This window comes from Lentimicrobium sp. S6, from assembly GCF_013166635.1.
Taxonomy (GTDB): domain Bacteria; phylum Bacteroidota; class Bacteroidia; order Bacteroidales; family UBA12170; genus UBA12170.
Window position 1 is genome coordinate 1 of record NZ_JABKBZ010000049.1, and the last position, 41,974, is coordinate 41,974.

The 41,974-nt window shown below is 34.4% G+C and carries 28 protein-coding genes; 17 read left to right on the forward strand and 11 right to left on the reverse strand.

Annotated features, from left to right (window positions below; all coding sequences use genetic code 11):
* Nucleotides 1-272: 272 nt before the first annotated feature.
* The 8 genes from HNS40_RS14970 to HNS40_RS15005 all read right to left on the reverse strand — a co-directional run bounded on the left by HNS40_RS14970 (nucleotide 273) and on the right by HNS40_RS15005 (nucleotide 15,722).
* A complete protein-coding gene (locus HNS40_RS14970) occupies nucleotides 273-2,735 on the reverse strand; it encodes a DUF5686 and carboxypeptidase-like regulatory domain-containing protein (RefSeq protein WP_172282247.1) in 2,463 nt (820 codons plus the stop codon).
* Between the two features lie 387 nt (nucleotides 2,736-3,122).
* Nucleotides 3,123-4,298: an AIR synthase related protein gene (locus tag HNS40_RS14975; RefSeq protein WP_172282248.1), complete on the reverse strand. Its 1,176-nt coding sequence runs from the start codon at nucleotides 4,296-4,298 to the stop codon at nucleotides 3,123-3,125.
* Nucleotides 4,299-4,305: 7 nt separating this feature from the next.
* The gene (locus HNS40_RS14980; RefSeq protein WP_172282249.1) at nucleotides 4,306-6,756 is read right to left on the reverse strand and encodes an OmpA family protein; all 2,451 of its coding nucleotides are present in this window, start codon (nucleotides 6,754-6,756) and stop codon (nucleotides 4,306-4,308) included.
* A 38-nt stretch (nucleotides 6,757-6,794) separates the two neighbouring features.
* The gene (locus HNS40_RS14985) at nucleotides 6,795-7,166 is read right to left on the reverse strand and encodes a twin-arginine translocase TatA/TatE family subunit (protein WP_172282250.1); all 372 of its coding nucleotides are present in this window, start codon (nucleotides 7,164-7,166) and stop codon (nucleotides 6,795-6,797) included.
* Nucleotides 7,167-7,245: 79 nt separating this feature from the next.
* Nucleotides 7,246-10,386: a protein translocase subunit SecDF gene (secDF, locus tag HNS40_RS14990; RefSeq protein ID WP_172282252.1), complete on the reverse strand. Its 3,141-nt coding sequence runs from the start codon at nucleotides 10,384-10,386 to the stop codon at nucleotides 7,246-7,248.
* A gap of 264 nt (nucleotides 10,387-10,650) precedes the next feature.
* Nucleotides 10,651-12,210 carry a hypothetical protein gene (locus HNS40_RS14995; protein ID WP_172282254.1) on the reverse strand — a complete coding sequence of 520 codons (1,560 nt, stop codon included), beginning with the start codon at nucleotides 12,208-12,210 and terminating at the stop codon, nucleotides 10,651-10,653.
* Nucleotides 12,211-12,224: 14 nt separating this feature from the next.
* Nucleotides 12,225-15,458 carry a hypothetical protein gene (locus HNS40_RS15000; RefSeq protein WP_172282256.1) on the reverse strand — a complete coding sequence of 1,078 codons (3,234 nt, stop codon included), beginning with the start codon at nucleotides 15,456-15,458 and terminating at the stop codon, nucleotides 12,225-12,227.
* A 36-nt stretch (nucleotides 15,459-15,494) separates the two neighbouring features.
* On the reverse strand, nucleotides 15,495-15,722 hold the full coding sequence (locus tag HNS40_RS15005; protein ID WP_172282258.1) for a hypothetical protein: 228 nt from the start codon (nucleotides 15,720-15,722) through the stop codon (nucleotides 15,495-15,497).
* A gap of 265 nt (nucleotides 15,723-15,987) precedes the next feature.
* Between HNS40_RS15005 and HNS40_RS15010 the strand changes: the two genes are divergently transcribed.
* The gene (locus HNS40_RS15010) at nucleotides 15,988-17,931 is read left to right on the forward strand and encodes a tetratricopeptide repeat protein (RefSeq protein WP_172282260.1); all 1,944 of its coding nucleotides are present in this window, start codon (nucleotides 15,988-15,990) and stop codon (nucleotides 17,929-17,931) included.
* A 1-nt stretch (nucleotide 17,932) separates the two neighbouring features.
* Here the strand turns inward: HNS40_RS15010 and HNS40_RS15015 are convergent, their stop codons facing one another.
* Nucleotides 17,933-18,460: a tol-pal system YbgF family protein gene (locus HNS40_RS15015; protein ID WP_172282262.1), complete on the reverse strand. Its 528-nt coding sequence runs from the start codon at nucleotides 18,458-18,460 to the stop codon at nucleotides 17,933-17,935.
* Between the two features lie 200 nt (nucleotides 18,461-18,660).
* Here HNS40_RS15015 and dnaN point away from each other — a divergent pair, with 200 nt between their 5' ends.
* The 5 genes from dnaN (at nucleotide 18,661) to HNS40_RS15040 (ending at nucleotide 28,310) form a co-directional block, all read left to right on the forward strand.
* Complete coding sequence (gene dnaN, locus HNS40_RS15020; protein WP_172282264.1) at nucleotides 18,661-19,779, forward strand: DNA polymerase III subunit beta; 1,119 nt, start codon at nucleotides 18,661-18,663, stop codon at nucleotides 19,777-19,779.
* 402 nt (nucleotides 19,780-20,181) lie between these two features.
* Nucleotides 20,182-22,464, forward strand: a complete 2,283-nt coding sequence (locus HNS40_RS15025; protein ID WP_172282266.1) for a GH92 family glycosyl hydrolase — start codon at nucleotides 20,182-20,184, stop codon at nucleotides 22,462-22,464.
* 166 nt (nucleotides 22,465-22,630) lie between these two features.
* The gene (locus HNS40_RS15030) at nucleotides 22,631-23,749 is read left to right on the forward strand and encodes an efflux RND transporter periplasmic adaptor subunit (protein ID WP_172282268.1); all 1,119 of its coding nucleotides are present in this window, start codon (nucleotides 22,631-22,633) and stop codon (nucleotides 23,747-23,749) included.
* A gap of 12 nt (nucleotides 23,750-23,761) precedes the next feature.
* Nucleotides 23,762-26,974: an efflux RND transporter permease subunit gene (locus HNS40_RS15035; protein WP_172282270.1), complete on the forward strand. Its 3,213-nt coding sequence runs from the start codon at nucleotides 23,762-23,764 to the stop codon at nucleotides 26,972-26,974.
* A 16-nt stretch (nucleotides 26,975-26,990) separates the two neighbouring features.
* On the forward strand, nucleotides 26,991-28,310 hold the full coding sequence (locus HNS40_RS15040; RefSeq protein ID WP_172282272.1) for a TolC family protein: 1,320 nt from the start codon (nucleotides 26,991-26,993) through the stop codon (nucleotides 28,308-28,310).
* A 362-nt stretch (nucleotides 28,311-28,672) separates the two neighbouring features.
* On the opposite strand, the gene HNS40_RS15045 is transcribed toward HNS40_RS15040, so the two are convergent.
* Nucleotides 28,673-29,626, reverse strand: coding sequence for a TRM11 family methyltransferase (locus tag HNS40_RS15045; RefSeq protein ID WP_172282274.1), 954 nt, complete (start codon nucleotides 29,624-29,626; stop codon nucleotides 28,673-28,675).
* A 221-nt stretch (nucleotides 29,627-29,847) separates the two neighbouring features.
* Here HNS40_RS15045 and HNS40_RS15050 point away from each other — a divergent pair, with 221 nt between their 5' ends.
* From HNS40_RS15050 to HNS40_RS15065, 4 genes are read left to right on the forward strand one after another with little or no spacing between them, the layout of a single operon-like run.
* On the forward strand, nucleotides 29,848-30,738 hold the full coding sequence (locus tag HNS40_RS15050) for a YafY family protein (RefSeq protein WP_172282276.1): 891 nt from the start codon (nucleotides 29,848-29,850) through the stop codon (nucleotides 30,736-30,738).
* A 10-nt stretch (nucleotides 30,739-30,748) separates the two neighbouring features.
* Nucleotides 30,749-30,886 (forward strand): hypothetical protein, encoded by a 138-nt coding sequence (locus HNS40_RS15055; RefSeq protein ID WP_172282279.1) that lies wholly within the window; start codon nucleotides 30,749-30,751, stop codon nucleotides 30,884-30,886.
* Nucleotides 30,879-31,067 (forward strand): hypothetical protein, encoded by a 189-nt coding sequence (locus tag HNS40_RS15060; protein ID WP_172282281.1) that lies wholly within the window; start codon nucleotides 30,879-30,881, stop codon nucleotides 31,065-31,067. Before HNS40_RS15055 ends, HNS40_RS15060 begins: the two co-directional genes overlap by 8 nt.
* A 34-nt stretch (nucleotides 31,068-31,101) precedes the next feature.
* Complete coding sequence (locus tag HNS40_RS15065) at nucleotides 31,102-31,491, forward strand: hypothetical protein (protein WP_172282284.1); 390 nt, start codon at nucleotides 31,102-31,104, stop codon at nucleotides 31,489-31,491.
* Nucleotides 31,492-31,500: 9 nt separating this feature from the next.
* On the opposite strand, the gene HNS40_RS15070 is transcribed toward HNS40_RS15065, so the two are convergent.
* On the reverse strand, nucleotides 31,501-32,766 hold the full coding sequence (locus tag HNS40_RS15070; RefSeq protein WP_172282286.1) for a polysaccharide biosynthesis C-terminal domain-containing protein: 1,266 nt from the start codon (nucleotides 32,764-32,766) through the stop codon (nucleotides 31,501-31,503).
* 107 nt (nucleotides 32,767-32,873) lie between these two features.
* Between HNS40_RS15070 and HNS40_RS15075 the strand changes: the two genes are divergently transcribed.
* The 7 genes from HNS40_RS15075 to HNS40_RS15105 all read left to right on the forward strand — a co-directional run bounded on the left by HNS40_RS15075 (nucleotide 32,874) and on the right by HNS40_RS15105 (nucleotide 41,487).
* On the forward strand, nucleotides 32,874-33,860 hold the full coding sequence (locus HNS40_RS15075; protein ID WP_172282288.1) for a YafY family protein: 987 nt from the start codon (nucleotides 32,874-32,876) through the stop codon (nucleotides 33,858-33,860).
* A gap of 162 nt (nucleotides 33,861-34,022) precedes the next feature.
* Nucleotides 34,023-34,244 carry a DUF6140 family protein gene (locus HNS40_RS15080; RefSeq protein WP_172282291.1) on the forward strand — a complete coding sequence of 74 codons (222 nt, stop codon included), beginning with the start codon at nucleotides 34,023-34,025 and terminating at the stop codon, nucleotides 34,242-34,244.
* Nucleotides 34,245-34,329: 85 nt separating this feature from the next.
* Nucleotides 34,330-36,630, forward strand: a complete 2,301-nt coding sequence (locus HNS40_RS15085) for a dynamin family protein (protein WP_172282293.1) — start codon at nucleotides 34,330-34,332, stop codon at nucleotides 36,628-36,630.
* A gap of 1 nt (nucleotide 36,631) precedes the next feature.
* Nucleotides 36,632-38,230, forward strand: coding sequence for a dynamin family protein (locus HNS40_RS15090; protein ID WP_172282296.1), 1,599 nt, complete (start codon nucleotides 36,632-36,634; stop codon nucleotides 38,228-38,230).
* The gene (locus HNS40_RS15095) at nucleotides 38,211-40,013 is read left to right on the forward strand and encodes a dynamin family protein (protein ID WP_172282298.1); all 1,803 of its coding nucleotides are present in this window, start codon (nucleotides 38,211-38,213) and stop codon (nucleotides 40,011-40,013) included. The genes HNS40_RS15090 and HNS40_RS15095 overlap by 20 nt, the downstream gene beginning before the upstream one ends.
* Nucleotides 40,006-40,758 (forward strand): hypothetical protein, encoded by a 753-nt coding sequence (locus tag HNS40_RS15100; protein WP_172282301.1) that lies wholly within the window; start codon nucleotides 40,006-40,008, stop codon nucleotides 40,756-40,758. The genes HNS40_RS15095 and HNS40_RS15100 overlap by 8 nt, the downstream gene beginning before the upstream one ends.
* A gap of 6 nt (nucleotides 40,759-40,764) precedes the next feature.
* Nucleotides 40,765-41,487 (forward strand): DNA/RNA non-specific endonuclease, encoded by a 723-nt coding sequence (locus HNS40_RS15105; RefSeq protein ID WP_172282303.1) that lies wholly within the window; start codon nucleotides 40,765-40,767, stop codon nucleotides 41,485-41,487.
* Nucleotides 41,488-41,974: the final 487 nt, after the last annotated feature.

Consider the following 41,974-nt stretch of genomic DNA (forward strand, 5'->3'; position numbering starts at 1 on the left):
TAAATCACAAATACTATCTGCTAATGTAGGTTCCTTACGTATTTTCATACCATAAAAATACAACTTATTTATCTGATATACAATTATATAAGGTGATTTATTTTGTTAATTACCATGCAACGGTCTTACTTCATTCTTCCTAATCTCGGTTCGATAATTAACCCTTCTATTTATGTAATTCAATGAGATACCCGAAATATTTTCGTTAATTTATGTCATATATGAGCTAATTATCTGAAGCTGTGGCCTAATTTAATGTCAAACTGAGGTTCCTACTCCACAGCCTTGAAAGCAGGTTTAATGGGAAAAGTCAAACTAATTTTCACAGAAAGATTATCTTCTACTAGCCTATTTGAATAAGCACCATAACGATAGGTGGCTCCAATTCCGATATTATAAAGATAGAGATTTACCAAATCATTGATGAGGATCCCGCTTTCAAAATAACCATGCTCCATAGTTTTAAAACCAATGTTTAAATGTTGTTCTGGGTGATTGAGCCAACCAAAACCAATATTTGTAACTAAAACCACTTCGGGTTTAAACTTTTTTCCCTGAAAAATGAGGTTGCCAAAGTTATGGCTAAGAAAAGCAGAAACATAGCGGTCGGATAAAAACTCGTTGGCACTCATGCTTCCAAAACTTCCCGGAGCAAAAACAGTAATCACTCCATAAGTACCTTGTCCTCGATAGAGGTTAGAATAGGGGAGGTCTCCGATGATGAGTCCACCAATTAAATCTACCGAAGTTTCTCCTAAATATTTGGTGTAGAAGCTCTTCTTAATACGTAAATCGAATCTATGAAAATCATAATCACCATTGAGTATACCTTTCAATCCTTTTGAATAATTAAACCAGGCAATAGGATATTTTGTTCCCATGGATAGAAGCATTCTGCTATTGTCGAAATATCGCTCTTTAAAAGCAAAGCGAAGTCCCAGCCTGATTTCAGTAAAATCAAAAGTGTATCCTGGAATGATGGCTTCTTGTCCTTGGTAAGAATAATCGTAGGCAGCCTCCTTATGATCTACTCTCATTCCAATGCTGGCATGAATATATCTTAGGGTCCTAATTCGGAAGGCTATCTCTTTTCTATCAGTATAATTGGAACGAGAAATAAAGAAGTTCTTAAATCGCTCAGGGCTAAATGTAGTTTCATGATTATCATAAAAATCTACTCCAGCAGCTTCTTGGTAATCTTTAGAATAAGCAGCATAAAGCTTCAAGGAAAAAGGTTTGTATAGAAGGATTTGCCCATTGATACCATATTTTGCTTTCTGAGCTCTAAAAGCATAGGCTCCATAAATCCCGATATCCCATTTGGTACTCAGCCTTTTATTTGTTCTCAATCCAGCTCCAAGCCAGAGGCCTTCATAATTATTATATCCAGCAAATTTGTCTAATGGGATATCAAACTTTCCCCATGGAATCCTACCAGTGAAAAGCGTCTCAGCTTGTTTTATGGTCTTATCAAAATTTTCAGCCTTGCCCACACTATCCATAAAAGCGTAGGTGTTTTTGTCTCTTTGCGAAAGTGAATCTTTTCGGTACCGATTCCAAAATTCCTCTTTTTGATAGCCTGCATTTGGATCCAGTTCCACTTCAATATGCGAAAATTGTTGTTTCACAAGCTCCGGATTCAGAATGACATCTTTATGATAACTCTTTCCAATACCGATAAATTTTGCTTGTTCTCCATTTGTTGTGGCTATGGTATTATTAAAAATAATATTGGTGTTTAGTTGGGTCGGAAACCAATGTCCATCCACAAAACCATAAAGTTGTTGTATTTCAATATTAAAGCCTTGTTCATCACTGTTTAAGGGTTTTGCTCTAACATTTACTATAGCCCATTTTTTTGTACTGATGCTTAATACCCCTTGTAAACCATCGAAATTCTTATCGGAATAAGGAGAATAGCTAATAGAAAAAATGGTGTCCCCTTGGCTAGAGTATGTCGTATCTTCCATTTGAAAATAATACTTGCTTAAACTTCCCTTGCTGATGGGATTGATATAATGATTATTCACCATGTGGATGATTTCATCGTAGAAGGAGGTGGATTGAATCTGTGAAACCACGAAAACAATCAATGGATCCTGAAGGCCGGAAACTTTGGAAGCTATAATTTTCTCATGATTACGCTCTGGAGCCATAAATTTTTTCTCCACTACGTTTTCCATCAAGAGGATGTCTTTGTCTTTTATAAAGGAGCTAATGTTACTAATGCTATCAGGAAGCAGCAATACTGAATCACTCATGGTCTTATTTTCCAAATCTAGGGTGATTACCATTTTGTCGTAGGAAGTATAGGAGAAGCTTTGAAGTTTTTTTGGGTCGTTAGTATCGCGATATTGCAGGACATTATTAATGATTCTGTGTGTGGGATTAATTCCAGGTGTTACCTCATACTCAGAAAGCAAATAAGCCAAAGGCTTCATTTTAAAAATAAACTGGCTCTTTTGATAGGAAATATCGACACTTTTCTTCTCATAACCCACGTAGGAAAGTGTGAGGCTTTTTGTTTTCTTGGGAATTTTCATCTGAAATAATCCATCGATATCAGTGGATGTTCCATATTTATCATCCTCTGTAACTATGTTTACAAATGCCAAAGGTTCACGAGATTCCTCATCGATAATAATTCCTGTAATTACTTTATTTTGAGCAAAAGTATTGATTGATAATGCGATGAGTAAAATGGATAACAAAGAAATATAAAAAGGACCTTTCATTTTATATAGTGGGGTTTTATGCCAACAAAGATAGAGGATTCTGAATAATGGATTTGTGAAAAAACATAAAAAAACCAAGCACAAGGGAAAAACTTTGGGCTTATTTACTTGCGTTGAGTGTTTAATTAACGCATACTAGAGGGGGCTCCCTTGCCTTGGTTCTGTAATATCTTATTTAAATACGGTAAAATCCATTTAAGATGACTTTTCGAACTGCTATAGGAAGCAAAAAGAGAATTGTACAAAGTACATGATATTGGTTTGGTCTTTTCTAGGCAGTAAATTTACTAGTTTCCTAATAATTGTTCGATTGTAAAGTTACGACTATGAAAAAGGCATTTCAAGGGTTTTTGAAAAAATATTCAATTATTTCAAAATTGTAAATCATTATGCTTGTTCGTAGATGAATTTACCATACTCACTTGTTATGGTTAGTTTTTTGTTATCACTACTTTCTACTCTACCAATAATTTGCGCATCTACCTTAAAGCTTTCAGAAATATTTATAATATCTTCGGCTAAATCTTCAGGAATATATAATTCCATTCTGTGGCCCATATTGAATACTTTATACATTTCTTCCCATGGCGTTTTAGATTGTTCCTGTATGAGCTTAAAAAGAGGAGGAACGTCAAACATATTGTCTTTTATGATGTGAAGGTTGTCGATAAAATGAAGAACCTTAGTTTGAGCTCCACCACTACAATGCACCATACCATGGATTTGATTGCGATGATTGTCCAATATCTTTTTAATAATAGGAGCGTAGGTGCGAGTTGGAGAGAGAACGAGTTTCCCTGCGTCCACACCCTCCACTTCTGTGGGATCTGTGAGTCTCATGCCACCAGAATAAACCAAATCACAAGGGACAGCATGGTCATAGCTTTCTGGATATTTCTTGGTGAGGTATTTAGAGAAAACATCGTGGCGTGCACTTGTTAAACCATTGCTTCCCATTCCTCCATTATATTCGGTTTCGTATATGGCTTGGCCTGAACTGCTCAATCCAACTATCACATCACCAGCTTTTATATTGGCATTGTCAATAATGTCGGAGCGTTTCATTCTGGCTGTTACTGTACTGTCCACTATGATAGTGCGCACTAAATCGCCAACATCTGCAGTTTCTCCACCAGTAGAGTGGATATTAACGCCCCATTTTTTTAATTCTGCCAATAGTTCTTCAGAACCATTGATTAAAGCAGAAATCACATCGCCAGTGATGAGGTTTTTATTGCGACCGATAGTAGAAGAAAGCAAAATGTCATCTGTGGCGCCAACGCAAAGTAAATCATCTAAATTCATTACCAAAGCATCTTGGGCTATTCCTTTCCAAACAGAAATATCGCCCGTTTCTTTCCAGTACATATATCCTAAAGATGATTTTGTTCCAGCACCATCGGCATGCATAATGATACAATACTCATCATCATTGGTAAGTAAGTCAGGGATGACTTTGCAAAATGCTTTAGGAAACAATCCCTTATCAATATTTTTAATAGCTGCATGCACGTCTTCTTTTGAAGCCGATACACCTCTTTGGTTATATTTTAAATCGCTCATGTTGTTTTTATTCGAAAGTGATGCTTCTCTTTTTTTCATCAATAACAGGGGTTCCAAATTTCTTCAAAGTCACTTCATTGATAAAGAAAGGGTAGAGGCTACCATGCCAAACATATACATCTAAGTTTCTGATGGTTTTACTTCCTATTCTAAAATCTTTCAGGGTGAACACCGATTTGTGCTCAATATTTCCAGTGCTAATAATATCGTCTGGGTTTCCTTTGAAGTCTTCTTTCTTAATAATTCCTTGTTTCAATAATTCTAAAGCAAAATCAACAGAACAAGTAACCAGTTTAGTAAGTGGTGTATAGATGACTTCGTTGGTATAACCATTTATTGCACATTCAAATTTATACATTTGTTTGTCAGGCATGTTGAAGAAAACTCTATTTGTTCTTTCTCGCATCTGAATCCAAACATCACTGGTGTCACCTTGTTCGGCTAATGCTCTTTCTTGGTAATCTTTTCCTACTATTTTAAACTCAATTCTACGGTTCAAGCTATGGGCTGTTTCCTGCTGGGATTTTGGTAATGAATCAATGTAAACTTGGGTTAAGGTAACTCCTTCTGGGAAAGTGATACCGTTTTTCTTTACCTCTGTTGCTAATCTACGAGGTTCTCTTTCTCCATATCCTTTGGCAAATAAACGACCAGGGTCAATACCTCTAAGAATAAGATAATTTACAACAGATTCAGCACGTTTTTGTGAGAGAATATCGTTGGATTCATCCTGACCTCTATTGTCGGTATGAGCACCAAGTTCAACTATGACGTGTGGGTTGGCATCCATGGTTTCAATTAACCCTTGTAAACTATCCTCAAACTGTGGTTTCAGATCCCATTTTGCTAAATCGAAAAGGATTTCAGGCAGTAGTATGGGCTCCTCTGGAATTCTTTGTAATTCCACTTCCATTTGTATGTCTTTACTATGATCTAAACCTACAGTGGTTTCTTTCAATACCAATCTAAAATAGCCTTCTCTTTCAAAAACTAATTCGTATTCAGTATCTGGTAATACTTGTTTTGTATTGAAGGTAAAGGTGCCATCTTCAATAGTTCTCACTTTTTTCTCACTGCCATCGGAACCCAATAATAATACATCTAATCCATCCACTGCTTGAAAGGTATAATCATCGGTCACAGCACCTGTAATGGTATATTCTAGAGGAGGAAGGATAAAAGAATAAATATCTGCTCCACCACGACCCCCAGGGCGGTTGGAAGACATGTAGCCTGCTTCTTGTTGCTCTGGGTCAAAAATGATACCAAAATCATCGGCAGCTGAGTTTATGGGAAAGCCCATATTGATTGGATCTCCCGATATGGTATCTGCATAAAAAAACACCTTGTAAATATCTAAGCCTCCTAATCTCACAAGGCCATTTGAAGAGAAATAAAGGGTGCTGTCATCTCTTATTAATGGAAACATTTCATCACGTTTGGTATTAACAAGTGGACCTAAGTTGGTTGGATACCCAAAAGGATCTTGTATGCTTTCCCTTGTAGCTATATATAAATCTTTTCCACCATAGCCTCTTTCAAAATCAGCTGCAAAAATGATAGTTTTCTCATCATCGCTTATAGCAGGATGGCCCACTACGTGACTACTATCGCTACCTAATTCTACTACTTCAGGATCTCCCCAATCTCGACCAGAACGTTTAGATTGGAGAATTAAACATCCACAAGGTCTGCTTGGGCTTACAAAGCATCGTGTAAAATACATCCTATTAAACCGGCTATTGAATGTGGATTGACCTTCGTTACCTTTGGTATTAATGATATCTTCCTCGTCAACTAACTCGGGTTTACTCCACTCGCCTTTTCTATCGAGTTTAGCATAAAATAAATCGGAGAACTTTTCTCCTGTCCAACCATCTAAGTTTTTACCAAGAGCCTCCTCACGAGAAGAGGTGAAGTATAAACTTTGATAGTTATTATCTTGATAGCTTGGGCTAAAGTCATCAAATTTGGAATTAATTCTTTTGATGTTTTCTAAAGTATAGTTTTTTGGATTCTCTAAAGCACGGCGAGCAAACTTAATAGATGCGACAGCCATTTTTGCTTGAGGATCGTCTCCCACTAAAGTATCATAAATGGCAAATTGTGCTTCTGCTTCTTTAAACTCTTCGAGCATGAGAAGGGATTGTCCATAACGTAATACAATTTCCGGGGTTTGCTGGTGTGCATTCAGTCGGATAAGTCTTTTGTATTGAGCTTTAGCTCTGCGAAGGTCATTAGTCTTACGATAAGATTCAGCCATTTTGAAGGCAACATTCAACTTGTCTTCTTTATTTTTTAGTTTGTTGTATCCCTTTTTGTACTTTTCCGCAGCTACTTTATAGAGTTGGTCTTGGTAAGCTTCATCACCAGCCCTGATGTGTCGGTTTTGAGCATTAAGAATGGGCTGAAATAATAAGCCAATTGAAAGTAAAAGTATATATGATATTTTATTCATTAGGTTCATGTTTCTGAATAAACAAATCTTTTTGCAATTTATTGTTTTTCTGTTGATTTCGTATCCTTTTTTGTGACTTTTTCATCACTTTCATTTGTCTCAGTATCTTTGGCCTGATTCTCTTCTTGATTTAAATCGTCAAGAGTAGATTTCATGGCTTTGTGAGCATTTTCGCTAAAGGCAGTAGCCGAATTATAAGCCGATTTAAAAGGTTTTTGAATTTCGCCAGTTTCCTTATTGATTTCTCTTTTGATATCGTCAGTAGCATTTCTAATATATCGCATGACTTGTCCAGCTTTTTTAGCGAATTCTGGAATCTTTTTCGGACCAAGAACTATCAATATCACCAATAAGATGATAAGAATTTCTCCTCCTCCAAAATCTAAAAATAAAAGTGCACTTGGCATCATTGTTTCAAATGTTTTTGCAAAAATAGAAAAAGTCCCGACAAACAGCCGGGACTTTTTTATATATCAAATAGCAATTTGATTATTTTTTCGTTTTGCTATCTTTTTCTGCTATTAATTTATCTCCACCTAATAAATCATAAGAGATAGGACTAGCTGTGAAAAGAGAAGAGTATGTACCTACTAGAACCCCTACAAGAAGAGCAAAGGTAAATCCTCTAATAATTTCACCACCAAAGATAAAGATAGCCAATAATACTAATAATGTAGTACCAGAAGTATTAATGGTACGAGCTAAAGTACTATTCAAGGCATCGTTAATATTATCTTTGAGAGGAGTCTTTTTGTGTAGTCCAACGAACTCACGAATACGGTCAAAGATAATTACGGTATCGTTAATTGAGTAACCAATGATAGTAAGAATCGCCGCGATGAATGCTTGGTCCATTTCCATACTAAATGGTAGTAATCCCCAGAACATAGAGAATATACCTAAAGTAATAATAGTATCGTGGAAAAGAGCAGCAACACCACCTAGACCATATTGCCATTTCTTAAATCTGATAGCAATATATCCGAAGATAATGATTAATGAGAAGATAATAGCCATGAATGCTCCACGGATAATCTCATCAACAATAGTAGGTCCTACTTTTTGAGAACTTAAAATACCTACCATTTGTTCACTATCAGTATCACCTGCAAATTGTGCATATGTAATTTCGTGCCCAATAAATCCTTTTAAAGCTGTATATAATTTGTTCTGAATAATTTCATCAACGTTGTCACTGTTATCATCAATTAAATATTGAGTAGTAATCTTAACTTGGCTATCAGCACCGAATGTTTTAACTTCTGGAGTTTGTTCAAACTCTGTAGCTAAAGATTCGCGAATGTCAGTTGTGTTTACTGATTGGTCGAAACGCACGATATAAGTTCTACCTCCAGCAAAATCAACACCATAACTTAATCCACGTACTCCTAATGAACCAATACTTAATACAATTAAGATACCAGAAATAACATATGCAATTTTTCTTTTAGCTAAGAAGTCAATCTTAGTATTCTTAAGGAAGTCTTTAGTTGCTTTAGTACTGAACTTAACCACTTGGTTTTTATCTAATAAATTAGCAAAAACAATTCGAGTGATAAAGATTGCTGAGAATAAAGACGCAAAGATACCAATGATAAGAGTGGTTGCGAAACCTTGAATAGGACCAGAACCAAATGTATATAAAACAAAAGCAGTAAGCAATGTGGTTACGTTACCATCAATGATCGCAGAATAAGCATTTTTATATCCATCTGTGATAGCTAAACGAATTCCTTTTCCAAGATTTACCTCTTCTTTAATACGTTCGAAGATAATTACGTTCGCATCCACAGCCATACCAATTGTTAGAACAATACCGGCAATACCAGGAAGTGTTAATACTGCTCCAAGAGAAGCCAAAACCCCGAAGATGAATAGAAGATTAATGATTAGGGCTAAATCCGCTACCCAACCAGCTCTGCTATAAAAGAAAATCATATAAGCCAATACAAGCATAAAGGCAATCACGAATGACCAAAGACCCGAGCTAATAGCTTCTTGACCTAAAGAAGGACCTACTACTTCTTCCTGAACAATACGAGCAGGAGCAGGTAATTTACCAGCTTTAAGAATGTTTGCAATATCCTGTGCTTCATCTACTGTCATTCCACCACCAGAGATAGAAGAGCGTCCACCCGCGATTTCAGAATTAACATTAGGGAAACTATAAATAAATCCGTCAAGCGCAATTGCAATCTGACGTCCAATATTTTCACCAGTTAATCTTTTCCATGTTAAAGCACCTTCAGCATTCATACTCATTGAAACTTCAACTTGTCCGGTTGGACTAAAGTCTTGAGAAGCATCAACAATTACGTCACCACCAAGAGCAGGTTCTCCATCGCGAGATGTTACTTTAATAGCAACCAATCGGTGAATGTCAGAACCTTTTTCAACTGGATTGATAGTCCACATGAAACGTACATTATTTGGGAAAATGCTTTTTGTCATTTTCAACATGGCGTTTACACGAGAAGTATCTTTAACTGAAGCATAACCAACACTAGCACCTTTGGCAGGATAAACCTGACCAGAATTAGGGTCTTGTTGGAAGTTAGGCTGTAGATATTCGTAAATTGGATTGTTTTCGTAGAACTGATTTGCAGCTAATTCTTCGTCAATAGCTGTTGTATCTGATTCAATCTCGTCCATTAAAGAATTACCTTCAGCAGCATCAGCAGTGGCTGTTTCAACCTCAGCAGCTGTTTCAGCTGCAGTTTCTTCATTAACGATTTCGGCAGCTTTATCTTCAGCTACTTTTTCTAAAACTTTATTAGCAGCATTCTTTTGGGCTAATGTTTGGTTAGCTTGAGCAAAATAAGCAACTACTTCAGAAAATTCCCAAGTTTCCCAGAACTCTAGTTGAGCAGTACCCTGAAGAAGTTTTCTTACACGGTCTGGATCTTTAATGCCAGGAAGTTCAACTAAGATACGGCCTTTGGTTGCTAATTGCTGGATATTAGGTTGAGAAACACCGAATCTGTTGATACGAGTGTTTAAGATGTTGAAAGTACGGTCGATTGCACCGTCAACTTCACCTTCTAAAACAGCAAATACTTCGTCGTTAGTTGAGTTATAATTGATTTTGTCTTTTAAATCAATTGTACTAAATACTGTAGCAAGGCTAAAGTTTGGATCTACTTCGTTAATAGATTGACGAAATAAATTCAAGAAAGCGTCATCAGTACTTTTTTGCATTTCACGAGCCATATCAATGGCTTTTCTAAAAGTAACGTTTTTACTTTTACCCGATAAAGCAACAATGATGTCTGGAACAGAAACTTCTAAAGTTACGTTCATACCACCTTTAAGGTCAAGACCTAAGTTGATTTCTCTTTCTTTTACTTCCTTGTAGGTGTATTCTCTTATTAAAATATTGAATACTACCTCGTTTTGTAGAGAGTCAAGGTAAAATTTCTCTCTTGCTTTTGAGATAGAATCAAAAAGCATCCCTTCTTTCAGGGCGTTCCCGTTTGCTAAAACATTTGCCATTTCAACGGCTTCTGGTGCGCTAGCGTATTCAACAGCATTGCTTTCAGCTTTTCTTGCGAAGAAGGTAAAAGACAACTGGAATATACAAACTGCGGCAAAAACGATGGCAAATAGACGTATAGCTCCTTTGTTTTGCATGTGTTTAGAGTTTTATTATAATCCTAATTTTTCAAGGCGCAAAAATAGGATAATATTTTGTCTTTAAAAAATTAATTAGAGAAAGAAATTAACAGTGCTTAAAATGAGTGTGTTATTTGATTTTTAAAGGCTTGATTTGGGTCTTGATTCATTTTTTTTCGCTATTTTTTCTGTCGCTAACCTATGGTATGTGTATCTTGAGAATTAGTATTAAAAAATGCCGGAATTGAATTATTCCGGCATTAAAAACTCAATATAATAATGCTATTTAAGTTTGATGATTTTTTGTTGGAAGCTTTGCTTGGTGTAAATACATTCTATGATTAAAATTTGATTTTGAAATGGGTTTTTAATTATAGTTTCTGGCTCAGCTGCTGAGTTTTGCTGAGATAATAAGCGCCCATTAATATCAAAGATTTTGACCTGTTTCGTTTGGTTTTTAAGCACCCCTTTAGAATTGATATAGATTTGTTTATCCCATGAGTATATCTGAACATTTGATAGTTCAGAACCAAGGTCGTTGGTATTCACTGTTTGGTTGATATGAAGCAGAAACCTTAAAGATTCATCCTCTGGACTGCTCTGGAATTCAACACTGGAGAAATCTTCTATTGGATACCAAATTCCAGTGAGTAAATCCTCGAGTAGTAAATCTTTATCCCCAAATCCTTGGAATTCGACTAATGATAGTTCATGTGTTCCGGCTATTCCAGCTAAAAAATGTATAGGGATAATTTTTGCTGTTTCCAGAGGTTCCTCTATCATATTTATGCTTAATTGGTCCTCGTTTTGCACAGAATAAAATTGAGGAACTTCTTCGAAATGGAAGAGTTTTGAAACATCAATTCCATTATCAAAGTCATCGGAGGAATCCCATTGGTAACCTAGCCAAATCTCATCTTCTAGGGTGTCTTGTTTGACATGGAAAACCAAATAACTCACTTCGCTATCTATTGCATTTTCTGATTTGTAAAATTCGTTTGCGGCATGTCTTCTAGCTTGCTTGGGAATTGTAATGCTAGCCTCCTCCGTTCGTGTTTTAATTAAAAACCCTTGTCCCATTGGAATAATCCCTTCTGTAAGTGAACCATAACCAGAAGAATTTCTATACCTGAATCTTCTTTTTCTACCATCATAAACCCAAACGCTGTGTTCCATATTAGATACTTCAATACTCTCATCGTCCCAATCAATGGCTGATGCGTAGGGATTGGCAATTAAATTGAAGCCTCTATGTTGATGTTGTAAAGCTGGAATTGAATTATGATCCAATTCAAGATCCTCGGCAAAAAGCTCACCTTGAAAACTTGGTGTTACTCCTTGGCTTGAACTGGAACCAATATAATATCGATATCCTGCACCATTTATCAACTCATGGTTGCCGTCATTAATAATTTGATAATTTGAGGAGGCTTCATTAAAAGAATAGACTTGGGTAAAAGGGTCTCCTCCGAAATCTAATACTTCTCTGAGTTCACCAGTAACTGGAGCTCCAATAAAGTGTGTGCTTCGGTTTCTCATAAACCTGTTCACGGTAGCTGGAGCATTACCCATTTCTTGTATGAGAGAGCCTGTGTTGTCTAAATCCGAAGTGATGATAATACCTTGATAGCTATTCTCATTTGATAATTCTCCATCGATGCTTAACATACCTTCAATAATGACTGAGGCGTTATTTTGAATTTGTAAATCATTTTTTACAATAAGATGAGTTCCTTTTTTGAGCTTTAGTTTAGCTCCGTTTTTTATGACTCCATCGGCAGAGACGGTGCTCCAAAAGAGGAGTAGACTCATAGCCAAGAGGGTTTTTGTTGTGCTTTTCATGATGGCTCCTTTGTTTAGTAATTTAATGATTGGTACTCATATTCTAAAGTGACAGTTAGTACTCCAAGTCCTCCCCAATTAGTTTCCTCCGGTGTCGTAATCATCCCTCGAAATCGTATAAAGTATACATAATCATTATCAATGGTAGGGTAATCAAAGTTATAAATGGAATAACTTGTTAACTCATTAGTATTGAAAGTAAAATTTGTCATACTTAGCTCGTCTCCTTCACCTATTAATTGAGTTGGCGTTTTTCGCATAAGTATGATATCAACATTTGTAGTAATACTGCCAGATATGTGAGTAGTCATTTTTGTGATGGTCACATTCTGAGGGAGCTTCACAGGAGCATATAAATTAGCGTAGAGATAATCCACATAATGGGTTTCAATATATACTCCGCCGGCTCCGTAATTAACAGTAACACCATAGTCCTCGTTAAATGAAGTTTGAAAATCTAAACCACTAAGTTGTAATTTCCCTGTTCTTACATTTTCGTAAGTTATGTTTTTGTTATCGCTGATAATGATATCATCGTGTGCTTCAATAGCCTTGTTTGCGATTATTTTCTCATTAGCAATTATATTTACACTCGTTTCTAGTTTATTATCATTAACCTTTAGAATATTGAAACTTCCATTTGCTACTTTAAATTCACCATTTACTTCTAATTGATTTTGATCAAAATCACCATAGACTAGAGGAAAGTAGGTATTGCTATTATCGATATAAAGCTTGTTGCTTCCTGTTTCATTATAACCGGCTTGATATCCTAAAAATACATTCCCTGAAGAGTTTGAACCGTAACTTCCGAAACCAGCTTCATATCCAATAGCAGTATTATTTGAACCAGACCCCGTATTGTATAATGCTCCTGAACCCATGGCTGTATTTCGAACACCATTGGTGTTTAATTCCATGCTCCCAGCTCCAAAAGCAGAGTTATGACTTCCGCTATTGTTAGAGAATAGAGACAGTTTACCAAAAGCAGTGTTGTTAGCGCCAATTTGGTTGGAATTCAGAGCAGAAATACCCACCGCTGTATTATTATTACTTCCATTGTCAGCTGCACCAATGGTTCCGATATAGATACTTGAATTATCGTTTTTAGCATCGCTTAAATCATCTATAGAATTGGCTCCTGATTCCGATGTTTCCCAGCTTGCTTTACCTTCTTCATCGGAAACTAAAACTTTTCCTGGACCAGGATTACCACCGGTGATTTTCAGGGTGCCATTAATTTCAACTTCATCGGTGCTAAAATCACCACCAATAAGAGGTGTTGAAGAGGAGGTGTTTTCTATATAAAGCTTGTTGCTTTCTGTTTCGTTATAACCCGCCTTCTGACCAATGAAAACACTTCCTGAGATATTGGTATTCTCGGTTCCTTTTCCTGCTTGATATCCTATTACTGTATTATAATTTCCTAAGCTATTATGGTAAAGGGCAGAGCCACCAATGGCGATATTATTACTGCCTTGAGTGTTAGAATATAGGGATTTTAGACCCATGGCAGTGTTATTATCCCCGTAGGAATTATTCAGCATAGCTTCTTTACCAAAGGCATTGTTTCCGCTACCGCCTGTATTACTCATTAATGATTGATAACCAAGCGCGGTATTGTAATTATTCACGGTTTCGTTTAGTCCTGAACTCTCACCAATAAAAACACTTGAGTATATGGTTTTTGCATCTTCAAGATCGTTTAGTTCATTAGGTCCAGAATTTTCAGATTCTTGCCAAGAGGCAAGTCCATTAGCATCCGAAACTAATACTTTTCCTTCTCCAGGATTTCCACCTGAAATACGAATCTGCTCATTTACAGTAAGGTTTGTATTGATGATGGCACTATCATTCACTATTAAATTTTCATTTATAGTTAGATCTTTATTGATGATTCCGTTATTACTAACATTTATATCTTGATTGACATTGAGGCTATTTAGTGTATTGATATCACCGTAACTAGTTATTTCTTCTTGGACTGTAAGCTCATCTAGAATTGTTAATTCACCATTGATCTTAACTTGATCTGTTTCGAAATCTCCGGCGATAAGTGGATTAGATGAGCTGGAATTTTCAATATACAGTTTGTTGCTGCCTTCTTCTTCCTTTCCGGCTTCATATCCAATAAAAACATTGCCTTCGCTGCTTTGTCCTGCATTTTGTCCAGCACCTGTTCCAATTGCGGTATTGTTATTTCCTGCTGTTTGCATCAAAAGGGCTCTGCTACCAATGGCTACATTTTCGGTTCCTGAAGTATTAATGGCCATTGCAGTAAAGCCTACCGCAGTATTATTTAAACCGACAGTATTGGAAGCCAAACTCATGGAGCCAATGGCTGTATTTTCACTACCCACTTCATTATTGCTTAATGTTCCAAAGCCTACCGCTGTATTTGCTTCACCGCCATAATTATTTTTTAAACTCATCTGACCAAGGCCAGTATTTGAGAGTTCTCCGTTATCCAATATTCCTGATTCTGCTCCTAGAAAAAGGCTATTACTGCTTGTTTTAGCATCGCTAAGCTCGTTTAACTCATTGACTCCTGATGGAATGGTCTCCCAAGAGGCTATTCCATTACCATCTGTTGTTAATACTTTGCCCTCCTCAGGGTTTCCTCCGGTAATTTGAAGTGTTCCATTTATTTTTAAATGATCTTCTAAGAAATTGCCATGTATAAGTGGATTTTCAGTGGCTCCATTATCAATAATGAGCTGGTGGCTTTCGGTATTTCCAGAACCCGCTTCATTCCCAATAAAAATATTTCCTGAAGCATCGGAGGGCTCAGAAGTATAGCCTGCAAAATATCCAATAGCTACATTAGCATGAGCTTCTTCATGATTTCTCATGGCGCCCACTCCCAATGTGACATTATTATTTCCTGATATGTGTTGACCAGACATGTCGCCAATGAAAATGCTGGTGGTATTGGTTCTGGCATCCATTAAATCATTTAAAGCAGTCACAATAGCTCCTGTCATCACTTCCCATTGATTGGTTGAGGTACTATAAAACCAAAAGCTGCTGTTGTCAATATCAAAAACCATCAAGCCATTGGCTGGATTTGAAATGGCTTCTCTTTCTATCGCACTCATGCTAGGGATTAATAATCCTTTTTCGTTGCTAGATACATCGAGCATGGCTGATTCATGAGGGTCGTTTCCTTCGGTATTGATAGAAACTTGGGCTTGGCTTATTGATATAAAACCTAAGAATAACATTAAAAATAGTAATCGTGTTTTCATTTTGTTCAATTTTGAGTTTTTTATAAAAATTTGATTTTAAATTAGAATCTGCTTTTTCCAAGAGAAGTCTAACTCTTCAAAATGGATTGAATACGGTCCGCTTGGTAATTCAATTTCCTGTGAGAGATAGTTGGTTTGTTCCATTTTGAATTGAGCCAAAACTCTTTCATTTTGATCAAGGATGCTGACAGTTCCATTTTGTACTATTTCTGCGGTCTGCAAAAACAGGGTGTTATTATGGGTATGTGTGAGAATGTGTTGCATATTGTTTCATTGTTTTCGGCAAATGTATTTGATGGAGGATGGTTTAAGAAATAATTTGGGTAGATGATAGGTAGTCTGACCTGTTTGTTTAGGTAGAAATTAGGTAGAAAACGATGTGTGTTATGATTTTTAAATGTCTTATAATCAGTGGTATGTGATTTTTTCTTATTCTTTTTTATTGTTAAGGTTTTCTGGCTCTCTTGGCATTTTAAATATACCTATATTTGAATTGAAATTATTAATTCATACCTCTATTATGTTTAAAATGAAGCGTTTTTATCTTTTGAGTTTGCTAAGTTTTTTTGTTCTGATTTCGCCACTTTGGTCTCAGGAAACAAAACTAGATAGTTTAAAAATGGAGCTTTTAGAAAGTGATGGGGAGGGCAAGGTTGAAGTCTTAATGGCATTAGGAGAAGTGACTTTTAGAAAAGAAAATGTCAGCTCACAAGATTATTATTCTAAGGCTTTTCGTTTGAGTAAAATACCCTCCTCGCAAATTGATTGTTTGGTGAACTTGATTAATTTATCTTATTTTTTAAAACAAGGAGATTCCATAAACTATTTTATTGATAGGGCTTTAGATATTAGTAGAGAAATGAATGATACTTTATTGATGGTGCGCTTTAATGTGGAAAAGGCTTATTCTTTTGACGCAAAAGGTGACTACATCGCAGCTAAGAAGTACAATCAAAAAAGCCTTGAGTTGTATCTTTTGTTCATGAAGAACCCTGCAAATGTCGATAAGTTAGATCCTTATAAGTATGCATTAATCTGTAATAATTTGGGTGCCGCTTATACCAATTTGGGGATTTATGATTCCGCATTTTATTATATGCTCATTTCGCTTCAAGAAAAAGAAAAACTAAATGTAGACCCTAGACGATTGGGAATAGGTTTTGTAAACCTTGGAGGAATTTGCAATAGAAAAGAGGACTATGCTGCAGCAATTGAATATGTGAATAAAGGATTGGAATTTTCAAATAGAGCTAAAGATTCGCTAATGTATATTCGAGGCTATAATCACCTTGGAGTGAGTTATAAAAAAACCGGAGATACAGTTAAAGCTCTTGAATATTATCATAAGTCATTAGAATTATGTGATATTTTGGGTAGATCAAAATCTACTGCTACAGTTTTGGTTAATTTGGGCATCATATACACAGACCTTAAACAATGGGAAAAGTCTAAGGAATATATGCTTAGAGCCCTAGCGATAAATAAAAGAATGAAGGATATTAGCGGAATTTCTAATTCTTTTAGCAATTTGGCTCACCATTATTTAAATAACAATGAAAATGATAGTGCTATTGTATATGCATTGAAAAGCCTATCTTTTGCTAATGCAACTGGTGAAATATTAACCTCTAGCATGAATTATAAAATCTTAAAAGTGGCTTATTCCAGAAAAAATGATTTTGAAAAAGCCTTTGAAGCACAGGAATCCTATTTCTTGTTGCACGATAGTATTTATAACGCAGAAAGTGATGAACGCTTTATGGAGCTTCAGACCAAATATCAAACAGCTGAAACTGATAAAGAGAATTTACAGCTCAATTACGACCTAGAAGTAGAAAAAACTCAAAAGCAGAGATTGTGGTGGGGGATGGCAGCTTTATTATTAGTTTTTGGATTCTCTGCTTTTTTAGTGAGGATGAAGCGCAAAAAAGATAGATTACTCCATGAAAAAGAACAAATAGTTTTAAAACGAGAAAAGGAATTGGCAAAAGCAGAATTAGAGAAAAGCCAATTAAAAGAACAGGAATTAAAAATGGAGATTCAGTATAAAAGCAGGCAGCTCACTACTCATGCATTGAATATGATGCAGAAAAACACTTTGATGCAAGAGATACAAGAAGAGTTAGTAGCGATAGCTAAAAAAGCTAATCATGATAATAAACCAGCATTGAACAGAATAAAAATGCTCATCAAGAAAAATCTACGCTCAGAAAAAGATTGGGATCTCTTTAAGCTCTATTTTGAGGATGTTAATAAGCAATTTTATGAGGAGTTGGCGAAAATCAGTAGGGACTTAACGCCCAACGATTTAAAACTTTGTGCCCTATTAAAGCTCAATATGAATATTAAGGAAAGTGCATCCGTAATGAATATAGAGCCTGCAAGTGTAAAAACAGCTCGCTATAAACTTCGTAAGAAATTGGATTTAAGACCGGAGGATGACCTAGTAGAGTTTATTCGAAAAATAGGATAAACTACTGCCTACTTTCGTTAAAAGCTTTGATGATTTCCTCTGGAGATTTTCCTAAATTATTTAAAGAAACCTGAGCATCGTTAGCAAAAGAGTGGTCTGGGTATTTGCTTAAAAACAATTTGTAGCTTTCTTTAGCCTTATCCATCTTGTTTAGATAGTTCTCATAAGTAAATGCTTTTAAAAATAAAGCTTGTGGCGCCTTCTCATAATAAGGATATTCCTTGATAACTCTATCAAATAGCTTCACTGTATTTTGAGAATGGAAAACATTAATACTAATATCAGCTGCTTTAAATAAATATTCAGCACTTTTTTCATCTTCCGGATACGTATCTACAAATTTCACATAATACTGAATCATGTTGGCAGCTTCTTTTTTGTCAATTATTCCTGCTTTTTCCTCAAACAATTGTTTTTCCATGTCTGAGATTTGAGAGGATAATTGATCATATTCACTTTGCTGACAAGAACTAAAAACGGCAACTAATAAAAGAATACTGAAAAAATATTTGATAGGCTTCGTAATCATTGGATTGGTTTTATGTTTATGATTTTTATTCGTTACAAAATTAGAAAACTGATGGTTTTTCGCAATAAAACTTTGTGTGATTTTAATCTTATTTAGTTTATCAAATAAAGCTGTTGAAAAAAACGAATTTCTATGCGTACATATTATGGCTTTTTTATTAATTTTACCTTTTTTAAAATCAGATATTAAACGATACATATATGAAATTTATTGTCAACAGTATAAACTTGTTAAAGAGTGTTCAAGCTCTGGGTGGAGTGTTAAATTCTAAGAATACACTTCCTATTTTAGATAATTTCTTATTTGAATTAAAAGGAAATACCCTAGCCATAACAGCCAGTGATTTGGAAACCATCATGACTGTTGATTTGGAGTTAGAGATGGCAGAAGACGACGGACAAGTTGCGGTTCCAGCTCGTTTGCTTATCGATATGTTGAAAGCATTTTCAAATGTACCGATTACTTTTACTATAGATTCGGAGCACAAAATTGAACTAGCTGCTGGTGACGGTAAATATAATTTATCAGGATATAATGCAGAAGAATTTCCAAAACTTCCAGAAATGGCAGAGGCTGTTAGTGTAGAAATGGAATCTTCAATGATGGTGAGTGCTATCAATAAAACATTATTTGCGACTGGAAACGATGAACTTCGTCCGGTAATGGCAGGTGTTTTTTGCGACATGCACGATAATGACATTACTTTTGTAGCTACTGATGCTCACAAATTGGTAAGATACCGCAGAACAAATGTGGAACCAGGTTCTCAAGTAAGTTTCATACTTCCTAAGAAGCCTTTAAACTTATTAAAGAATACTTTGGCTAATGATGATTCACCAGTTAAAGTTGAATATACAGAGAAGAATACCATTTTTACTTTCGATAATGTGAAGTTGGTTTGTAAATTAGTGGATGGTAGATATCCAAACTACGAAGCCGTTATTCCTAAAGAAAATCCAAATGTATTAACAGTGGATAGAATGGCATTTTTAAATGTGATTCGTCGTGTGTCTATTTTCGCTAATAAATCTACTCATCAAATTCGCTTGAAAATCACTGGTCAGGAATTATTGCTTTCTGCCGAGGATTTAGATTATAGCAATGCTGCTCAAGAAAGATTAAGTTGTAGTTATAATGGAGAAGATATGGATATAGGATTCAATTCTCGTTTTCTTCTTGAAATGTTGAACAACCTAGACTCTACAGAAATTAGTGTTCATATGTCGCAGCCAAACAGAGCGGGTTTGATTATTCCAGATAGCAACGATGAAAACGAAGATATTTTAATGTTGATCATGCCAGTTATGTTGAATAACTAAATGCAATCATAATATATGATATTCAAAGCCCTAGCATTTGCTGAGGGCTTTTTTATTACAAGTAACGCAGTTCTCCTGAACTGCGATTATTTTTTTGTAAATTTAGCTTACAGCTCGGGAGAGCTGTGTTACTTGTAGTCCGAACTCACTGGACTTTTTTTTGGAGTAAAGTAGTTCTCCCGAACTGCTTTTGTATAACTGCAAACTTCTTTTTCACAGCTCAGGAGAGCTGTGTTACCTATATAGCCAAAACTAAAAAGTTTAGTATTAAAATATTGATTCATAAGCTTATAGGATTTAGGTGATTGCAGAATATTTTTCAAAATCTGTCTATTAAGCTATTTGATTTCAAACATTTCTCTATTTTAGCAACACATAAATAAACGATTAAAATAATAAGTGATGAGAAAAATTTACCTCTTCTTTTTAGTGTTATTTGCTTTAAATATCTCTTTTGCGCAAACCGATTATACCCAATATGTAAATCCATTGATTGGGACAAAAAATATGGGTCATACCTTCCCTGGAGCTACGGTTCCATTTGGAATGGTGCAGCTGAGTCCGGAAACGAACCAGCAAGCCATGCATAAAGAGGATGGTTCTTACAATAGTGAGACCTATAGATATTGCTCAGGATATCAATATGAGGATTCTACTATTTTTGGATTTGCCCATACCCATATGAGTGGGACAGGTCATGCCGATTTGGGAGATTTACTCGTTATGCCTACAGTTGGAGCGTTGACTTTAAATCCCGGCCAAGCGGAAGAAGCTGGTAGTGGCTATTTCTCTCATTTTTCTCACGATACTGAAATAGCAGAACCTGGATATTATGCGGTTAATTTGGAAGATTATGAGGTATTTGCTGAAATGACCTCCTCCGAGCGTGTGGGATTTCATCGCTATACTTTCCCCGAAACTCAAGAAGCTCATATCATTCTCGATATGGTTTATAATATCTATAATTATGAAGGAAAAAATGTTTGGACTTTCATCAGAGTGGAGAATGATTCCCTGATTACAGGATATCGACAAACCAATGGATGGGCTAGAACAAAGATGGTATATTTCGCCATGGAATTCTCCAAGCCTTTCAAAAGCTATGGTCAAAAAAGATATGAAGAAGTAAAATATAATGGCTTTTATAGAAAGTTCGAGGAGGAGAAGAACTTTCCAGAAATGGCTGGACAAGAAATTAGAGCTTATTTCGATTTCGACATGAAAGAAGGAGAGGAGCTTCAGGTAAAAATGGCTTTGTCTTCGGTGAGTACTGAGGGAGCCATCAAAAACATGGAAGCTGAAATTCCCCACTGGGATTTTGAGCAAGTGAAACAAGAAGCACAAGAAAAATGGAATCAAGAGTTATCCAAGATTCAGGTAGAAATGAGAACTCCTGAGCAGATGGAAACTTTCTATACTGCGCTTTATCATACTTTTCTCAGTCCCATTATTTACGAAGATGTGGATGGTCGGTATCGTGGTTTAGACCAAAATATCCATCAATCAGAAGGGTTTACTAATTATACCATCTTCTCCCTTTGGGATACTTATCGCGCTTTACATCCTCTTTTTAATTTGATTCAGCCCAGCCGAAATAATGATATGGTTCATTCCCTTTTAGCTCATCACGATCAAAGTGTGCATAAAATGCTTCCCGTTTGGAGTCATTATGCCAATGAAAATTGGTGTATGGTAGGTTATCATTCTGTTTCTGTTATTGCCGATGCCATTGCCAAAAAAACCACAGATGTGGAATTAGACAGAGCAATCAAAGCTTGTGTTAACTCCGCTCAGCTTAGCTATTACGATGGATTAGAAAGCTATATGGAATTAGGTTATGTAGCTGAAGATTTAAGTGGCTCTTCAGTATCCAAAACTTTAGAATATGCTTATGATGACTGGTGTATTGCTCAAATGGCTCAGAAGGCTCAAAACGACTTGGTCTATGAGGATTTTAACAATAGAGCTACTTATTATATAAATGTCTTCGACTCGGTTTCTAATTATATGCGACCTAAGCTTTCCAACGGAGAATGGCGCAAAGATTTCGATCCTCTAGATACACATGGTCAGGGTTTTATTGAAGGCAATGCTTGGAATTATGGATTGTATGTTCCTCAAAATGTAGACAAAATGATTGCCATGATGGGCGGAAAAGATGAGTTTAGTCAGCATTTAGATAAAATTTTCACAACTCCAATTGAAGATAAATTTATTGAGAAAAATGAAGACATTACCAGAGATGGAATCATAGGAAACTATGTACACGGAAACGAGCCAGGACATCATATTCCATATCTTTATAATTGGACCAACGATGCATGGAAAACCCAAGAAAGAGTGAGGATGATTTTAGATGAAATGTATACCAACGATGTGGATGGCCTCTGTGGAAACGATGATGCGGGCCAGATGAGTGCTTGGTATGTTTTCAGTTCTTTAGGATTTTATCCAGTATTGCCTGGTTCTCCTATCTATGCCTTGGGAAGTCCCTTGGTGAATGCTGCAAATATCAAATTAGAGGATGGTAAGGAAATCGAAATTATCTGCCATAAGCAATCTGAAAATCATGTTTATGTAAAGAAAGTGCTATGGAACGGGCTTGCGATCACGGATTACTCCTTAAATCATTTAGAATTAGCAAAAGGTGGGAAATTGGAATTTTTCATGTCTAAAAAGCCTTAGCATACTGGTGTTCGAAATTGGACATAAGTGTTCGGAACGGAACATAATACTGCTGTCATTTCCAGTCTGTTAATTTATCTAAAAGCATTTTTCATTATGTGATTTGAATGGATTATTGTCTTATTTTTGAAAATTCGTAAAATCAAATTTTAAATCATTATACAAGATGAGTAGACAGTCTATTATCACACTTATCGCAATAGTTTTGTTTGGAGCTATCGCACTTTTAGCAATGAATTATTTTGCTAGTCATAAAGAAGAGGTGAAGCCTCCTAAAACAGAAAAAGAACTTCCCGAAGTAAAAACCGAAAAGGTAAGTTACACTCATGCTAAAGTAGATGTGGAAGAAACAGGTCGCTTGATGTCAACAGGTAGGGTAGACCTTATTACAGAAGTTAGTGGAAGAATGCTCGATGGTGATGTTCCTATGTTTACTGGTCAATCCTTTAAAAAAGGCGATGTTCTGTTAAGAATTTTTAATGAGGAGGCTAAATTATCACTCCAAGCTGCCAAAAGCAGATTTCTCAGTAGTATTGCCAATGTACTACCCGATTTAAAATATGATTATGCAGATAATTATGAGAATTGGTTAGCTTTCTTTAATGCCATTAAAATCGATAGTAAACTTCCTAAGTTTCCTGAGGTAAAATCTGAAAACGAAAAAATCTATTTAGCAAGCAAAGGAATTTTAAACGATTATTTCAGCATCCAAAGCACTGAAATTACACTGACAAAATACACCATTTATGCGCCGTTCGATGGTGCTTTCGCAAGCGTTAGCCTTGAAGTAGGTTCCATTGCCAGTCCTGGTAGTAGAGTAGCTAAAATGATTCGCACTGATATTTTGGAATTACAAGTCCCTTTAAATATGCAAGAAGTACCATTCGTAAAAAAAGGAAATACTGTAAAAGTTGAATATCAAGGAATGCAAACTACTGGTAAAGTAAATCGTGTTTCTAGTTTTGTGGATCCAGGAAGCCAATCCGTGATGGTATATGTTGATTTTAAAAACTCAGGCAAGTTCCCACTCTACGAAGGTATGTATATGAAAGCTCAGTTTGCAGAAACAGAATTAGAAAATGTGATGGAGATTCCTCGTTCCGCTCTATTCAATTTCGACGAAGTATATGTGGTTATTGATGGAAAGCTAGCGAAGAAAAGAGTACAAATTGCCAAGACTGATGAATATTCCACATATATCAGTGGTTTAGAATTAGGAATGGATTTGGTTGTTGAATCTTTGATTAATGCTTCTGACCAAATGCCAGTTAAAATCGCCCAATAATAAAACAAAAACATGAGAAATTTAGTTAGCACCTTTGTAAAATATCCATTTTACGCCAACTTAATCATAGTCATACTTGTGATTGCTGGGGGATTCTCTTTATCTAATATGAAGAAGTCTTTTTTCCCAGAAAGAAGTACCACTACTATTAATGTTCAGGTTTTTTATCCTGGAGCTTCTCCAAAAGAGATGGAGGAGGGAATTACAACAAGAGTGGAAGAATCATTAAGAGGTTTAGTGGGTATAAAAGAGATTACAAGCTCTTCTTCCGAAAACTTTGCTTCTGTAAGGATAGAAACCACAGGTAAATACGATATTGACCTCACTCTAGCAGAAATAAAAAATGCCGTGGATGGAATTTCATCTTTTCCAGTTGATGCAGAAAAACCTATTGTCTTTAAGCGTAGAGCTGTAACGCAAGCGGGATTTATTGGTTTAAGCGGAGATGTGGATCAGATAACTTTAAAACGCATGGCCAATGAGATAGAGAACGATTTCTATTCTTCTGGCAAAATATCGCAACTTAATGTAAGTGGTTTACCGCCATTGGAAATTGCTGTTGAGGTTTCGCAAGAAAATTTGCAACGTTATGGTTTGAGTATCTCAGAGGTTTCATCTGCCATTAGAAGCAATAATTTGGATATCAGTGGTGGTTTAATTAGAAATGATCATGAAGAAATTCTGATTCGTTCCAGATATCGCTCTGTAGATCCAGATGTGATTGCCGATTTAGTTATTCGTTCCTCTAATGATGGATCTAGTTTAAGAATTAGAGATATCGGAACCGTAAAACTACAATTTGCAGAGACACCGAGCCTTTCACTTCAAAACGGAAAACCTTCTGTTTCTTTTCAAGTAAATAAATTAGGAGAAGAAGATTTAGATGAGATTTCAACATTCCTTCACGATTATGTGGCAGAGTTTAATAGGATACATGATAATGTGAGAATGGATTTTACCTACGATTTCTTAACCATGTTAAAGAGTCGTTTGAATTTACTTTATTCCAATGGTGGTATTGGCCTTTTATTGGTATTATTAGCTTTGGGATTATTCTTAAACTTAAGGCTATCATTTTGGGTAGCTTTTGGTATTCCTGCTTCATTCCTCGGAATGTTTGTGGTGGCTGCGGCCATGGGAGTAACTATCAATATGATTTCCCTTTTCGGTATGATTCTGGTTATCGGGATTCTGGTGGATGATGGAATTGTGATTGCTGAGAATATATATTCCCATTTTGAAACCGGAAAGACTCCAATGCGGGCTGCCGTCGACGGAACCATGGAAGTGATGCCAGCTATTATTACCTCGGTTTTAACCACCATTGTTGCCTTTTCTCCGCTTTTACTTTTGACTGGGCAAATGGAAATGATGTATGAAATGGCTTTTGTAGTTACTGTTAGTTTAGGTATTTCTTTATTTGAAGCTTTCTTTGTATTGCCCGCTCACCTAGGTAATGCCAAAGTATTGAAGAGAAAAGACAGACGATCTAAATTCACCATTCGTCCACAACTAGAAAAGTTCATCGACTTTATGCGCTATAAATTATATGGTAATGCGTTAAAAGTAGTGATCAAATATAAATATGTAGTCATTTTTGCTCCCATATTCTTTATTATGATTACTGTGGGATTATTAAAAGGAGGATTTATTAATTATACCTTCTTCCCAGCCATGGAATTCGACCAGATTACAGTTAATGTAGCCTATAAGCCTGGTAGTGGTGAGAAAAGAACCATCGAAACCTTAAAGATGATAGAAAATAAGGTTTGGGAGGTGAATAAAGAAATTATGGAAGAGTTTAATGATACTTCTTCTTTTGTAGACTTTACTTTTGTAGGTTTAGGTGGTGCATTTGATGGAACCGAATCTGGAGCTCATGCGGGTAACTTATTTATTACCATGAGAGATATGGAAGGAAGTCCCATAAAAACCACCGATATTGCCAAAAGAATCAGTAAATCCATAGGGAAGATTCCAGATGTTGAGAAATTTGCAGTAGGGGGAAGAAATCGTTGGGGCTCACCTGTTTCTATTAGTATTTTAGGAAAAGATTTGGAAGAATTAGAACATGCCAAGCAATTCTTAATGCAGCGATTGAATGAAATCACGGAGCTTAAAGATGTTACTGAAAACAATTCTGTTGGAAAAAGAGAAGTACGCTTAGAGTTAAAACCAAAAGCATACCTATTGGGATTAAATAGAGCGCAGATTGCTTCACAAGTACGACAAGGTTTTTATGGTGACCAAGCACAGCGCCTTCAAATAGGAAGAGACGAAGTTAGAGTCTGGGTGAGATATCCAAAATCTGATAGACTGAATTTAAGTCAGCTGGATTTTATGAAGATAAAGACTCCAGCTGGAGAATATCCTCTTAACGAATTGGCTTATTATGATATTGAACGTGGTCCAGTTAGTATTAAGCATTATAATGGAGCTCGTGAAGTTAGAATCGATGCCGATTTAACTGATTTTTACGCACCAGTGCCACCCATTTTGGCTCGTATTAACGAAACTATTATCCCTGAATTAGAACAGAAGTTTAGAGGCGTAAAAATTGAATATCAAGGACAGCAAAGAGATAGTAACGATGCCACCAACGAAATGGGTAAGTATTTTGGTGTGGCTTTTATGATTATGATTTTCCTTATCATGATTCACTTTAAATCATTTACTCAGGGATTGATTGTATTGATGATGATTCCTCTAGGGTGGTTAGGTGCAGTTTGGGGGCATGGTATCGAAGGTTTCCCAGTTTCTATGCTTTCTGCTTGGGGCATGGTAGCCCTATCTGGGGTGATTATCAACGATGCGGTGGTGTTCTTGGCTAAATATAATAGCTTGATTTTAGAGGGCTTTAAAGTGAAAGAAGCGGTATATAAAGCTGGGACGGCTCGTTTTAGAGCCATCTTATTAACGACTGTCACTACAGTAGCGGGTTTATATCCATTAATACTCGAAAAGAGTTTCCAAGCTCAGTTCTTAATTCCTATGGCTATTTCATTGGCATTTGGTGTATTGTTTGGAACCACATTTATCTTGTTATTCTTCCCAAGTTTAATTTTGGTTTTAAACGATATGAAGAAGTTATATGCGGGTATTAAACTTTGGATAAGTCCAAGAATGGTAGAAGAGAATGGTGAATTTAAAGAGCTTCCTTTTGCTTGGCCAAGTGCCGAAGAAGTGGAGCCAGCCATGCGTGATAGTAAAAGAGTAATCCAATAATTTATTGATCAGAAAAATGAGAATATTAAAATATATATCAGTGGTGTTGCTTTTGGCTTTTGCGAGTCAAATGAGTGCACAAGAATCAAGTCCGCTTACTTTAGAGGAGGCTGTCACTATTGCTTTGGAGAAGAATTTCGACATCCAGATTAGCAATAAAAATGTGGAATCGGCTGAGGTAAATAATACCTGGGGAGCAGCAGGAATGTTCCCGAGTGTAGATGTTGGAATCAGTCAGACCAATAGATTCGACAATAGCGAGTCTATGAGTTCTGACGAGCGTGACGATGTGCTTCGATCTGGTGTTCAGCCTTATGTTCAAGTACGATGGATGTTATTCAACGGACTCAATGTTTATATTAAAAAAGATAAACTAGAACTCGTCCAACAGCTTTCTGAAGGTAATGCTGCAGTAGTGGTAGAGAGTAAGATTCAAGCGGTGGTATTGGCCTATTATCAAAGCCTCCTCAATAGAGAGAAGTTGAAGACCATAGAAAGAGTGAAAAAGCTGAGTCGTGATAGATTTAACTATGTGCAAACCAAAAAGCAATTTGGTTCCGCCGTTAGTTATGATGTACTGCAAGCCAAAAACTCTTATTTAAGCGATTCTACCAATTATCTTTTGCAAAGCCTAGAGCTTAAGAAATCTCAATTGAATTTAAACCTATTAATGGGTGTGGAGAAAGAAAATGTATATGAGCTAACCAGTGTGTTTGAACCTACTATAGAGGATTATAAATACTTCGATTTAGAGGATAAAATGTTCAGCTCCAATAAAACTTTGCAGAATCAATATATCAATATGGAGATTTTGCAGAAAGATGTAGCAAGCGCAAAAGCAAGTGTTTGGCCTACTTTGAACCTGAATTCGGGTACGGATTATGCTAGCAATTATGTTCGTTATTCTGGAGCAGATCCCAATTCTTCATACTCCTACGATTTCTATGTGAATTTCAGCCTCAATTTCAATCTTTATGACGGGGGAAGAACACGAAGGTTAATCAAGCAATCCATTATACAAAGCGATATTGGAAATATTCAAGAAAGCCAAATCAAGCAAACCTTAAGTAATGGCCTATTGACAGTTTATGAGATGTATCAAATCCGCAAGCAGTTATTAAGTGTTGCTGATGTGGGACTAGAAACAGCTCAGCTCAACTTGGATTTATCCACTGAGAAATTCAAAAATGGAAGCATCAACTCCTTTAACTTTAGAGATGTTCAAATCATCTTTATCAATTCTGAATTCAGCAGACTAGAGGCGGTTTATAATCTTATCAATACCCATACCGAGTTATTACGTGCTACGGGTGGTATTATTTCAGAATTCGAATAGCAAGATACAGAAATTTCAATATTTAAGCGTGGCCTTTGGGTTGCGCTTTTTTTTGTTTATGTGGCGCAAAAAAAAGAATAATTCAGGGAGTTGTGCAATTGGATACGAGTAACGCGGTTCTCCTGAACTGCGGTTAATATTATTTTTTTTATTTGTAAAATATAAATAAGCATGAGTTGCAAGCCAAGGTGTTAATTTTTTAATGTGTTTTAATAAGCAATAGGAAAGCATTGATAATAAAGCTTATTAGTAAGAAAACTAGAGGTGTTATTTAAAATACCCACCAAGTTCAAAGCTTATTTAGTGAGGCATTGAAAAAAACCAAATCACAATTCAGGAGAATGGTGTTACAGCTATCGAAACTAAACTTTTCCTAAAACTTCACAAACCCAAATATTTCTAACAAAATGGGCCTTTCCTATTTTACTTACGCTACCATGATCTACAATTTTCAATCGGGCCTTGCTGATTAAATTGGTGATATCCTCAGTTGATAGAATGACCATACGATTTGTGATTTTAGCTGTAGAATCAATGATATTAAAAAGCTCATCGTCTGTTGCACGGCTGTACATATTATAGGGGAGGTCTATAATGGCAGCATCATATTTTTTACTGATGTCTTTTATATCGGAGCAATAAATGTTTGCGGTATAGTTAAAGTGGGAAATGTTTTTACCCGCATGATGAAATATTTTAGGGTTGATATCACAACCTTCTATATGATATCCAGCGAAACAAGCTTCTAATATGATGGTTCCAGCACCACAACAGGCATCTAGTAATGTGATTTCTTTATTTCCTTTCGATGCAATGTTTACCAAAGATTTGGCGGTATGAAGTCCAAGTGAATTACTATAAGAGTAGGGTTTATCATTATGTTGATGCCATTTGAAATTGTTTTTAATCAGAACTCCAAAATACCATATACCTTCATAATAGGCCAAAGCATAAGTGATGTATGGATTATAATAATCAGGTGCTCCATCAATACAAAAGCCTATGTCTTTTAGTTTACTCAGCCGTTCCTGATACTCCGTTTTATCGCCGTGTAAAACTACATACTCTGCTTTGAAGCTATCGATGCGTATTTTCTCTTTTTTGGCTTTAAGGATAAGTGTATCATAGTCATCGGAAGATGAAATAATATCGATTCTTCTTTTGATGAAAGCGCTATTGGATGGCTCTATTTTGATATCAGAAAAAAGCAGTTTATTCTTTTCATCTTCATTAAATAGGTGTCTCGATTCGAGTTTGCATAAATCACTCTCACTACGATCGTAATTATAGGAATAGAGATACTTATGGTCTTGCATGTGTTTTGCTTTTTTGCTTGAATAGCATAAAAAGCTGCTATCACAATGAATATTTGGTAAATATAGGGAAAGTCCTTGGCTGGCCTATTTTTTTTCTGTGAAATAGGTGTTGAAATGGTGGTTTTCTACTAATCTTATGATTTTTATTTGAAGCTTTTTAAACGTAACGACACTAAGTGGCGTAGTAAAATTGTTTATTTGCATAAACAAAATAAAAAGCGATGAATGACAATAAGGACTATAATCACATTTTAAGGATAGGCATTATTTATGACCTCCTCAAAAAGAAAGATTTTACTAAAAGAAATGAGTTTGAGGATGTGTTGCTTGAAAAGATAGGTCACTTTTCCACTCGTACCTTTGATAGAGATTTGCAAAAGCTAAGGGAGCAATTTGGCCTAGAAATTCAGTATGTAAATCATTATGGCTATGGTTTAAATAAAGATTACGAGCAAGAAAACTCAAAAATCGAGAACATTCTGCATTTGATGAATTCTACGTTTTTTAAAATGAATAACCTCAATAAGAAAGATGTTATATTTCCATTTACCAGCAATAATATTGAGGTTAATGAATTCTTACCAGAAATTAGTGAGGCCATAGCTAAGGGCCGTAAAATTCATATTGCATATAGAGGATATTGGGAAACCGATCGTAAGGAATATATCCTTTCGCCCTATTTATTGAAAGAATACCAGCTCAGGTGGTATGTTCTGTCTAAAGTTGATGGTGAAATCAGAGTCTTTGGTTTAGATAGAATTAGATCAATAGATGTCCTAAAAGATGAATCAGTCGAGCGTCCTAAAATAGATGCCAGTGTATTTAATAATATCATTGGAGTTTCTGAAGCGCACCTCCAACCAGAAAAAGTGGTATTGGCTTTCACTCCTCGACAAGGAAGATATATCAAATCATCCCCAATACACCCAACACAAAAGGTTATTTCTGATGATGAAAATGGCTTGGTCATTTCCTTGAAAGTTGGTATTAATTGGGAGTTGAAAGAGGTCATCAAGAAAAATGGCATTCAAGTAAAAGTATTAGAACCAGCTCATTTGGTTGAGGAAATCAAACAAGAACTTATCGACAATTTAAAACAATATCAATCATAAAACTAGAATTATGAAAACAGGTGAATTAGTAAAGTTTATCATCAAAGGGAGTATCAGCCTATTGACAATAGGTTTTGGTTATGCCTTAGGCAAAGAAGCAGAAAAGAATTATAACAATTGGAATCAGAAGGAGGGCAAAAATGAATAATAGTCAATCTGAAAACCCTAAGAAAGATGAAAATAATGGCTTGAGCTTTTTTGAGCCTATATTCTCACAAGTGGAAAAGCAATTTGCACAAAACGAGATATTTAAAATAGGAAAAGTTTCAGGACATTGGTTTGGAGGTATAATAGATGGAGCAGTGGACCTTATTTTCAAGAGATATTAACGATTAATTAATTTAACACATCAAAAAAAAGATTATGGAAACCATAACAGAAATTATTAACAACGGATATGGCTGGTATTTATTAGGAGGGCTAATACTCAGTGGCATTATTGCTGAGATATTATCACAAGTGAAATATGAATGCAGTACACTAAACTGGAGGAATCTCGCCATTGGGGCTTTGGGAACTTATATTGGTTTCCCCGTACTCTTAGTGGGCTGGTCAGAAGAATCAGAGGTTTTGGTGAATCTTGGCCAAATATTATTCCTAATCAGCTGGATTTGGAATTTAGTCTTTACCGCTCGCCGCTCTAACTTTCTTATTGCTATTTTGGCCATTCCCACCCAAACACTTTTAAGTTTAATAGCAGCTATTTTTGTGAGCTCCACTTGGGATGTGATTAAGGAGAAGGTTGGCGTATGATACCAATAATTATTGTCTTCTAAGTAGATAAATAGCTTGCCGGCGGCTTTCTTTATCTATGAATATGTATCCAATATTAATGACAAGATGACTAACAAGGATTGAAATTGCAGCACCAGAAATACCATATTTTGGAATAAGAAGAATGGAAAAAATGATATTAACGATAATACCAATGGCAAATCTTATGGCATCTTTATAGAGTTTATTATTATTGATAATGTGTTTCTCATAAATCATTCCTATAAAAACAATTAAAGGAGCCCAACAGAATATTTTTAATGCATTTAAGGTTTCCGAGTCTGTTTCGTTAAAATAGTTAGATAAAATATAATCCCCGAAAAGATGATAGAAAATAACGATGAGAAGGCCATAGACAGATACTGTTTTTAATAGAACCGACATTCTTCGTACATATTGTGGTCTGTTATTTTTATACGAATTGGCAATAGCAGGATATAACGCATTGATGATGGCAAATCCAAAATTCCAAGTTAGCGTGATGACTAAAAATTTCACTGAGTAAAACTGCCCAATGGCTTCATTGTCCATGTAATATTTAAGAAAAAATTTATCCAAGGATAGGTATAGATACAATAAGAATTGTGTAATGATTAATGGGTAGGAAGATTTTAATAATGTCTTTGCGATGATGCTAGAAAATCGAGTGAGTTTTAAATGAATGCTATTATTATACTTAAAAATCACGAAATATATCAATCCTTGAATGATAAAATCAAGAGCTGTAATTTCAGCAAAGTATATAATACTATATTGATTCTTTACTCCATAATATTGAAATAAAGTAATGATGAGGAGGCTTAAAATTTTTGCAATAAAGATATATTTTACTCTTTTGGTTGCTAATAAGAAGTACTCAGCAATATTAGACAAACGAGTTAAATAGCTTAAGGCAATAATAGCATAAAGTAGAAATTGACTTTTGTCAACTGAAAAAACAAGAAATATGGCGAAACCCAGAAAAACGAGCAGCCAACTGCCAAGCTGAAGGTAAAGGCTAGTTGAAATTATAGCATTTGTTCTTTTGGGATGGAATATCATTTCTCTGATGCTAATGTCCAGTAAACCCAAAGAGAATATAGGGGCAAAAACACCAATGATGGTCATGGCATATTTGAGCTCACCCATATTGCTAGCACCTAGGGAAGAGAATATCTGAGGGACAATAAAAGCACCGACAATAAGTTGAATTAATTTTTCTAATAAAAACCAAGCTGTATTCTGATAATCAGCTTTTTTAAAGATAGATAGCATTAATTTATAATTTGGAGCTCAAATTTAGAAAATAAGTCCTAATTTTACGCATATAATAATTATTAAACTGAATGAACTAAAATAACCTAAGAATTTACCGATTTACTATGACCGCTGACTTTCTACGAAGATATTATATCTTAAGCATTATTAAGAATCCTATAAAGTACAGTATCGATACTGATCAATATGTATCTTTAGAACAATTGCAAAGGGCATTAGAAAATACTATGTCTCAGAATTTGCACCATCCTCTATATGCAAAACTAGATTCTTATTCTCAAAAAAATGTAAAAAGGGACCTGGATAAAATCTTAAGTTTCACTGGAGTTGAGATAGAACATAAAAGAAATTTCGGATATTTTATTAAATCCATTGAAGAGGGCAAAGCTGATTTATTGAAAGAGCTCTATGAAAAGACGGAGCTATTTTTATTGGAAACTAAAAATCGAGAATGGCAGGGATATATTAGTCCTCAAAATACATCCTTGGATGGGCGCTTCGATTTCTCAAAAATCATTTATGCCATAGAAAATCATTTGCAAATACATATCAAATTCTCTGGTTGGTACGATAATAATAAATTTGAAAACCTTGATCTCTATGTACAGCCTCTTCATTTAAAAGAAGCGCACAAACATTGGCATTTGGTGGCTCATCACGAAAAACATGGCATTTATTCCTTTAGTTTAGATGATAGAATTGAAGAATTAATCATAACGAAGAAGAAAGTGGAGCATCCAGTTTCTTTTAATGCCCAAGAGTATTTCAAAAATTCAATAGGTATTTTGGTGGATGATACTCCAACAGAGAAAATTATAATCAAAGTAGCTAATCATCATTTTAAATATTTAATGATTCGGAAGATGCATGCTTCACAAAGAGTAATTGAGATGCCCAAGTCGTTAGATACCAATGAGCTCGATTATAATAACCCAGATATCTGGGGAGCTATTGAGGTGACACTTCAGCCCAATTATGAATTCCTCATGGAAATACTCCAGTATAATAGGTGGGTAAAAGTCATCAGTCCTAAACATGTGGCCGATGATATTGTCTTTCATTTAAAGAAGTCTTTGGAATACTATCAGTGATTCTTCTTCCCATTTTTCTACTGTTCAACAAGTTTTTAGGCTTTAAATTCTAATCCAGTATTTTTCTTTCATTAAAATATACTTCCATACAGCAATTAGACACTTTTTGTCCGTTTCGCAGCTATCTTCGCTTGCCAAATTAACCACATAAAGCGCAAAATTATGCCCCTATACAAAGTCAGTCTGAAATCTTCAGGTAACTCTAATACCATAGCCTTTGAAAAAGGAATGAGTATTCAAGTAAATATGCCCACCACCAATAATCCAGTATTATCCAATGGCGGAAAATTAGTAGCCGAGGCCTTTATGCGCATCTATGGATTAGATGTGAAGAAGGCTGGGCTTTTGAATGGAGCTTATTTACAAGTGGAGGAGATGAAGTAATAGAAAATATTTTTTCAGGTATGAATACCATCTGATTAATAACCAAAAACGAGAAACAATCAACATAATATTGAACCAAATACTTATGGAAGAATCAAAATCAAATATATTAAAAACAGACTTGGTTTATTCAGCTAAAAGACTATCTGATATAATTAGTAGTTTACCAGAGAAACTAAACGAACTAAAAAGCACAGATTCATCTGGTGAAGATGAACAAGGCATATTTGAAATAGTAGAGGGGATAAGAATGCGGTTCTTGCAATTATCGGATGACCTTGATTCACCATTTAAAATTGCAGTTGTAGGAAGTCAAGGAACTGGAAAATCAACTATCGTAAATTTGCTACTTGGAGAAGCTCTAATGCCTAGTACTACTTTGGAAAACGAAAGTGCGGTAATTAGACTAGCATACCCACCAGAAGAATCTTTATTAAATCAAGCAGTATTTGAACTAAAAGATGGCAGTAATGAACAAACTTCGATCGAGGAAGCAACCATTTTAATAGATAAAGTAAAACGCAAAGAAAAAGACGATTCCTTTGTTAAGAGCATAAAACATGTAACTTTTTATATTGATAACGAAAGATTAAAAGAAATAGAGTTAATAAATACACCTGGAATGAATGTTTTAACAGAGGATTTCTATCCGAAAGTGCAGCATTTATTTGCTGAGGCAGATATTATTCTTTGGGTAAATAGTTCCGAACAAATTTTGGATAATTACAATAGTTGGTTAATTCAAAAGATACATGCTGATAATGATAAAATTGTTGGACTTATTACTTTTCCCGACAAACTATATAGGCAAGATGAAAATAGTGGTGTAACTGATGTTGTTAGTCAGTTTATGTCAAAATTAGAAAATGATAGACTCATCAGAGTAGATGGTAAGATTGGGCTATTTATATTAAATGGTAAGTTTGCTCAAATTGCATTTTCACATAAGGAAAATCTTAAATTCATAAACGATTTAGAATATCTTGATGAAGAAGAAGACAAATTGAAGATGATATATAATTTTCTTCATCATAGCTTTGCTTATAGTGACGAAGAAAATAATATTGAAATACTAAGGAAATATAACCTTTATGGCATTGTAAATATTCAAACTCCTCTTTTAAGTGACGAATTCGAATTAGAAGGTTTTTATAATTTTTGTTTAGAACAAGGAATATGTGAATTAAATGAAAATTCCACTTCTGCACTGTATACAAAAAAAGGAAGGGAACTTCTAGGAGAAGTATCTCAATACAATTCATTTGGTCGTTTTTCAGAGGATTATTTGATTCCGTTATCAAAGGAATCAAAATACAATTCTGTATATAGTAGATTAAATCGAATCCTATCAACAAGTGATAATAAAGACAACAGTATTTCAAGATTAATACAAATAAAAGATAATCTTGCATCAGAAAAAGATAAACTTGGATCAGAAGAAAAAGATAGGCTAAACGCTTTTGAAGGAATAATTACAATTTTAAAATCAGAATATAACAATTGGTATAAAAAACAAATTGGATTTCAAACTGACACATATTCAGATGATCTTATTGATTTTATATCTAAAAAAATAGATGAAGATATCGGTGGGTATGATTTTTTCAAGGAAATATTAGGTACTTTAACTCCGAAAATTTTAAAAGGCAATACCGAAACCACTATATCTAAAAAGATTTCAGAGATAATAGAAGAGGGAATTGAAATAATTTTACCAAAATCAATTAATAACCTTGCAGAAGAAGCGAATACTCAAATAGAGTATATTATGATAAAGATGCAAAAGGATTATTTATCAAAAAAGAATGTAGATGCTAATATTAAAGGTAACTACGATTCAGATATTACGCCAAATATTGACACAAGTAAAATTTTAAAACATTTACAAAAGCATCTTAAGCCGATTTTAAAAAAAATGATAATAAGATTGATGAAGAATTTGGCTAAAAAAGATTTGCGTAAAGGTGCAAATACATGGATGAAGAAGAATATTATTAAACCTATTGTTATATTGATTAGGAAATTATTACAAAAGGAAGCGAAAAAGGTTGCCGTTAAAAAAGTTGCTCAGGCTGGAGCAAAGTCTGGTATGGGACCTTTTGGTTGGGTTCTAGCAATGTTGGACATCATTTCTATTGGAAAAGACCTTCGAGACATGTATATAGAAATGAAAGCCTCTTTAAAAGAAACTCTTAAGAATGAAAAATCATTTGGAAATATTTTTGAAGAAGAGGCTATTAGAGTTTATACAATTATACTTGATGAGGTTGTGAAAGAATTAAACTCAAATTTTTCTAAAGATAAAAAGGATAAAAAATATATACTTGATGGAATAGAAGGCTGTGATAATGTTTTATTAGAATTAGACAAATTTAAAAACATATAGAATGGGAGCATCTGAAGCTATAAATATATTAAAAGAAGAAGTTGAAATTAATGGGTTTCCTATTATTAGGTCTATAGAATATCTAAATAATGAAGAACCAGTAATTTATTTATGTGGTAAGAGTTCAACTGGGAAAACAACATTTCTTAATGCTTTATTCAATATGAAAAAAGACGAGCTGTTTACTAGTACTGATATTTCCACCAAAACAGAGTTTAGGTTCAAAAAGGGTACAGAAGAAAATATTATTAGATCAGACAATAGTATAATCAGTATTCCTATAGATTATATTGACAGGAAAGAATTGTTTAAATCATTAAATACCGTTGGCGAAAAGTATCTAATCACCTTAAATCAGAAGGCTCTAAAAGGAAGAACCATTGTTGATATTCCAGGGGTATTTGATTTCAGCAGGAATAATGATTTTTCTAATAAGATGATTGATGAGGCAAATATTGTATACTTCTTTTCTCCTTGTAGGGCAAAAACAAATCCCTTTGAATACGAATTACTAAAATCAATATCTGAAGCAGGCATTCCTATTATTGTTCTGTTTACAATGGGAGATGATACAGACCCCGATGAAGGGGTTACTAGAAAAACGATACCTAAGCTTGTTAAAAACAGATTAGGCACGAGCTTTAAAGGGATTAATGTGTCTCATCATCAAATAATATCATCAAATGATTTTTATAAAGGAAGAGATAATCATGGTATCGACCAATTGCAATTACATATAAGTAGTAATGATGAGGTTTATAAAAAAACAGCAGAAGAAAACAGATTAATAAAAACAACTAAGTATTATTTAAGTTTGACAGAAGATAAATTAGCTAAATTATCCATTGATAGTGATACGTATATTAATCTTGTAAATAGAGAAAATGAGCTTTGGTTTGAAACAGAAAAGAAGAAGGTTGATGATGAAAGATATAAATCTATTAATGGTATAACTTCCGAATTAAACTGGTTACAAAAAATCTGTGAAGATGGTATTTATGGGAAAAACTTTAGTAAGCTTTATTCTATGCAAAACTTATCATTAAAGGAGCAAAAAGAGAAATTTGAATTGAATTGGGAAGAGTTTTGGCGTCAATTAGGAAATGATAATGAATTATTGAATTTTAGTATTCCATTATTACCAATACTAAGCGAAAATCTATTTGAACAAATATCTATTGATATAGATAAGTTTAAGGAGGTAATTGGAGAAAAGACTGATACAGAAACTAAACCAGACAGCGAAGACAAGGAGAATAAAAAGGATAATTCTAGCAAAGAATCAGATAATAAAGAAATGTCACTAACCGATTTTATGGAGGTGGCCATAGAAATTGGAGTTAACCTAAGCAATGGTAAGATACTATTTAATAAGTGGTTATACTTGAGTAATCTTTCAAAAAAAATTAATGATGCAAAAAATGATATAATTCAACAATGCAATATAGAGTTTAATAATAGAACGAATAAATTGGTTGATGTAAAAAAACAAAGAATAGAAGCTGGTATCATAACAGATCCAACATTAGAAGATACAGCCACTCTCAATAAAGCACTAACAAAATTTAAATCTATTATTAATGATATCAGAGCCAGTTAAAAAGATTTTTGAAGAGTTTGATGAGGTTTATATAAATTTAGGAAATAATCTGGATACAAAAGAGCACATAGATGAGGTTTTAGGAGACATTAAACTTATAAAATTGTGGGAGAAAGAGTTAGAATCTGATAAACAAAGCATTTTTATTATTGGGAAAACAAGTACAGGTAAGTCAGAGTTTCATAATTTTTTACTAGATATAGATAATAAAAAGGATGCCCTGTTTAAGGCATCAACAAAAGTAGAGACTAGTATAATTCAAACTTTAGAACATTGTGATAATAAATCAGATTCTTATGCAGAAATAATAGTAAAAAACGCCAATGAATTTAAAAAGCTAATTATACCCATAGAAATCAAGTATGAATTTAATAATAATGACTTTAAAATTCCTCTTGATAATACAGAACAAATTGGTTTTTTTAGAGATAAAATAATTGCAAAATCTGATATTGCAAAATCTTTTGATGTTATTAAAGCAATTAGTCAAGTTAATATAAAGTATCCGTTAAAGTTTTTGAAAGCTCACAAAATCATTGATACTCCAGGATTAGCATCTAGTGAACCAGTAACAGATACTGTTGTTAGAGATTATTTTAATGGGAAATCACACATTTTTTGGTTTATAGATGCTTCAGATCACACACTGTCAGATAGCTTAACCCTTTTAAAAGAAGAGGAAAAATTACTGAAAGCAAGTTCTAAAAGAATTTTCTTTATCGCCAATAAATTTGATTTGATTGATATTGATGATTATAATGAATCAAAAAAAGAGGTGCTATCGAAGATAATGGAGAAAATGACTAAGGATGTAAAAGAAATGCTTGATAAGATTTTATCTTCTAATAGCATCAATACAAATATTCTTTTTACATCCTTCAAAAAACCCAATAAAACATTTGTTACATACAATACTATTGATACCATTAAACAATTGGAAGAGAATATCTTGTTAGATAAAAAGAAATCAAATTACAGAAACATTTTCTCTTTAATCTCTACAATGAAAAAAGTCTTACTGAATATTAAAGATAAAGTATTACAGCGAGAAGGCACAAAAATTAATGATAAGATTGAAGATTTAAAAAAAAGCTTTATAGGGATTCATGCAAAGAAGAGTATACTTAATAAACAATATGAACAAACTTTAGATATAATTAAGGAATCTATTTGTCAAATTGAAAATATCAAGAAAGAAAAAAAACTAAATACACATAAACTATACAATAATTATATCAAGCTCCTTGAGGAAAAAGTTGATACCTCTACAACCAAGATTTATAATTCGGTAAGAAGAATGGAATATGTGAATTTGCAAAGTTTTTTTAAAAAATTAGATCACGTTGGACGAATTAAAGATCTATCTCTAAGAGAAAAAGAAAATCTTTTGAAATATTTTATTTATGATGGTGAATTAAATGAAAAAAAGAAAGGTCTATTAACCTATATACATAATAAATCAAGTGAATTCAACGATCTTAAAAATAGTTTAAGAAAAATAGTAGAAGAATGCTGCAATGACGAATTGAATAATATGAGTAAAGAAATATCAAAACTGAATCATAAAAAAGAGAATATTGCCAACAATTCGAAGATTATACTTAGTATCAAAAGTAAAGTTGATAATATTGATCATCTTCTCTTAGAGGATATAGAAAAAAGGGTTGCTTTATGGGATCCAAGAAAAAATAAAAAAAATGATAGTTTCGTAAGTTTTCTAAAACTATATTCTCTTATAGATGATCATAAACTAATAAAAAATAAAACTGTTTCAAATGAATAAGAATACAAAATTAACTGAAGAATATAAAGCTGAAATAAGTGATATTCTTAAAGAAATCAGTTCAGGATTAGGGGAATCAGTTATTAGTAAAATTGACCCGAAAATAGATTATATCCATTCAATTGTTAAAGAAATAAAAAATGAGAATTCGGAATCTCAGGAATATTTGATGAAAACGATAGAATCCTTCGGTAATGATATTGAAAACTTTAAGAAGGAGTATAATTCAGAAATTGAAAAATCTTTAAATAAAATAGATTCTGAGATAACAATTCTTAAAAAGAATACTGAAAGCACAATACAAGAAAATCATGATATCTTAATTAAGCAGGTTTCTAAAGATTTGTCACAAATAACGGATCTTCTTAATAATCAGAATGAAATTGAAGTAATTCTAAATAAAATTGACACTGCCAATTCAGGTCAAACAACCTTATTAGAAAAGTTAACTTATAAATCCGATACTACCAATGAAGAATTAATTACAAATCAAGAATACATTAACAATGCATTATCCGATAACAATAAATTATTAAAAAACACGAACAAGGCTATTGAGATTAATATTATAAAACAATTATCTAACATATCATTTATTGTCGACAAAATACAATCCGATAATGTATTAGAGATTAAATTAAAAGAAACGCAATTAAAACAAGATAGAACAAGTAAACTTATTTATTTATTAATAGGAATTGTAATTGCTGTTCTAATTACAACTATAAGTATTCTAATTAAATAATATACAATGCCATTAATTAAACATCAAATTAATACAATTTGTAAAGGCAAAAAAATAACAGGAGAAAAACTAACCTGGGAATTTCCAAAAAGCCTAAGCTTCGATAAAGACCAAATTCTTTATCAGGGGAGGGCTTTTGCCCAAATCAATGAGCAAAAAAAGGAAATCCATATTAATAGAAGAAAAGCATTAAGCTCAAAAGGAATTAATCCGCTATTGAGTCATACAGCCTTGGCCAACAATGTCAAGTATATAATTGAGGATGGTAAGAACCAGCATATATTTAATACCGATGCAAAGGGGAGGATTATCAAAACTGAGCATCTAATCAATGAACTATATGCTCCCAAAAGAGTAAATACCGAACAAACCAAAGCATTAATGTGTAGGGAAGAAGATATGGCTCCCTATAACAAATATGAAGGCACCGGAACACGGCCTCCTTTTCAAATCCGTGACGAAGGAGGCCATATTCTAGCTGATAGTATCGGAGGATTGCCAGAATCTATCAATATCTTTCCACAAGCCTATTGCGTTAACCATAGCAGTGAGTGGAGAGGAATGGAAAAATCAGTACAAACAGCATTAAAAGCTGGACAAGTGGTGATAGTGAAGACCGAGTTCAAATTTATATCCTCCTCTAAAAGACCCGATAGTTATCATTATCAAGTAGAAATTAATGGGTGGTCAAGAAGCTATCAATTTCAGAATATAAATAAGGCCCCATGATAGAAGAGCCAGCGGCTCGTCATTATGGTAATACATAGAGTTGATATTTGCTAAAGTCCCATCGGGACGGCATTATCTCTAAGGTAGTAATATCGTACCTACGGCACTCCTAGATGCTTTTTGTTTTTAAATTACCATAATTTCGCTGCTCTGCAGCTTTTAGGATAAAATGATAATATCATTCAATATTATAGGTATTGTCAAGCGAGGAAATTCTATACATAAAGTCAAATCAATATCTGAAAGACGAGCGGTGGCCCGACAAAATAGCGGGCTAGCTTTGGCCTTGTGGGTGGAAGCTTTATTTTGTCTGGCTTTTGGGTTACTTTTTTCCACAAAAAAGTAATAATCGGAAAAGATTGGATAGGCTGACTCATGTTGTGCCACCTATACCGATGTAACTGTGCCACTCAAACCGGAGCAAGTTGTGCCACTCATACCGGAGCAAGTTGTGCCACTCGTACCGGAGCAAGTTGTGCCACTCATA

Excerpts from the sequence above, each read along its gene's own strand:
- HNS40_RS14970 (WP_172282247.1), bottom strand. The coding sequence starts at position 2,735 with ATGAAAGGTCCTTTTTATATTTCTTTGTTATCCATTTTACTCATCGCA.
- HNS40_RS14975 (WP_172282248.1), bottom strand. The coding sequence starts at position 4,298 with ATGAGCGATTTAAAATATAACCAAAGAGGTGTATCGGCTTCAAAAGAA.
- HNS40_RS14980 (WP_172282249.1), bottom strand. The coding sequence starts at position 6,756 with ATGAATAAAATATCATATATACTTTTACTTTCAATTGGCTTATTATTT.
- HNS40_RS14985 (WP_172282250.1), bottom strand. The coding sequence starts at position 7,166 with ATGATGCCAAGTGCACTTTTATTTTTAGATTTTGGAGGAGGAGAAATT.
- secDF (WP_172282252.1), bottom strand. The coding sequence starts at position 10,386 with ATGCAAAACAAAGGAGCTATACGTCTATTTGCCATCGTTTTTGCCGCA.
- HNS40_RS14995 (WP_172282254.1), bottom strand. The coding sequence starts at position 12,210 with ATGAAAAGCACAACAAAAACCCTCTTGGCTATGAGTCTACTCCTCTTT.
- HNS40_RS15000 (WP_172282256.1), bottom strand. The coding sequence starts at position 15,458 with ATGAAAACACGATTACTATTTTTAATGTTATTCTTAGGTTTTATATCA.
- HNS40_RS15005 (WP_172282258.1), bottom strand. The coding sequence starts at position 15,722 with ATGCAACACATTCTCACACATACCCATAATAACACCCTGTTTTTGCAG.
- HNS40_RS15010 (WP_172282260.1), top strand. The coding sequence starts at position 15,988 with ATGAAGCGTTTTTATCTTTTGAGTTTGCTAAGTTTTTTTGTTCTGATT.
- HNS40_RS15015 (WP_172282262.1), bottom strand. The coding sequence starts at position 18,460 with ATGATTACGAAGCCTATCAAATATTTTTTCAGTATTCTTTTATTAGTT.
- dnaN (WP_172282264.1), top strand. The coding sequence starts at position 18,661 with ATGAAATTTATTGTCAACAGTATAAACTTGTTAAAGAGTGTTCAAGCT.
- HNS40_RS15025 (WP_172282266.1), top strand. The coding sequence starts at position 20,182 with ATGAGAAAAATTTACCTCTTCTTTTTAGTGTTATTTGCTTTAAATATC.
- HNS40_RS15030 (WP_172282268.1), top strand. The coding sequence starts at position 22,631 with ATGAGTAGACAGTCTATTATCACACTTATCGCAATAGTTTTGTTTGGA.
- HNS40_RS15035 (WP_172282270.1), top strand. The coding sequence starts at position 23,762 with ATGAGAAATTTAGTTAGCACCTTTGTAAAATATCCATTTTACGCCAAC.
- HNS40_RS15040 (WP_172282272.1), top strand. The coding sequence starts at position 26,991 with ATGAGAATATTAAAATATATATCAGTGGTGTTGCTTTTGGCTTTTGCG.
- HNS40_RS15045 (WP_172282274.1), bottom strand. The coding sequence starts at position 29,626 with ATGCAAGACCATAAGTATCTCTATTCCTATAATTACGATCGTAGTGAG.
- HNS40_RS15050 (WP_172282276.1), top strand. The coding sequence starts at position 29,848 with ATGAATGACAATAAGGACTATAATCACATTTTAAGGATAGGCATTATT.
- HNS40_RS15055 (WP_172282279.1), top strand. The coding sequence starts at position 30,749 with ATGAAAACAGGTGAATTAGTAAAGTTTATCATCAAAGGGAGTATCAGC.
- HNS40_RS15060 (WP_172282281.1), top strand. The coding sequence starts at position 30,879 with ATGAATAATAGTCAATCTGAAAACCCTAAGAAAGATGAAAATAATGGC.
- HNS40_RS15065 (WP_172282284.1), top strand. The coding sequence starts at position 31,102 with ATGGAAACCATAACAGAAATTATTAACAACGGATATGGCTGGTATTTA.
- HNS40_RS15070 (WP_172282286.1), bottom strand. The coding sequence starts at position 32,766 with ATGCTATCTATCTTTAAAAAAGCTGATTATCAGAATACAGCTTGGTTT.
- HNS40_RS15075 (WP_172282288.1), top strand. The coding sequence starts at position 32,874 with ATGACCGCTGACTTTCTACGAAGATATTATATCTTAAGCATTATTAAG.
- HNS40_RS15080 (WP_172282291.1), top strand. The coding sequence starts at position 34,023 with ATGCCCCTATACAAAGTCAGTCTGAAATCTTCAGGTAACTCTAATACC.
- HNS40_RS15085 (WP_172282293.1), top strand. The coding sequence starts at position 34,330 with ATGGAAGAATCAAAATCAAATATATTAAAAACAGACTTGGTTTATTCA.
- HNS40_RS15090 (WP_172282296.1), top strand. The coding sequence starts at position 36,632 with ATGGGAGCATCTGAAGCTATAAATATATTAAAAGAAGAAGTTGAAATT.
- HNS40_RS15095 (WP_172282298.1), top strand. The coding sequence starts at position 38,211 with ATGATATCAGAGCCAGTTAAAAAGATTTTTGAAGAGTTTGATGAGGTT.
- HNS40_RS15100 (WP_172282301.1), top strand. The coding sequence starts at position 40,006 with ATGAATAAGAATACAAAATTAACTGAAGAATATAAAGCTGAAATAAGT.
- HNS40_RS15105 (WP_172282303.1), top strand. The coding sequence starts at position 40,765 with ATGCCATTAATTAAACATCAAATTAATACAATTTGTAAAGGCAAAAAA.